We start from the raw sequence: 57,671 nt of genomic DNA on the forward strand, positions 1-57,671 counted from the left end.
GGACCGGGCTCGGCGCGATCCTGGCCGGGGAGGCGTTCGGCGCCCAGGTCGAGGCGCTCGACCAGGCCCGCCGGCATGTCGGAGTGCCGATGGCGTGCAAACCGAACCCGAAGTGCGCCCCGGCGTCGTCGTGCGCCCCGTCCTGCACCCCGTCCGATACCGGTAACAAGGGGTCGAACTGCCAGCCGAAGGGGAAGTGAGCAGGCGATGAGGTGGGTGCCGGTCCGGGTCGACGACGCCTGGATGGGGTCGGTCTGGCGTGACGGCGCTGCACAGCTCGGGGTGCAGCCGCAGGGCGCGCCGGCCCTCAGCGCGTCCGGGAACGTCATCGGCGGGCCGGTCACCCACCGCGGAGAGACGGCGTGGCTGCGGGTCGCCCCGTTCCTCGAAGACGCCATGGACGTGGAGCCGTGGCACGGTACCCGCGACGCCGGGCCCCTGACCGGGATCTGTAAACCGACGCTGCTCGACAGCGCCGAATGGACCCACCCCGACCCTGTGCCGGTGCCGGTCTGCGCCGAGCTGATGACCTACGTGCCGGACCCGCCCGCCACACCCGGGGATCAGTACCTGGGGCGGCCGCTCGACCTGTCCTCGGCGTGGCTGGCGGACCTGCGTGCATCGTTGGACGCGCTCTCCCGGCAGCCGACCGGGCGGGAGATCTGGGGAAACCGGATCGACCGGTACACCAACCTGCTGCACGCCGTGTTCGGTCGTCCTGCACCGGCCGATGCCGTGCCAGGGTGGGGCAGCACCGAACATCTCGACCTGCAYTGGGGCAACGTCACCGTCCCGAACCTGATGATCCTGGACTGGRAGCACTGGGGCACCAACGTCGCCGGCTACGGCGCGGCCCGGTTGTACTGCACCGCCCTGGCCGTCCCTGAACGTTGCCTCCCGGATCTACACCACGTTCGCGGACGTGTTGTCGAGCCCGTCCGGCCGGTACGCGATCCTCGTCAACGCCGCCGACATCCTCTCCGACTTCACCCACTACCGGGACGAGGTCGGGCTCTGCCCCGCCCTCCACCGGGTCGCCGCGGAGATCCTGTCCTGATGGCGCCGGAACAGTGGCGGGCTCATGCCCGCGCCCTGGCCGGCCAGGTGACGCATCCCGGCTCCCGCTGGCACGAGCAGATCGCCGACACCCCGCGGCATCTGCTCGTGCCGTCCTGGTGGGAACGTGACGGCGGAGCATGGATGCTGCGCCGGGGTCAGCTCGCCGGCGCCTACACGGACCGGTCGCTGGTGACCCGCGCCGGGCCGGCGCACGCCGACCACGCCAGCGCCAGTGACCGGCCCGAGGGGTGTCCGATGCCCGTTCATGCGCTGGCGCGGATCCCATCCGGGTGGCACCGGGGGCAAGGGGTGCCGCGGGGCCGGCCGGTGTCCGTCCGGTACGACGGGTTGGCCTGCATGACGGCCGGGGAGTGACCGGCGTCCCCACCGCAGGAGCCACACCACGCAGGCAGGCCCGTGCTGGCCGTACGGGGCGTGGGCGCAGACATCCACGCCGTCCATCCCGGTTCGGCGGTGTGCGTGGCTGCTGGGCGGCATTCCGGGCACGTCCCGTCCGGGTGGAACGTGGCCGTCGGGTGGGTGAGGCACACCAGCTTCGACGGGTCACCGGCCGGACCGGACGCTGTGACCCGGGCCTGCTCAGCCTCGAAGGCGCGGGCGGTCTCCTTCCGGCGCAGCGGGCGTCCACCCGGGTTCATGTCGACCGGCCACCCCGTAGCAGGGTCGATGTCCAGGCCGGTCATGYCACGCGGCTCGTGGATCGTCGCGTTCGGGTCGAAGCCGCGCCGCGGCCGGCTGTGGGCGCTGCCCGCACGCGGCGGGACGAACGTCTCCAGGAACCGTGTGGGCGCCGTCTCGACCGCTGTCCGCAGGTAGGCCACCGGATCCGACACAGGCCGCGGTGTGCCGTCCTTCGCCCGCAGGACCATCGCCACCCCCTTGCCGGCAAGGTCCCGGTCGATCGTCTGCCCGGTCACCGCACGGACCAGGTCKATCAGCGTCTGGACCAGGTCGGCACCGGCGGGTACGGCGGGAGCTGACTCCCCGCCTGCCTTGCTGCCTGTGGTGGAGCTGGCCGCGCTGGGGTCGGGAGAGGGCAGCGAGGGGCGGGGATCCGGCGGGTCGTCCTCCGCGGTGCTGGCCTCGATCGGGTCGGGCGGGGTGGTTTCTGCCCTGTGGTTGGGGTTATCCACATACGGACGTTCCGCTGACGGACCATCCGAAACCGGTAGTTCCGCTGGCGTGTTCGCATCACCACTCTCTGGCATGGCCCGGASCGCCAACGGAGCCCAGATCACCCGACCACCTGGACCCGGAACCCGTCTCCGAACGAGATGCCCGGAGGATTCAAGCTCCTTGAGAGYGGCGGCAACGACCCGCCGACCCCAGCCCCGGAACTCGCGCTCGACAGCGTCCGCGTTGACGGTGGCCAAGTACTCGGGTGTGTGGGAGAGAAGCCAGATCAGGATCATCCGCGCGTACCCGCTCAGCGTTGGGTGGCTGATGATCGTGTTGGGGATGGGGGTCCAGCAGCCCCGATCTACACCGCTCGGTGGGGCTCACCCAGCTCGTGCGGATGGGCGCGGTGCGGGTAGGAGTACGGGTAGGCAGGGACTGCATACCGCTGACGGACTGCATACCGCTGACGGACGGGATGCCGCTCACGGACGGGGAGGCGAGACATGGCGCAGGTGGGAGAACGGGAAGCGCGCAGGGTCGCCGAGGCGGCCCGGGAGGCYGAGTGGCGRCTTCCCTCGTTTGGCAAGGAGCTTTTCCTCGGTCATCTCCGGCTCGATCTGATCTCCCCGCACCCGCGGCCGAAGGAGGGCRACCGGCGGCGGGGGGAGGCGTTCCTGGCCCAGCTCGAGTCGTTCCTGCGGGAAACGGTGGACCCGTTGCAGATCGAGCGGGACGGGCGGCTGCCCGAGCAGGTGATCGACGGGCTGCGGCGGATAGGCGCCCTCGGCATGAAGATCCCCGAGGAGTACGGCGGACTCGGGTTGACCACCGTGTACTACAACAGGGCGCTTGAACTGTCCAGCTCGTGGCATTCGAGCCTGCCCACGCTGCTCTCGGCGCACCAGTCGATCGGCGTGGCCGAGCCGGTCCTGGGGTTCGGTACCGAGGAGCAGAAGCGGACGTATCTGCCGAAGGTGGCCCGCGAGGAGATCAGCGCGTTCCTGCTGACCGAGCCCGATGTGGGCAGCGACCCGGCCCGGATGAGCAGCCAGGCGGTGCCGGTCGAGGGCGGCGCCGCCTACGAGCTGAGCGGCCGCAAGCTGTGGACCACCAACGGTGTGATCGCCGATCGGCTGGTGGTCATGGCGGTCGTCCCGCGCTCGGCCGGTCATCGCGGTGGCATCACGTGTTTCATCGTCGACGCCCACGCACCCGGCGTGAAGGTGGAGCACCGCAACGAGTTCATGGGTCTGCGCGGCATCGAGAACGGGGTGACCAGCTTCGAGCGGGTCCGGGTCCCGGCCGCGGACCGCCTCGGGCGGGAAGGCGATGGGCTCAAGATTGCCCTGACGACGCTGAACACCGGCCGCCTCGCCCTGCCGGCGACCTGCGTGGGCGGCGCCAAGTACGCGCTGCGCATCGCCCGGGAATGGTCGCGGGACCGCGTCCAGTGGGGCCGGCCCATCGGCCAGCACGACGCCATCGCCCAGAAGATCGCGTTCACGGCCGCCACCACGTTCGGRCTGGAGGCGATGCTGGAGCTGTCCGGCCTGATGGCCGACGAGGGACGCGGGGACATCCGGATCGAGGCTGCCCTGGCCAAGCTGTATGCCAGCGAGATGGCCTGGCTGATCGCCGATGAGCTGGTCCAGATCCGCGGCGGCCGCGGGTACGAGACCGCCCAGTCCCTGGCCAACCGGGGGGAACGACCGGTACCGGCCGAGCAGATGCTACGCGATCTGCGCATCAATCGGATCTTCGAAGGCTCCACCGAGATCATGCGGTTGCTCATCGCGCGGGAGGCCGTGGACACCCACCTCGCGGTGGCCGGCGACATCATTTCCCCGGACGCGCCGGTCGCGGCGAAGGCCCGCAGCGCCGGACGGGCGGCTGCCTTCTACGGCCGCTGGCTGCCCGGCCTCGCCGTCGGCAGTGGGACGTCGCCGCGCTCGTTCCTCGAATTCGGCCGGCTCAGCACGCACCTGCGCTTCGTGGAGCGCTCGGCGCGCAAGCTCGCCCGGTCGACCTTCTACGGGATGGCTCGCTGGCAGGGCGGGCTGGAGAAGAAGCAGGCGTTCCTCGGGCGTCTCGTCGACATCGGCGCCGAACTGTTCGCCATCAGCGCGGCGGTCGTGCGGGCCCGGATGCTCGACGAGGAGGGCGAGCCGACCGCGACCGACCTGGCCGACCTGTTCTGCCGGCAGGCGCGACGCCGGGTCGAGGCGTCCTTCGCGGCGCTGTGGCGCAACGACGACGCCCGCAACTACACGGCGGCGCAGGAGGTGCTCGCGGGCCGCTTCAGCTGGGCCGAGTCCGGCGTGATGGACCCGAGCGGCGAAGGGCCGTTCCTCGCCGCGGAGCGGCAGCGGGCGGTCCCGACTCGACCGGCCGTCGACCTGCTCGCCGCGGGCTGACCATGTGCGCCTCGCGTGATCATGCCGGGCAGGCGGCGCGGCACCAGAGGGCTTGGGCCGGCCTTCCACTACGCGGTCGGGTCGGGCCCGAGGGCCGCGTCCAGGAGCGCGCCCAGCTGGTCGAGTTGGTCGGCCGACAGGGCGCGGAACGAGGAATCGAAGACGGCGTCCACGGCGTCCTGGCCGGCCGCGCGCAGCCGCGCGCCCTCCTCGGTGAGCCGGTGTCGCACGGCACGGCCCGGCCCCGGAACCCGYTCGATCAGCCCGCGGGCGGCCATCCGGGCCGCCAGGGAGCCGAAGGACTGGTCGGTTTGGAACGTCAGCACTGCGAGGTCGTGCAGCGATGCGTCCGGGTGCCGGTGCAGGTGACGCAGGGTGTCCCACTGCGCGAGTGAGAGTCCCAATGGTGCCAGCGCGCGGCTCAGCGCGCGGTGATGGCGGTACTRCAGGCGTTTGACGGACAAGGCGACGTCCGCGGTGCGGTATCTCACGGCCTGAGCCTAGCGCGTCGAGTAAGGTTGCTTGTATCATGAAGCTGATATAAGGTTACTTATATTCCTGTCAATAAGAGAGGAATCATGAGTACTCCGATCATGGCCGGCTCCCTCCGGCCCACCCACACCCACACCCACACCCACACGCTCCAGGTCGGCTCCGCGGGAGCGGTCGAGATCACCGTCCAGGACCGCGACCGCACCCGGCCGTTTCTGCTCCTGCACGGTGGAGGTGGCACGGTCACCATGACCGGCTTCGCCGATCTGCTCGCCGAGCGCACCCACTCCCGGGTACTGCTGCCCACTCACCCCGGCTTCGGCGGTACGCCGAAGGCCGAAGCGCTGACGGGAGTCATCGAGCTCGCCCGGATATATGTAGCGATGATCGAGCAACTCGACCTCACGGATGTGACCGTCGTCGGCAACTCCTTCGGTGGGTGGCTCGCTGCCGAGATCGCCTTGCAGCAGAGCCCCCGGGTCAGCGGCGTGGTGATCATCGACGGTATTGGTATTGACGTCGACGGCCATCCGATGCTCGATGTCCGCGGTCTCTCGCCTACTGAGATCCGGTCGTTCTCCTTCCATGACCCGAGCAAGATGCCTGCTTCGCCGGGTACCGGCGATGCCGGGCCGAGCCCGGATGTGCGAGCGCTGGTCGGGTACACGGGCCCGGTCATGTCGGACCCGACGCTGGCCGAGCGGCTGGGTGGTCTCGACATCCCAGCCCACGTTCTGTGGGGCGAAAGTGACGGCATCGTTGACCCGGAATACGGCAGGGCCTATGCCGCCGCGATCCCACTGTCGACGTTCACGCTGCTGCCCCGGTCCGGCCACCTGCCGCAGGTCGAGACGCCCGAGGAACTGCTTGGTGCACTGCTCGACGTGGGCAGTTACTGACATCCCAGCTGAACAAGGGAGAACCATCCATAGGTTCGGTGTTGGACGTCAGGGGCTCGGCGGGCCACGGTGTCTCGATTCGTCGGAGCGGTCAGTAGGCGTGCGTGCCGGGAGCGCTGCTGCCGGTGTAGGAGGCAAGACCGGATACCAGCTTCGCGAGGGCGGGGTCCTCCTCGTAGCGACGCTTGTGCAGGGCGGCGATCTTCTCGGCGATCTCCGGGTCCTTGTGGTCGGTGACGTCGAACGACACGAACGTGTCGACCAACGGGAGCCCGATCTCGTCGGTATGCCGGTGGGCGGGGTGCTTGAGGTACTCCCAGTATCCGTCGAGGTCCTCGATGACATAGGTCGCGCCCCACGCGAACTCGCCGCCGACGTCGCGGCCGACCACGAACGAGGTCACCGACGGGATGACACGACCTTGGTTGCGCAAGCTCTCGACCGCTTCTTCCACCTTGTCTGCCGGGGCGTCGGGGCGAAGGGTCATGCGGACCGTGTGGTAGATCATCGGGTGTCGTCCTTTCCTAGATGGGGTGAACGGATCAGCAGTGCCGCGGCGATCGCGCCCGCGAGGGCCGCGATCCCGGTCCAGGTGAAGGCTCCGGCGACGCCGGAGACCTCGATGCCGCCGCGAGCACGGTCGCCCGAGCGGCGCGCGTCGGGGACTCGCACAGGTGGCCCGTGGTCATGGACACCGGGACTCCCGCCGTCGAGTCGGGTAGTGGCTCGACACGAGGCTCGCACTGGTCCGGCACCGCCCGCGTCGGTGAAAACCACCTACATCGGCGCGCATACTGTTCCCGTTGTGGGGACACCGGTCCGGACGTTCGTCGGCAGGGGCGAGGAACGCCGCAGGCTCGAGGTGCTGGTCGCGGGCGCCAAGAACGGCGAGGGCGGGGTGCTGGTGCTCCGCGGCGAGGCCGGCATCGGCRAGAGCGCTCTGCTCGACCACCTGCGGCGCTCGGCGCAGGGGATGCGGGTCATCGAGGCGACCGGATCCCAGTTTGAGACCGAGCTCCCGTTCGCCGCGCTGCACCAGCTGTGCGTCCCGGCCCTGGGCGACCTCGCGGCACTACCCCCGCCACACCGCGCGGCACTGGAGGCAGCGTTCGGCCTCGCCGACGGCACACCAGAGATGTTCCGCATCGGCATGGCGGCCCTGGAACTGCTGGTCACCGCGGCGGGGTCGGAACCGGTGCTGTGCCTCGTCGACGAGGCCCACTGGCTCGACGACGCATCGACACGGATACTGACGTTCCTCGCGCGGCGCATCTCGGCCGAACCGGTGGCGATGGTGCTAGYCGCACGGCACGGACTCGACGAGCTACCGAGCGTCGAGGTGACCGGGCTGGCCGACGACGACGCCCGCCGGCTGCTGGTGGACACCCGCGCCACGCTGGACGAGACCGTGCGGGACCRCGTGCTCGCCGAGGCCAGGGGCAACCCGCTCGCGCTACTCGAACTGCCCGGCGCCGGCGGCTTTGCCCTGCCCGACGCGTCCTCGGTGCCCAGCAGGGTCGAACGCAGTTTCCAGGATCGTCTCGTGCCCCTGCCCGAGGACGTGCGATTGCTGCTGACCGTGGCTAGCGCCGACCCGACCGGTGACCCCGGCCTGCTGTGGGCCGCCGCCGAACGACTCGGTGTCGGCCCGGCGGCCGGCGCGCACGCCGAGGCGTCCGGGCTGGTCGAGCTCGGCCCGCGCGTGCGGTTCTGCCACCCGCTCGCCAGGTCCGCGGTCTACCAGGCCGCCGYCGTCGAGGACCGCCACGCCGCGCACCAGGCGCTCACCGAGGTCACGGACCCGGAACGGGACCCCGACCGGCGGGCCTGGCATCGCGCGCAGGCCGGTGCCGGCCCCGACGAGGACACCGCCGCGGAACTGAACCGTTGCGCCACCCGTGCCGCGGCACGTGGGGGAGTGGCGGCTGCCGCGGCGTTCCTCGCGCGGGCCGCTGCCCTATCCCGTGACCCCGCGCGCCGCACCGAACGCACACTCGCGGCCGCGCAGGCCCACCTCGACTCCGGTGCACTCGACGCGGCGGACGGCCTGCTCACCGCGGTCACGGTGGACGGGACCGACCCCGTCGCGCTGGCCAGGGTGGAGCTGATGCGCGGGCGGATCACGTTCGTGCGCCGGCGCGACGGCGACGGTCCGGCGTTCATGCTGCGCGCGGCCCAGCGCCTCGCCGCGACCGACCCACGGTGGTCGCGGGACTGCTTTCTCGACGCCGTCGAGATGGCCCTGGTCGTCGGCCGGGCCAGCGGGGTCATGGACATGGTCGTCGAGGCAKCGCGCTCGGCGCCGCCGGCATCGGGCCCGCCGGACCTCCTGGACGCGCTGCTGCGGCTGGCGACGGAAGGACACCACGCGGCGGCGCGGCCGGTCCGCGAGATCCTCGCCTCCCGTCCACAGTGGACACGGCGACCGGCGCTCGCCGGGATGCTCGCCGTGGAGCTCTGGGACGCCGAGGCACACGGCGTGATCACCGACTGGGTGCTGGCCTCCGCCCGAGAGTCGGGGTCGCCGCTCACGCTCCGCCTCGGTCTTGGCATGGCGGCGGCCGGCGCGGTGCACACCGGTGACTTCGCCGCCGCCACGTCGGCGATCGCCGAGGAGGAGGCGGTGGCGGACGCGGTCGGGGTGGAGCCGCTGGCGTATCCGCAGCTGCACCTCGCCGCCTTGCGTGGCCGGGAGGCACAGGCGCGGGCGGTGATCGACAGTTTCACCGCCGAGGCGACCGCGAGCGGCACCGGGCAGACGATCGCCAACGCCGACTGGGCCACGGCCGTCCTGAGTAACGGCCTCACCGACTACCCGGCGGCACTTGCCGCCGCCGAGGCGGCCACCCGGCACGGCGACCTGTTCGTCGCCGCGATCGCCCTGCCGGAACTGGTCGAGGCCGCGGTCCGCTGCGGCGAGCACGAGGTGGCCCGGTCGGGTTCGGTATCGCTCACCGAACGCACCGAGGGCAGCGGCACACCGTGGGCGCTGGGCGTCGGCGCCTACACCCGCGCACTCGTCACCGGCGACGAGGACGACTTCGCCGCGGCCATAGGTCACCTCGAGAAGAGCCCGCTCGCCCCGTATCTGGCCAGGGCGCACCTGCTCTACGGCGAGTGGCTGCGCCGCCAGGGCAGGCGACGCGACGCCCGCCGGCAGCTTCGTACCGCCTACGACCGGTTCGCCGACATCGGCATGGCGGCCTTCACCGACCGCGCCGCCGCCGAGCTGCGTGCGGCCGGCGCCGACGTGCGCGGCCGCACGTCGGGCAACACCGACGACCTCACCGCGCAGGAGACCCACATCGCCCGCCTGGTCGCGGACGGCGCCACGTCAAAGGAGGTCGCGGCACGGCTGTTCATCAGCMCCCGCACCGTCGACGCCCACCTGCGCAATATCTTCCGCAAGCTCGGCATCACGTCCCGTCGCCAGCTCCGGGACCTGCCCGCACTGCGTACCCCCACCGCCAGATGAGTGTGAGCGTGCCGCGTACCGCGGAGTCCTGGTGGGTCGAGCTGGACGGCCGCGCCGTCGATCGTGGCTTCGCCCGCTCAGGCCTTCTACTCTGGCCGCATGCCGGAGGGGTCGACAGCGCAGCGCCGCCAGCCGGGGACCAGGTCCCGGCGGCGTGGTCTGATCATGTTGGCCGGGTTGGCGGCCCTGGTGGTCGCACTGCTAGTGGTGTGGCTGATCCGGGTCAGGAGCGACCAGGCTACGGGGGCCGGTGCCGCCCGCCCGCCGGGTTCCGTTCCCGCGCCGGGCCGGGGAGCCGACTCTGCCCTGCCCCGTGGCGATGGCGGCGTCGTGGACGTGTACGCGCACGCGCGTGCCGGGATGCTGAGCCCGGTGGTCCGCGACGATCCGCCTCTCGTGTACGTCCCGAACCTGCGCGACGGCACCGTCACGGTCATCGACCAGCGCACGCTGCGGGTCGTGGACACCTACGCCGCCGGCCGCGAGCCTCAGCATGTGGTCCCCTCCTGGGACCTGCGGACCCTGTGGGTGAACAACAACCGCGGCAACAGCCTGTCACCGATCGATCCGCGGACCGGTCGGCCCGCCGGGCCCGCGGTACCGGTCGCGGACCCGTACAACCTGTACTTCACCCCCGACGGGGCCAACGCGATGGTCATCGCCGRGGCGAACCACCACATCGACTTCCGTGATCCGCACACGTTCGCCCTACGGCACAGCCTGGACGTGGGCACGGCCTGCGCGGGCGTCAACCACGTCGACTTCTCCGTCGACGGCTCCTATGCGATCGCCACCTGCGAGTTCGCCGGACGACTCGTCAAGATCGACATCCCGCGTCAGCGGGTCATCGGATATCTGGACCTCGGCCGGGACGCCGCTCCACAGGACATCAAGATCGATCCGGCCGGCCGGATCTGGTACGTGGCGGACATGAACGCCGACGGTGTCCACCTCGTTGACGGGGATCGCTTCACCAGGGTCGGTTTCGTCCGGACCGGGCCGGAGACCCACGGCCTGTACCCGAGCCGCGACGGCCGATTCCTGTACGTCGCCAACCGGGGTGGCCACATGGACTCCATGAAACCGCCGTTCCCGCACTCCGGCGACCAGGGCTCGGTCTCGGTCATCTCCTTCGCCACCCGGACCGTCGTGGCCACCTGGCCGATCCCCGGTGGGGGAACMCCGGACATGGGCAACGTCGATGCCAACGGCTCGCGGCTGTGGCTGTCCGGCCGCCGCAGCAACGTCGTGTACGTGTTCGACACCGGCGGGCCCGGAGGTTCGGAGCCGAAGGCCGGCCGGCTGCTGGCTCGGATCCCCGTCGGCCGTGAGCCGCACGGTCTCGCGGTCTGGCCGCAACCCGGTCGCTACTCCCTCGGCCATACTGGGATCATGCGCTGAGGGTCGGACGAGCTCGGGGCCCCTCATCCTGGCCGGGAGCGACCGGGTTGACTGAAACGGATTTTCATGATCTCTTCTACTGTAGAAGATTCATTCTTGGTTTACCTTTGGGTATCTGACCGTTGCGCCTACGCGCTTAGCGTGACGTGTCGTGACTAGTGACGTGACTGTGAGGGTCGAGGGCGACGCTGCCGCGCCCGCCGTGTTGGAGCGCATTCGGGCTTTGTCGGCGTCGTTGTCGTCGGCGGAGCAGCGGGTKGCGCGGCAGGTCCTCGCGGACCCGGTTGCGATGATCCACCAGTCGGTGAGCGAGCTGGCGCAGGTGTCGGGAAGCTCGCCGGCGACGGTGGTGCGGTTCTGCCAGAGCCTGGGGCTTCGGGGCTACCAGGAACTCAAGCTGGCGCTGATCCGGGAGACGCTGCCGGTGGAGCGGCAGCTGGTGGACGAGGTGTCCGCGGCCGACGGCCCGGATGAGATTGCCGGGAAGGTGCTCGGCGGGGCGGCGAGTGCGCTGACCGAGGCGGCGCGGGGGATCGACGGTGGCGTGCTGGCGGCGATCGCCGACCTGGTCGTCGCCGCGCCGCGGACGTTGTTCGTGGCGGTGGGGACGTCGGCGCCGCTGGCGATGGATGCCGCCTACCGGCTGACCACGGTCGGGGTCGATGCGCGGTTCGCCGGGGATGCGCATGTGCAGCACGTCACCGCCCGGATGCTGGCGGCGGGTGATCTGTGYGTTGCGGTCAGCCACACCGGCTCGACGGCGGAGACACTGGCGGCGATGCGGGCGGCCGTGGACGCCGGGGCGCATACCGCCGCGATCACGAGCTTTGYCCGGTCACCGTTGACCGAGCTGGTGCGGCACGCGGTGGTGGTGGGCAGTCGGGAGACGGCGTATCGCATCGAGGCGATGACCAGCCGGATCGTGCACCTGTCGGTGCTCGACGCCCTGTTCGCCCTCGTGGTGGTGCGCAGCCCGCGCAGCCCTGGCGCGCTGGCGATGACCGCCGACGTGATCGTCGAACACCGGATGTAGCCGCCTACCAGACCCGGCGGCGCCGGTGCCGACGGTCCATGGTTCGCCCCCGCGTCCACCGAGGAACGGTATGAGCCCGCGGACCAGCGGTGGATCGGTGGTGGGCAAGGTATGTCCCGGCGGTCGGTCAGCCGCCGGCCGCATCGGTGATCAGACCGACCAGCGCGGTGACCAGCATGGCCGCGGCGCCGCCCAGCACGACGCGCAGGGTCGGACGCAGCAGCGCCATACCGGCGGCCCGCGCGGCGAGTATGCCCGCGACGGCGAGACCGATCACCGTAACCACGACGACGAGCATCAGGCGGCCCGCCCCCGCCGGGGCCGACATCCCGAGGAACGGCACCAGCCCGCCGGCCGTGAAGCTGCCCGCCGACGCGACGGCGGCCTGGACCGGGCGCGCCCGGGTGGCCTCACTCTGGCCGAGTTCGTCGCGCAGGTGCGCCTCCAGCGCACCCCGCTCGGTCAGTGTCACGGCGACCTGCGTGGCGAGGTCGCGCGGAAGGCCGCGCCGCTCGTAGATGCCGACCAGCTCGGCAAGCTCGGCCACCGGGTCGGCCGCCAGCTCCGCGCTCTCCTTGGCCCGGTCCGCGCGTTCCACGTCGGCCTGGGAGCTCACCGACACATACTCCCCGGCCGCCATCGACATCGCCCCCGCGGTCAGACCCGCGATMCCGGCGGTCAGGACCGCGCCGGTGGAGGCGCCGCTCGCGGCGACGCCGACGATGAGACTGGAGGTGGAGACCAGGCCGTCGTTCGCGCCGAGGACGGCCGCGCGCAGCCAGCCCGAACGGTTCGTGCTGTGCCGCTCCCGGTGCCGCCGCACCGCACCGAATGTCGCCATGGGGGCATTACAGCACGGTGTTGACGATCGGCATCGTCTCGGCGGCTGTGGCACAACTGTGACAATCACCCGTTCCACCAGGTGACCCGGCCTGTTCGCGCCCGGCCGAGATCGCGGCGATCAGCATGGCACACTCAACGGATCAAGAATCATCTCTGCCTGTTCCTCGAGGTAGACCGCTGGGAATCCGCTGATGAACGGCAATGATGGACAATCAAGGCTGACAGCGATCGCGCGACGTGGGATTGGTGACCTTGCCCCGACATCGTCCGATGCGGCCGGGACCGCGCACCTCGTACGAGGAGAGTTGGCTGGCCGGYGCGGAACTCGGTGAGGCGCTCACGCGCGGATGGCGTCCGCGGGCACAACCCGTGCAGATCGCGCTGGGTGCGGGTGAGGCCGTGCTGGCCCAGGCACCCGTCCGCGTCTGGCAGTACATCGGCCAGAACGTCACCTACAACCAGGGGTGGTTCGTCGCCTTCGGTAGTCCCCTTCTACTCGGTGCGTCCCTGCTCGGCAGCGCCCTGTACAACGGCAGCCAGCGCAGGCGCGCYGAGGCGCTCGCCGCGGTCCAGTGGCGCCCTGTCTGCCAGGGGCATCTTTTTCTGACGAACTGGCGCCTCGCGCTGGCGCTCACGACCGGCTGGATCGATATCGGCTACCCGTACCTGCGGGCGTCCGGCGTGGACGGCGACAGCATGGTCATCATGCTTGCCGGCCAACCCCCCGTCCGACTGCAGGTGTGGCCGGCGCACTGGTTCTTCGTGCTCATGAGATTCCTCGCCTACGGCGAGATCGTCCGGATGGAAATTCCGTCCCACCTGCAACGAGCGACTGCCCCTCGGGCCCTCGAACCTCCGTCTGGATCTTGAATCCCCGCCCGGACGGGGTCTGGAGAACGCCGGTGACGTCGCATGATCAGCGTCCTTCCCGGAGTGTGATCAGTGGGTACGCCCGATGGGTACGGCCGGCGGGTACCGGCGTCCGGATTTTTCCCGGGGGCTACCCCGCTAGCCCGCTAGCCCGCTACCCCGCTGCCTCGTGCCGGGTCGGTACCGTGATGGCGTCCTCCGGGAAATGTTGGCGGGTATTCAAGCGTGATTCGGGTCAAGATAATGTTATTGATAAAAATATCTTTGAGATTTTCCTTCGAGTGGATTTCGGGGATATCCATGAGGCCTGCCTCGTGGATAATTTGTTTACATGCCGTTCACGGTGCACGACCTGCCGGCGCCCCGCGAACCTATACCATTAATTCGGGTTCGCCGCACGGCCATCCGTCTCGGTCGAAACCAGCCGAGAAGCAGTCGGAGGCCAGCCATGAGATTGACTGCCGTCCGGATGTGGTCCGGTATGGTCGATCGGAAGTGAGGGCTCTCATGCCATTTGTCATCACCGCCGCGTGTATCGATGTCAAGGACGGCTCCTGCCTGGAGGGGTGCCCGGCCGATTGCATCTACGAGGGTGACCGTAAGATGTACATAAATCCGGATGAGTGCACGGAGTGCGGCGCCTGCGCAGTGTCCTGCCCGGTCGGCGCGGCCATCAGCGACGACCGTGTTCCCGCGAAGGACAAGGAGTTCATCGAAAGCGAGGCGCTGTTCTTCAGTGCCGTCCTGCCCGGTCGGGACGCGCCGCTCGGCGAGYCGGGTGGCGCCACGAAACTCGGCAAGATCAAGGCTGACACGCCCTTCATTGYCGCCTACGGAAACTGACGAGGKTGACCTCGGGTATTCGCCGGGGCGGAGCACGATAAAGCGGAGCAGTAGCGGGAAAAACGAACCGAGGGAATGTGCGGAAGGGCCGGTGCTGGCGGGCCTCGGGTCCGAGGCGCCGGCCTGACGCCGAGACGTTGTGGGGGGATCCCTCCCGTAACCGGCCTGCGTTCCAGGCGATTCTATCCCGCAGGTCCGACGGAACGGGGGGGTCCGCTCGTCCAGCCCCGGATAGTTCCAGGGTGTTTCGTGGCGGGCGGGGCCGGGTGTCAGCGGACCGGTGGCGCGAGGGAGCGCAGGAGTTCACCGGCGGGTTCGTCGGTGAGCTCGGCGAGGGTCACCTCGTCGAGCGTGACCAGGAAGTTCTCCTGGGCTCGTCGCAGGAGGGGGCGCAGTCGGCAGGCGCATCGCAGCGGGCACGGGGGACCGTCGCAGGAGACGAACTCGTCCGTGCCCTCGAGGGCACGGACGATGTGCCCGACGGTGACCTGCGTCGCGCCTGGGGCGAGCAGTACCCCGCCGGTGCGCCCGCGCACGGTGACCACGAGGTCGAGCCGCTGGAGGCGTTGCACGATCTTCGCCATGTGGGTGAGCGGAACATCGAGGGCTTTCGAGAGGTCGCGGACGGTGAGGCGATCCTCCCGGGTGGCCGTGAGCATAAGCGCCCGCAGCGCCAGGTCGGTCGACTGGGTCAGGTGCATGGGAGCGCGCCTGTCGAGGTGACGGTCACCCGACCATCTTGCCTTCTACTCTTCGTAGAAGATTGTCCCGACGGCACCTGCGTCCCACGGGTGCCGCCTGCCGAGGTCAGACCTCGGCGGGAGCGCGGCCGGGGGTGTGACACCGCGCCGGCACTGGCCGGCACCGGCCGGTGCCGGTCTCCTCATGGCGACCGCGGACCCCCGGCCGGGGGAGCCTATACGGGTGTCCGCGGCGAGGGCAGTTTCCGGACGATGGTCAGTCCGTCCGCAATGGGCAGCATGACAACCTGTACCCGGGAGTCGCCGGCGAGAAGCTCGTTGAACTGTTTGACGGCGACGACAGCAGGATTGTCCGAGTGGGAGCGYACCACGTGCCCATACTGCAGCACATTATCGACGATGATGACCCCGTTCGGGTTCATCCGGGGAAAGAGAAGCTCGTAATACCTCCTATACGAGGTCTTGTCCGCGTCGATGAACGCCAGGTCGAAGGTGGGTTCTTCGGGGAGCATGCCGAGACTGTCCGCCGCCGGTCCGAGGGCGAGGTCGATGTGATCGGAAACACCGGCCCGAGCCCAGTACTGGCGGGCGATCGAGGTCCATTCCGCGCTGATGTCCAGGCAGAGAAGTCGGCCGCCGGGGGGCAGACCCCGTGCGATGCACAGCGCGGAATAGCCGGTGAAGGTACCGATCTCGACCGCGCGGCGCGGGGCGATCGAGGCCGTCAGGATGGTCARGAACGTCCCCTGCTCGGCCGGTACCTGCATCTCCGCCTCGGGGAGCGTCGCCGTCACGGCGGAGAGCGCGTCGAGGATCGGATCCGGAGGTGAGCTGTGCTCCGTCAGATAGCTGTGGATCGGATCGGCCAGATAGGCTGATTTCAATCCCTTGCCGTTTTTTGCGCCTTCGCGGCGAAGCGTGCCGACGCCGGTTGTCGCGACTTCACGAATCTTCTGTGCCGGACTTTTTGCCATGATCAGTGGAACTCCATCCCTGGTGGCTCAGTTCGAAAATAACTGGCCCGGGGCGCATTGTGGTTACGGACCGCTCCTCGGCTCGGAAAGAACCAGTAAAGATCATCTAGTTAATCGGGAGTCCGGTGAAGCCGTTGTCCGGTCGTCACGGCCTGTCGTCGGCCATGGCGTAATCTGTCGTGACGTAATCCACTACTTCCAGTAGTTCGTGGATGGTGGCCGATGTCCGCCGAGGGCCCGGGCCGTCCGTGCCCCCAGAACCCGGCGTGGCCGCGATGCGGGTGCCGCCCGCCGCGTCCACGGATCTCTGCGCGGGTGCCGGCCGGGCGGCCGTCGGCCGTCGGTCTGGATGTGTCCGGGGCAGGTCAAGGACGACGCACAGACCCCCGTTGTCACCCTCGGCCAGAGTGACCGTCCCGCCGTCGGCGGTCGTCAGGGCATGCACGATGGCGAGCCCGAGGCCGTTCCCGCGCCGATCGGCCCGGCCGGGCACCTCTCCTCGCTGGTCGGCTTCTCGCTGGTCGRCACTGAGGTTGGAGCTGAACCGGCGGAAGGCGGCGGCCCGCTGCTCGGCGCTCATGCCGCGTCCGCTGTCGGCGACCGTGAGCCGCGTCATGCTTTCCGCCGTCATGCTTTCCGCCGTCATGGTGCTCTGCGGCCCGGTGACGTTCATCTCGTCCAACTCGTCCGCGGCGCTCCCCGTCCCGAGGCCCGCCTCCGCGGTGCCTCCGGCGCCCACCGGGCGTGGCTGGGCCGGTGGGTTCGTCCCGGACGTGACGCTGACCCGGCCGCCGGACGGGGTGGCCTCCAGCGCGTTGCTGAGGAGATTGTCGAGGATCTGCTCCAGGTGCCCCGGGGTGCACTGGACGACCTGGTCCGCGTCGACGTCGCAGGTCAGCGTCACTCCGGCGGCGGCTGCGACCGGTCGCCAGATCAGGCATCGTTCCTCGGCGACGACCGCGAGGGGGATCGGCTGGGTCGGGATCGGCGCATGCTCGGCCCGGGAGACCGCCAGCAGCCCGTCGACCATCCGGGAGAGCCGGTGCACCTCGACCAGGGTGCCCGCGACCTCGTCGGTGGTGTCCGCGTCCACGTCCTGTTGCAGCAGCTCCAGGCGCAGGCGCATCGCCGTCAGCGGGGTGCGGATCTGGTGGGAGACGTCGGCGAGGAACCGGCGCTGGCTGTCGACCAGCAACTGGAGCCGTCCCRCCATCGCGTCGAACGTCGTGGCAAGTTTGCGTGCCTCGGGCGGGCCACCGACGGCTCTGGCCCGGATCGTKAGATCACCGGCACCGAGTTCGGTCGCTGCCTGCTCGAGCCGGCGCAGCGGCCGGCCCACCCAGCGGGCCAGCAGTATCGAGATCCCCAATGCGGCCAGCGTGACCAGGACGCCCGCGAGGGCGATCATCGTCCACCGGTGGATGATCGAGGCGCGCAGCCCGGCATCGCTGCGCGCGACGGCCAGGATGCCGACCAGACCCTGCGCGTTGGACACCGGAGCAACAAGGATCATCCGGTGTCGATTGGCCGCGTTCGGGTTGATGACCACGTTCTCCCGGCGGGCCCGATCCAGATCCCAGCCCATGATCGGGATGTCGTCACCGGTGTCGGCCACGGGCGTACYGTTCGGGTCGAACAGCCGGAGCTCGTCCGGTGGCACGGCCGTACTGTCGCRTACGGCGGCGGGCAGCGGGGCCGCGCCGGCGGACAGTCGCCGCCACTTCACCTCGGCGCAGTAGGCCTGCATCGCGGCCGTGAGCCGCAGGCCGAACAGCGCCCGGTCGTGACGGGTGGCGTCGAGCCCCATCGGGACGCACAGGCCGACAAGCAGCGCCGTCGTGAGCGCGAGCTGGGCGGCCAGGATGCGCCGGGTCATTGGATGTGCCGGGTCATCGGCCGAGGGGTGGCGCGCTCCGGTCACCGGGGGTCGGATCGGCGCCGGGTGTCGGCGGCCCGCCCAGGCGGAAGCCGACCCCGTACACCGTTTCGATCAGTTCGGGAATCCCGAGCTTGCGGCGGATCGCGCCGATGTGTACGTCGAGGACCTTCGATGAGCCGAACCAGTCGCCCCAGACAGCGGTGAAGATCTCCCGTCGGGTCCGGACCCGGCCGGGATCGCGGGCCAGGAAGGCCAGCAGATCGTACTCCCGCGCCGTCACCTGGACCGGACGGCCGTCGACGGAGATCCGCCGGCTGCGCCGGTCGAGGACGAGCGGTCCGTGCCGGACCACGTCGGAGCTCTCACCGGTGGCCCGGGCGGCGCGCCGCCGCACCGCCCGTATCCGGGCCAGCAGTTCGGCGAATCCGAATGGTTTGACCAGGTAGTCGTCGGAACCGAGGTCCAAGGCCTCGACCCGGTCCGCCTCGTCCCCCCGAGCCGTCACCACGATCACGGGGGTGTCCCCGCGCTCGCGGATGCGCCGGCACACCTCCGCGCCGTCGATGTCGGGCAGCCCCAGGTCCAGGAGCACGAGGTCGGGCGGGGACACGCCCTCGACCCGGGCGAGCGCGGCCTCCCCGGTCCGCACCCGGTCGGCGGTGTAGCCGGCCCGGTCCAGACCGCGCACGAGCTGGGTACCGAGGCCGTCGTCGTCCTCGACCACCAGTACCCGGGCGCCGGCGGGATCGGGATACCGCTGCAGGTCTGATGCGTGTGCTCGGGAGCCGTTGCCTGCAAGCGTCGCCATAGCATGACAGTAGGCGGCGCCGGGCGCGTCCGGCCGCCGGCCCCGCGGGTGCCACCGCGATTCCGCCGTCGCCAGCTCCGATTCCGTCAATATCTACTCGTTTCGCAGCGTCTGCCCATTTTGCCGGATCCAGCCCGGTCTCACCGGCTCGGCCGGCAGCGTGTCGCCGGACGACACCGCGGCGAGGATTCCCTCGAGGGCGTGCCGGGGAAGATCGATCAGTCGGGCGGCCAGCAGGTCGGGATCGCGCGCGGCCCGGGTCACGGCGGCCCGGGCGTCGCGCTGGGAGAGCGTGCGCCCCGAATCCTCCCGGACGATCCGGATGAGCCCGTCCCGCCAGACGTTGCCGATCTTGCCATGCGGGCGGTCCAGCAGCCACCGGGCGAGCCGGTCGGCGGGGGCGAGCGCCGCCGGGCCGACGGCCGTGAACGTCACGAGCCGCAGGTCCCCGAGGTCCCGGGCGGGGGTGGCGGTCCACTTCGCCCGCAGCTGCCGCAGCGGGTCATCCTGGGCCCGCCGGCGGCGGACGCCCAGATCGGGATGATCGGAGGAGACGACGACGGCGAGCCGGTCCGCGTTGACCGCCAGGAGGAGCCTGGTCAGCCAGGGGCCCGGATCGTCCGACAGGTCGGTGGCCACGCTGACCGTTCCGTCCTCGGTTGAGGCGCCGGGGCCGGTCGAGGAGCCGGGGCCGGTCGAGGCGAACGCGGGCAGCCCCCGGTCGAACACGGTCGCGAGACGCACGTGGACCGCGTCGACCTCCCGCCGCTCGCCAACGAACACGGCGCGACCCGCCGGGCCGGTGGCGAGGAAGGCGGCCACCGCGTCGAGGACCGGGGCGGTCAGGCGCGTCGGCCGACTCTGCGTGGACTGCCGGCCCCGGGTGTAGATGGCGGCCGTCGCGGTTGTGGCCGCCGTGGCCGAGCGGTCCAGCTGCTTCCAGGTGGCCGGGGTCGGCTGGCAGACGTACATGTCGGCTCTGGCGCCCACCGCCTCCGCGCCCTCGTAGACGTGGAAGYCTGGCCAGATGGCCTCGAACACGAAGCCCTGATCGATCAGTGCCCGCTGCACCTTCCAACCCAGCGTCGGTACCCGGTCGCTGAACCCGTAGGCCAGCAGGACGCGACCATGTTCGCGGTCCGCGAGACCCTGCGCGCCGCGCCCGGTGAACAGCGCCACGCCCTCCGGGGTGTAGGGCGGATCGGTGAATGCCAGATCGGCTGTGCCCACCACCGCCGGCGGCAGGCCGAAGCGCAGGTCGGCGTAGAGGCACCGCAGCCGGACGTCCAACGACCGGGCCGAGCTGTCCAGGTAGGCGAGCAGCTCGTCGTCGATGTCGACGACGGTCACGGTGAGCCCGTCGATCAACGAGACCGCCGCCAGCGAGGTGAGATCATGATCACCTATGCACAGCAGATGCGCGCCGCGCAGGTCGTAACGCGTCCGCAGCCAGACGGCCCGGCGCACGACGGTCGTCGCCGTCGCGGGTACGTGGTCGAGGTCGGCCCGCGGTCGGGGCGCGGCAGCGATGAGATCATGCATGGTCGTGACCAGCGGACCGTGGCGGGTGATCACGGCGGCGAGGGGATCGAGCGGAGTCTGTCCGCTCAGCTCGTCATAGCGGATCAGGCCGCGGTAGCGGTCGATCGACGCGGGGCGCAGCACGTGACGCCCGTCGGGGCCGGTCCGCAGATCGTCGCCGAGGCTGGCGAGGATCTCCTCCACGCTCCGTCGGGGCAGGCCCGAACTCTGGACCAGCTGGCGCAGGGTGCGTGGCTGCTCGGTCAGCGCCGCCACCGCCGCGCGAGGCGCCCGGGCATGCACCCGGTAGCCCGCCAGCAGGGTCGCCAACGACTCGCCGGATTCGGCCGGACCCGGCGCCCGGCCCGGGTGATCCGGTCCTGACAGGGTATGTGGAGGGGACACGCAACCAGCGTCGCACCTGCGGCGGACACACGATTCTACCGGTCCCGCCGAGGCCAGCTAATCTCTTGTCGTGCTCAGAAGGCTTGATCTGCGTGGCGCGGTGCCTGCCGCAGCCGAGATCCGACGGCTACTGCCGCGGGCCGACGTCGACGTCGACGTCGCCGTCGATGCGGTCYGGCCGGTCTGTGCGGACGTGCGGGACCGCGGCGACGCGGCCGTCCTCGCCGCCGCGGAGCGGTTCGACGGGGTCCGCCCGCCGAGCCTGCGGGTGYCCGCCCAGGTTCTCGCCGCCGCCGCGGATGTCCTGGATCCGGCCGTGCGCGACGCGCTGACCGAGGCGATCCGCCGGACTCGGCTGGTGCACCGTGCGCAGCTGCGGGAGCCGGTGGCGATCGAGGTCGCGCCCGGCACCACGGTGACGCAGCGCTGGGTGCCGGTGGAGCGGGTCGGCCTGTACGTGCCGGGCGGGCGGGTCGCCTACCCCAGCAGCGTCGTGATGAACGTCGTGCCCGCCCAGGAGGCCGGGGTCGGCTCGCTCGCGGTCTTCTCCCCGCCGCAGAAGGACAACGGCGGGCTGCCGCATCCGGTGATCCTCGCCGCCTGCGCGCTGCTCGGTGTCGAGGAGGTCTACGCGGCCGGCGGAGCCMAGGCCGTGGCGATGGCCGCCTACGGGACCACGAGCTGCCCGCCGGTCGATGTGATCACCGGGCCCGGCAACGTCTACGTCACGGCGGCCAAGCGCCTGCTGCGTGGGGTCGTCGGGGTGGACGCCGAGGCGGGCCCGACCGAGGTCGCGATCCTCGCCGACGCCACCGCGGATCCGRCCTTCGTCGCAGCCGACCTCATCGCCCAGGCCGAGCACGACCCGATGGCCGCCTGCCTGCTGATCACCCCGTCGGTGGAACTCGCCGACGCGGTCGACGTCGAGCTCGGCAAGCAGGTGCCCGCCACCCGCCACCGGGAGCGGGTGGCGGAGTCGCTCGCCGGCCAGGGGGCGGTCGCGCTCGTCGCGGACGTCGACGCGGGTCTCGCGGTGGCGGACGGCTGGGCCGCCGAGCATCTGGAGATCCACACCGCGGACGCCGCCGCGGTCGCCGCCCGGGTGCGCCACGCCGGAGCGGTCTTCGTCGGCGACTACGCTCCCGTCCCGCTCGGCGACTACCTGGCCGGGTCCAACCACGTCCTGCCCACCGGCGGCACCGCCCGGCATTCCAGCGGTCTGGCGGTCACCGCCTTCCAACGTCAGGTCCAGGTGGTCGAGTGCACGCGGGAGGGGCTCGCCGCCGTCGCCCCGCGTATCGCCGCGCTCGGCGGGGCGGAGGACCTCACAGCTCACGTCGACGCGGTGGAGGTTCGACTCCGATGATATTCAAGGCGGCCGGGAGCGGTGCCGAGGACCGGCCGTGGCGCCCGTGGRACGCTGACGGCCTGCCGCTGCGCGACAGCCTGCGCGGGCTCTCGCCCTACGGCGCTCCGCAGCTCGACGTGCCGGTGCGGCTCAACACCAACGAGAACCCGCACCCGCCGTCGGTCGGGCTGGTCGACGCCATCGGCAAGGCCGCGGCCCTCGCCGCCACCGAGGCGAACCGCTATCCCGACCGGGACGCCGAGGCGCTGCGTGCCGACCTCGCCTACTACCTGACACCGGACGCCGGCTTCGGCGTGCACACCAGTCAGGTCTGGGCCGCCAACGGCTCCAACGAGATCCTCCAGCAGCTCCTCCAGGCGTTCGGCGGGCCCGGTCGGGTGGCGCTCGGGTTCGAGCCGTCCTACTCGATGCACCGCCTCATCGCGCTGGCCACCGCCACCGAGTGGGTGGCCGGGCAGCGAGCGGAGGACTTCACGCTCTCCCCGGCCGTGGTCACCGACGCGATCGCCCGGCACCGACCCGCCCTGGTCTTCCTCTGCTCACCGAACAATCCGACGGGCACGGCCCTGCCGCCCGAGGTCGTCGCCGCCGCCTGTGAGGCGGTGGAGGCCAMCGGCAGCGGCATGGTCGTCGTCGACGAGGCCTACGCCGAGTTCCGCCGGGCCGGCGTGCCCAGCACGCTGACGCTGCTGCCCCGTCATCCGCGGCTCGTCGTCACCCGGACAATGAGCAAGGCGTTCGCGCTGGCCGGTGCCCGGGTAGGCTATCTTGCCGCGCACCCCGCCGTGGTGGACTCGCTGTACCTGGTGCGGCTGCCCTACCACCTGTCGAGCTTCACCCAGGCCGTCGCGCGCACGGCGCTCGCGCACGCCGACGAGCTGCTCGGCACGGTGGAGGCGGTCAAGGCCCAGCGCGACCGCATCGTCCGGGAGTTGCCGGCGCTCGGTCTGCGGCTGGCTCCGAGCGACGCCAACTTCGTGTTCTTCGGCCGGTTCGCCGATCAGCGGGCGGTGTGGCAGAGCCTGTTGGACGCGGGAGTGTTGGTCCGCGATGTCGGTCTGACCGGCTGGCTGCGGGTCACCGCCGGGCTGCCGAACGAKGTGGACGCGTTTCTCGGGGCGCTGGGCAGAACTCTCACCGGCAGCGTCATCGGCGCGGACGGTGTCATCAGCCTCGCCACCGCCTGAGCCCCTGGCCCGGYCTGAGCCCCTGGCCCGGCCTGAGCCCCTGGCCCGGCCTGAGATCTACAGAGACCGAGGAAGCCCCCGATGGCACGCACCGCGCGAATCGAACGCAAGACGTTGGAGTCGGACGTCCTGGTCGAGCTCGACCTCGACGGGACGGGAATCTCCTCGTCGGACACCGGCGTCCCGTTCTTCGACCACATGCTGTCCCAGCTCGGCAAGCACGGCGGGTTCGACCTCACCGTGCGTACCCGGGGGGATCTGCACATCGACGCCCACCACACCGTCGAGGACACCTCGATCGCCTTCGGGTCCGCCCTGCGCGAGGCGCTCGGCGACAAGGCGGGTATCCGCCGGTTCGGGGATGCCACCGTCCCGCTGGACGAGGCGCTCGCCCAAGCCGCCGTCGACCTGTCCGGCCGGCCGTACTGCGTGCACGTCGAACCGGATCTCGTCGGGATGATCGGAACTTACGACACGACGCTGACCCGGCACATCTTCGAGTCGATCACCGCGTCCGCCCGGCTCGCGCTGCACGTGCGGGTGCTGTCCGGCCGCAACGCCCATCACGTGGTCGAGGCCCAGTTCAAGGCGGTCGCGCGGGCTCTGCGCGACGCGGTGGCGCTCGACGCCCGCGTCGCCGGGATACCCTCCACGAAAGGTGTGCTGTGAGCGGAGACGGACCCGGCCGGCGTCCCCGGGTGGTTGTCCTGGACTACGGCTCGGGAAACCTGCGGTCGGCCGAGCGCGCGCTCGCCCGAGTCGGCGCCGACGTGACGGTGACCGCGGATCTTGACGTGGCCCGCGGCGCGGCGGGCCTGGTCGTACCGGGCGTGGGCGCCTATGCGGCCTGTATGGCAGGCATCGACGCCGTGGGCGCCGCGCCCGTGGTGCGGGAGCGGGTAGCGGCGGGACGGCCCGTGCTCGGGATCTGCGTCGGGATGCAGGTGCTGTACGAGCTCGGTGACGAGCACGGGGTGCGGACGGTCGGGCTCGGCGTGATCCCTGGCGAGGTCCGCCGGCTCGCCGCCGACATCCTGCCGCACATGGGCTGGAACACTGTGGCGCCGCCCGCCGGATCGATCCTGTTCGCCGGACTGCCCGCGGACACGCGGTTCTACTTTGTCCACTCGTACGCGGCGAAGGCCGATCCGGCCGCCGGGGACACCGTGGGGGAGCACGGCGAGCCGTTCGCCGCCGCCGTCGAACGGGGTGCGCTCGCCGCGACCCAGTTCCACCCGGAGAAGTCCGGGGATGCCGGAGCGCACCTGCTGGCGAACTGGCTCGGCAGCCTGGTCTGAGCGAGCCCTGGTCTGAGTGAGCGTGAACGCGAGGGCGGATGTCCTGTAATGCGGATGTCCTGTAATTAGGGCGGCTCCAGCGCCCCGCTGGACCGTAGGGTGGCCGATGTGACGCTTACTCTGCTGCCCGCCGTGGACGTGGCCGACGGCAGGGCCGTCCGACTCGTCCAGGGCGAGGCCGGTTCCGAGACCTCGTACGGCGACCCGCGGGAGGCGGCGCTGACCTGGCAGCGCGACGGCGCCGAGTGGATCCACCTGGTCGATCTCGACGCTGCCTTCGGCCGGGGGTCGAATCGGGAGCTCATCGCCGAGGTGGTACGCGCGGTGGACGTGGCCGTCGAGCTCTCCGGCGGCATCCGCGACGACGCATCGCTCGACGCGGCGCTGGCCACCGGCGCGGCCCGGGTCAACATCGGCACGGCTGCGCTCGAGGATCCCGACTGGGTCCGCCGGGCCATCGACCGGGTCGGTGACCGTATCGCGGTCGGTCTCGACGTCCGGGGGACCACGCTGTCGGCCCGGGGCTGGACGCGGGACGGTGGCGAGCTGTTCGATGTGCTCGCCCGCCTCGACGCCGACGGCTGCGCCCGGTACGTGGTGACGGATGTGCGCCGAGACGGCACGCTCACCGGGCCGAACGTCGAGCTCCTGCGCTCCGTGACCGCGGCCACCAGCCGGCCGGTGGTCGCCAGCGGCGGCGTGGCCACGCTCGACGACCTCACCGCGATCGCCGTGGTGCCCGGAGTGGAGGGCGCGATCATCGGCAAGGCGCTCTACGCCGGCGCCTTCACGCTGCCCGAGGCCCTGGCCGTTGCCGGGAATATCGGGAATATCGGAAACGGATGTGCGGGTGCGGTGGGTCGATGAGCGTCGCGGTCCGGGTGATTCCCTGCCTCGACGTTGACGCCGGCCGGGTCGTGAAGGGCGTGAACTTCACGGACCTGCGCGACGCCGGCGACCCGGTCGAGATGGCGCGCCTCTACGACGCCGAGGGTGCCGACGAGCTGACGTTCCTCGACATCACCGCGTCCAGCGGCGATCGGGAGACCACCTATGACATCGTGCGGCGGACCGCCGAACAGGTGTTCATCCCGCTGACCGTGGGTGGCGGGGTCCGCTCGGTCGACGACGTGAACCGCCTGCTGCGGGCGGGGGCCGACAAGGTCGGCATCAACACGGCGGCGGTGGCCCGGCCCGAGCTGGTGCGCGAGTGCGCCCACCGGTTCGGTAACCAGTGCATCGTCATCTCGGTGGACGCCCGGCGCCCACCCGGTCCCGACGGTCCGCGCTTCGAGGTCACGACGCACGGCGGCCGCAAGGGCACCGGCATCGACGCGGTGGCCTGGACGGCGCGGGTGGTCGAGCTCGGCGCCGGGGAGATCCTGCTCAACTCGATGGATGCCGACGGCACACGGGACGGCTACGACCTGGAGATGATCTGCGCGGTGCGTGCCGAGGTCGATGTCCCGGTGATCGCCAGCGGCGGGGCCGGCGACCTGGCCCACTTCGCGCCGGCGATCGACGCGGGCGCGGACGCGGTGCTCGCGGCGAGCGTGTTCCACTTCGGGCAGCTGCGCATCGGCGAGGTGAAGACGGCGCTGCGCGGCGCGGGTGTACCCGTGCGCTGACCAGGCGCGTCCGCCGACGGGGCGCCGACGGGGCGCCGACGGCCGAGGCGGCACAGGACGTCGTCGTCGTGGACGCCGGACGGATCGTCCAGCGCGGTCCGCGCCGGGATCTGATCGCGATGCGCGGCGTGTACCAGCGCCTGCACCGATCCTGGGCGGCGGGGGTCGGGACGGGAGCGGCGGGCGGCCCGTCGCCCGGCACCGCTGCGGCGCCGGGCGCGAGCAGAATGGTGGGGTGACCATTCGCCCTTCCGCTCTGGATCCCGCCATCGCCCGTAGGCTGCGCCGCAACGACGCGGGCCTGTTCCCCGCCGTCGCCCAGCAGTACGACACCGGCGAGGTGCTGATGCTCGGGTGGATGGACGACGAGGCGCTGCACCGGACCCTCACCACGGGCCGGGCCACGTACTGGAGCCGCAGCCGCGCGGAGTACTGGGTCAAGGGGGAGACCAGCGGGCACCGGCAATGGGTGCGGTCGGTCGCGCTCGACTGCGACGGGGACACCGTCCTCGTCCGGGTGGACCAGGTGGGCCCGGCCTGCCACACGGGCACGCGGACCTGCTTCGACGGCAATCTTCTGCCCACGGTGACCGTCGAGGCCGCGGATACCGCCCGGCCCCGCGACCTCTCCGGTGCCGCCAGCGTTTCCGGTGCCGCCAGCGTTTCCGGTGCCGCCGGTGACCCCGCTGGCGTGGACAGGGCCGGCGTGAGCAAGGCCGGCGCGGACCGATGACGACCGGGCAGATCATCCCCGGCCGGGAGGAGTTCCGGGCCGCGGCGGCGGCRCATCCGGTCGTCGCCGTCACCCGTCGGCTGCTCGCCGACGGGGAGACACCCGTCGGCGTCTACCGCAAGCTCGCCGGCGGCCCCGGGACGTTCCTGCTGGAATCGGCGGAGCATGGCGGGGTGTGGTCGCGGTATTCGTTCATCGGTGTGCGGGCCGCGGCGACGCTGACCGAGCGCGACGGGCAGGCGGTGTGGGTGGACGGTGCGCCGCCTCCCGGAGTGCCGGTCGACGGTGACCCGCTCGACATCCTGCGTGCGGTGGAGAGCACTCTGCAGGCCTCGAACAGCCCACAGGCCCCTCCGCTCATGGGTGGTCTGGTCGGCTATCTCGGCTACGACATCGTGCGCCGCATCGAGCGGCTCCCCGCGCACGCCGTCGACGACCTCGGCCTTCCCGAGTTGCGCATGCTGCTCACCACCGATCTCGCCGTGCTGGACCATCGGGATGGTTCCTGCCTGCTGGTGGCCAACGTCTTCACCGGCCGCGGGAATGGTGCCGGTGACGCAGGCGCCACCGGCACCACCGGTGGGGACGCGGACGCCGCCGCACACCCGGCCGGGATCGACCTGGACGCCGCCTACGACGACGCGGTGGCCCGGCTGGAGGCCATGACCAGCGATCTCGCGAAGTGGAACGAGCCGACCGTGGCGACCACGGCGGGCACCGCCGCGGGGGTCGGCGACTTCGTCTCCGCCACGCCTCCCGGTGCCTTCCAGACCGCGGTCGAGCGGGCCATCGAGGAGATCCGCGCCGGCGAGTGCTTCCAGATCGTCGTCTCGCAGCGCTTCGAACGGCGGACGACCGCGGATGCGCTCGACGTCTACCGGGTGCTGCGGACCTCGAATCCGAGTCCCTATATGTACCTGCTGCGTTTCGCCGACCACGACGTCGTCGGATCCTCCCCGGAGGCGCACGTCAAGGTCACCGGCCGCCGGGCGTTGCTGCACCCCATCGCGGGCAGCCGGCCCCGGGGAGGCACTCCCGAACAGGACGCCGAGCTTGCGGCGGAGCTTCTCGCGGATCCGAAGGAACGCTCCGAGCACGTGATGCTGGTCGACCTGGTCCGCAACGACCTCGGGCGGGTCTGCAACCCCGGTTCGGTCCGGGTCGTCGAGTTCGCGGCCATCGAACGGTTCTCGCACATCATGCACATTGTCTCCACGGTGATCGGTGAGGTGGCTCCGGACCGCAGCGCCGTGGACGTGCTGGCCGCGACGTTTCCGGCGGGGACGCTCTCGGGGGCGCCCAAGGTGCGGGCGATGGAGGTCATCGACGAGCTGGAGCCGACCCGGCGGGGCCTGTACGGGGGCGTGGTCGGCTACCTGGACTTCGGCGGTGATCTGGACACCGCGATCGCGATCCGCACCACAGTGATGCGCGACGGTATGGCCTACGTTCAGGCCGGAGCCGGCATCGTCGCGGATTCCGATCCCGACACCGAGGATCTGGAAAGCCGCGCGAAGGCCGCCGCCGTCCTGCGCGCCGTCGAGGTCGCCGAGTCGTTGCGACCGCCGTCATGACGGCCGCAGGGTCCCCCCCCGCGGGGCGCCCATCCTCCCCGCGCGACCGGGCCGGCACCGCGGAGCCGCCTTCGCCGGGCCACCGTCCCGGAGGCGATGTGCACGCGGCCGAGGCGATGCGACGCGGCCACCGGGAACGCACCCTCGCGGTGCTGGGATGTCTGCTCGGTGCCGGCGTCGTGCTCGTGTCGGGCGGTGCGACCTGGGTGTCCGCTCGGGTGAGCGGGCCCCGCGGTGGGGCGGACGGCGGCGCCGTCGCGGCGCCACTCGCCGTGCACTGGACCGGCGGGGCGCTCGCATCGACGGCGACCGCTCTCGCCCTGGTCGGGCTTGCCGCGGCCGTGGCGATCGTGGCCACCCGGCGCATCGGGCGGCTGGTCATCGGTGTGCTCACCGCGGCCGCCGGGGCCGGTATCGCCTACGTGGCCGGACGCATCGGCTGGGATCCACTCCCGACGCTGCGCGAGACCGATCAGGTCCGCCAGCTCGTGCCCGGTGGCCAGGCGCGGATCGATGACGTCAGCCAGACGATCGCTCCCTGGCTGTCGTTTGCGGGCGGGCTGCTGCTCATCCTCGTCGGCGCCCTCGTCGTCCTGCGCGGCCGGTCATGGCCCGCAATGTCCGGCCGCTACCAGGCCCGCGATGCCACTCCGGCCGACGCCTGGGACGCGATCGAGCGGGGCCACGACCCGACCTGATCACCTGGCGTCTCCGCGACGCCCGGCTTGGCGGGCCGGCCAGCCGGAACCGGGAGCGCCACCGGCCAGCGGGTCGGCCAGCGGGTCGGCGGGCGCCAGGTCCGCGGGTGGGAGGTCGGGAAACGGGTCGACCAGCTCCGTGAGAGCCAGCGCCCGGCGGTCCAGGTCGGCTTCGAGCATCATCATGACGGCGTCCATCCGGATCAGGCAGCGGGACAGCTCGTCGAGCTGCTCGGCGAGCTCGGGCTCGAGGCGGGGCCGCCGGTGCGCGCCCGGGGCGTCGCGCGCCGCGGGCACCCGGGCGGCGCCGAGGGGGGACGAGAGGGGGGACGAGAGGGGGCGGCTGTCCATCGGAACTCTCCTCGGTGTCGAACTCATGTTCGAGTATAGGGGGCGCCGACGATCGACGCCAGCYCGCCACGCCGTCCCTGGGGCGCTGCCCGGGTCCGCCCGAGGGTTCGGGTCCGCCCGARGACATGTGCGGYGTGCCATGCGTGTTTCCGGTCGGCGAAGGCGCGGCGGTCCCGAGTGTGCGCGGCGCGTTGCGGCCGCCGATCCCGAGAACCTGTCGTGCGGCCGCCCGGATCTCGTGATGTCGTCRCCCGACGATCGAGGTGGTAACCCGGTGGTGCCTCTGCACACGGTGGTTCACCGGCCTCGTCGCGTTACTCTGTCAACGGGCTCACGACGCAAGATCGATTGCGGACCGTAGCTGATCGGTGCAGGCGGATCCGAAGTGGCTGACAGTGCAGCGTCCGTGAAGATGGGTGCGTTCGGGCCGCTACCCGATTCCTCACGGGAAAGTCAACTATGTGGAGTCGTGGATCGTAGCCGCATGTGGGGGGGCCGGGCACACCGTGCCTGCCTGGCCTACCATCGGCGGCATGACCGCGACAGTCGCGAGCGCGGGGCGATGAGCGTTCTCACCGAGATCCTCGACGGGGTCGGGATCGATCTTGYCGCCCGCGAGCAACAGACCTCTCTGGCAGATCTCAAGCGGCGGGTGGAACGCGTTCCCGACCCGAAGGACGCGCTTGCCGTCTTCCGGGACTCCCGGGTCTCGGTGATTGCCGAGGTGAAGCGCCGTTCCCCCTCGAAGGGGGAGCTGGCGACCATCACCGACCCCGCTGCCCTCGCCACCGAGTACGAGGCGGCGGGCGCCGCCGCGGTGAGTGTCCTGACCGAGCAACGGCGCTTCAGCGGCTCCCTGGCCGACCTCGACGCCGTGCGTCGCGCGGTGGACGTCCCGCTGCTGCGCAAGGACTTCATCGTGTCGCCCTACCAGGTCTTCGAGGCCCGGGCGCACGGGGCGGACATCGTCCTGCTCATCGTCGCGGCGCTGGACCAGCCGCGGCTCGTCGGCCTGCGCGAGCGGATCGAGTCCCTGGGCATGACGGCGCTGGTCGAGGTGCATGACGAGGCGGAGATGGTGCGGGCGCTGGACGCCGGCGCCCAACTGGTCGGGGTGAACGCCCGCGACCTGCACACGCTGAAGATCGATCGGAGCACCTTCGCCCGGCTCGCGCCGATGGTGCCCCCGGAAGTGCTCGCGGTCGCCGAGTCCGGCATCCGGGGGCCGCACGATCTGCTCGCCTACGCCGCTGCGGGGGCGGACGTGGTACTGGTCGGCGAGGCAGCCGTCACCGGCGATCCTCGTCAGACGGTCGCCGATCTGGTGGCGGCCGGCGCGCATCCGGCGGCCCGGGTCGGGCGCTGAGGCCGCCGGCGCCCGTGCCCCGGTATCCGGGGCTCGGCCCTATACAGTCGCACCGTGACCACCCGAACCGCTGCCGAGTCAGTTCGCCCCGCGGCCGCCGGAACCGGGACGCCGTCGGGCTCCGGTCCGGTCCGTCCGGACACGTCGAGCTGGCAGGCGTTCCCCGACTCTTCGGGGCACTTCGGGCGTTTCGGTGGTCGTTTCGTCCCCGAGGCCCTCATGGCGGCGCTGGACGAGCTCACCGCAGCCTACGCGGCGGCCAGGGTGGATCCCGGCTTCACCGCGGAACTGGACGGGCTGCTGGCGAGCTACGCGGGCCGGCCCACTCCGCTCACCGACGCCCACCGGCTCACCGCGCACGTTGGCGGTGCCCGCATCCTGCTCAAGCGTGAGGATCTTGCGCACACCGGTTCCCACAAGATCAATAATGTCCTCGGGCAGTGCCTGCTGACCCGGCGGATGGGCAAGACCCGGGTTATCGCCGAGACCGGAGCCGGTCAGCACGGTGTTGCCACGGCCACCGCCTGCGCCCTGCTCGGCCTGGACTGCGTCGTCTACATGGGCGAGGAGGACACCCGCCGGCAGGCCCTAAACGTCGCCCGGATGCGCCTGCTCGGCGCCGAGGTCGTTGCGGTCACCTCCGGCAGCCGAACCTTGAAGGACGCCATCAACGAGGCCATGCGCGACTGGGTGGCCACCGTTGACACGACCCATTACTGCATCGGGTCGGTGATGGGCCCGCATCCGTTCCCGATGCTGGTCCGCGACTTCCAGCGGATCATCGGGGTCGAGGCGCGCGCCCAGGTGCTCGATCGTGTCGGCCGACTGCCCGACGCCGTCGTCGCCTGCGTCGGTGGCGGCTCGAACGCGATGGGCATCTTCCACCCGTTCATCCCCGACGTCGAGGTCGCGCTGATCGGCTGCGAGGCCGGGGGGGACGGGGTCGCCACCGGTCGGCACGCCGCGGCGATCGCCGGCGGTTCCGCGGGCGTGCTGCACGGCATGCGGACGTTCCTGCTGCAGGACGAGTTCGGGCAGACCCAGGTCTCCCACTCGATCTCGGCGGGTCTGGACTACCCTGGCATCGGCCCCGAGCATGCCCTGCTGCACGAGACCGGTCGGGCGAGCTATCGGGTCGTGGACGACACCGCCGCGATGGAGGCGCTCGCGCTGGTGGCCCGTACCGAGGGCATCCTGGTCGCGATCGAGAGCGCGCACGCCTTCGCGGGTGCCCTCGACGTCGCCCGGAAGCTCGGTCCGGGCACGACTGTCGTCGTCAACTGCTCCGGTCGGGGGGACAAGGACGTCGACACCGCCGCCCRCTGGTTCGACCTCCTCGACGAGGCCGATGCCGGCGGGGGCCCCGTCGGCGGTCCGGCGCGACCGGTCTGAGGGACCCTGAGGGATCCTGTCTCGGGACCGGCAGCAACCAAGACGGGACGCACGGGACGCGTAGGACGCAMAGAACGCGCAGGACAGACAGGCCATAAAGGCCCTCGGGCTCGACGGAACGGACGCACGGTGCAGAGTCGGTTGGACGCAGTGTTCGCGGCGGCCCGCGAGGAGGGGCGGTCGGTGCTGGTCGGCTATCTGCCCGCGGGATTCCCGACGGTGGACGGGGCGATCGAGGCCATGCGGGCCATGGTGGCGGCGGGAGTCGACGTTGTTGAGGTCGGCCTGCCCTACTCCGACCCCACCATGGATGGTCCGGTGATCCAGGACGCGGCGGATGCGGCCCTGCGCGGCGGGGTCACGACGCGGGACGTGATCCGCACCGTCGAGGCCGTCGCCGCGACGGGGGCCCSGGCCCTGGTCATGTMCTACTGGAACCCGATCGACCGCTACGGCGCGGCCTCGTTTGCGGCCGATCTGGCCGCCGCCGGGGGCGCCGGAGCAATCACTCCGGACCTGCCGCCCGAGGAGGCCGGGCCCTGGCTCGACGCGTGCGCCGCGCACGGCCTGGCCCCGGTGTTCCTCGTCGCTCCCAGCTCCTCGGACACCCGTCTCCGGCTGGTCGCCGGCGTCGCGCGCGGCTTCGTCTATGCCGCCTCGCTGATGGGTGTCACCGGGACCCGGGCGGCGGTCGGCGAGCGGGCGGCCGATCTGGTCGCCCGGGTGCGGGCCGCCACCGAGCTCCCGGTGGCGGTGGGGCTCGGGGTGAGCACCGCGGCGCAGGCCGCCGAGGTCGCGGGCTTCGCCGACGGTGTGATCGTCGGCTCCGCGCTGGTGAAGGTCCTGCTTGAGGCGGAACGTTCCGGAGCCGGYGCCTCAGCGGGCCTCGCCGGAATCCGTCGGCTCGCCGCGGAACTCGCCGGAGGGGTGCGCGCTCCCGTTCCGGCGTGAACTCCCGGCCGCCCCGACCCGGCCGTCACATCTGTCGCCCACATCGAGTATTGCCCACATCGAGCGCCGCATATATCACCCCGCCGCGCACCGAGCGAGACACGTGACTGTGCGACACGTGACTGTGCGACACGTGGCCGGGGCACCCCGCGCGTGATGGACGGGTCCACGGGATAGCCTGGCGACCGTGGTTCTCGCCGCTATTCCTAGCCCATCGCGTGGCGTGGTGCATCTCGGGCYGGTGCCGCTGCGTGCCTACGCCCTGATGATCATTATTGGCGTCTTCGTCGCCGTATTCGTGACGGGAAGAAGGCTGCGCGCTCGCGGCATGGATCCCATGGTGGCCAGCGAGGTCGCCTACTGGGCCGTCCCGTTCGGCATCGTCGGCGCCMGCGTCTACCACGTGGTCAGCACTCCGGCCGCCTATTTCGGCCGGGACGGCAACGTGCTGGACGTCATCAAGATCTGGAACGGCGGGCTGGGTATCTGGGGCGCCATCGCGGGCGGGGCCTTMGGCGCGTGGCTGGCGACCCGGCGCTACGGCATCAGCCTCGCCCTGTTCGGCGACGCCGCGGYGCCGGGCATCATCCTGGCCCAGGCGATCGGACGCTGGGGCAACTGGTTCAACCAGGAGCTGTACGGCAAGGCGAGCACCCTGCCCTGGGCGGTGCGCATCGACGAGAAGCACCAGATCATCCCCGGCGTGTCCACCTATCAGCCGACCTTCCTCTACGAGTGCCTGTGGAACCTGGTGGTGGCCGGGATCCTGTTGGTCGTCGATCGGCGGCACCGGCTCGGCCGCGGCAAGCTGTTCTGCCTCTACGTCGCGCTCTACACGTTCGGCCGGTTGTGGATCGAGATGCTGCGCATCGACACGGCGAACCAGATCCTCGGGCTGCGGGTCAACATCTGGACCTCGATCGTCGTCTGTCTGGGGGCGTTGCTGGCGCTGGCGGTCACCCGCAGTCCCGTGGATCCGAATCTGTCCAGGGAGGAGCAGGAGGCCCTCGGAATCGCCCGTTCCCGGCCCGCGGCGCGGTCCACGGTGACGACCGCCGGTACCGCCGACCAGCGGGCGGCCGCTCCCGATTCGGCCGGTCCCGATTCGGCCRCTCTCGATTCGGTCGGTCCCGATTCGGTCGATCCTGATCTGGGCGGTCCCGATCCGGCCGATCCTGGTTCCGCCGGGTCGGTGCCCGCCGCCGCGGTGCCCGATGCCTCCGGGTCGACCGCCACCACTGCCACTACCGCCACCACCGCCACCACCGCCACTACCGCCACCACTGCCACCACTGCCACCACTGCCACCACCGGCGTACCGGCTGGTTCGCAGCAGAGCCGCGGCCTGGCGACGAGATTGCCGGCGAGCGGTGGGCACACGTCGGCCGTTCCGCCGGAGGAGCCGCAGCTGCCCTGATGAGACGCCGGAGACGCCGGAGACGCCGTCTCCGGCGGGGCCCCGGGCGTCGGCTGGACCGTCGACCTTCCCCTACTTGTAGTGACCGAGGCCGGGCGGGGAGGTATGACGTCATCTGGCGGTGATCTCCTGGACATATTTGATCGCGGCGCATGAGCGGGCCGCGTGGCACACTCGGTAGAGACACGGGGCGCCGGGCCAGCGTCGCCGTGCCGTCACACCACTCGGACAGCGTTGTCCGCACCCCCTTCAGCCCCTGAAGATGGACAGGACTTCGCCGGATGCCGAGTGCGCAAGGTCTTTACGACCCCACCTTCGAACACGATGCCTGTGGCGTCGGCTTCGTCGTCGATGTACACGGCAGGCGCAGTCACGAGCTGGTCGAGCAGGGCCTGACCGTGCTGCGTAACCTCGACCACCGGGGTGCCTCGGGCAGCGACCCGGACACCGGCGACGGAGCCGGCATCCTGGTGCAGGTCCCCGACCTGTTCCTGCGTGACGTCGTCGACTTCACGCTGCCCGCCCCGGGGCGTTACGCCGTCGGGATCGCCTTCCTGCCGCAGGTCTCGGGGGAGCGGGACGAAGCCGTGCGCACCATCAGCCGCATCGTCCGCCAGGAGGGGCTGCGGGTCCTCGGCTGGCGTGAGGTGCCGGTCGTCAGCCACATCGTCGGGCACGCGGCCCACGAGGTTGAGCCGCGGATGCGGCAGCTGTTCCTCGCATTGCCCGGCAGTCTGCCCGCCGCCGGTCCGGTTGAGGGCGGCGCGGGGAACGGGTTCGACCAGGCCGACCTCGAACGTCGGGCGTTCTGCGCCCGCAAGCGGATCCGCCGGGAGACCGGCGTCTACCTGGCGTCGCTGTCGTCGCGGACCCTGGTCTACAAGGGGATGCTCACCACCCACCAGCTCTCGGCCTACTTTCCCGACCTCGACGACCCCCGGTTCACCAGTGCCATCGCGCTGGTGCACAGCCGGTTCTCCACGAACACCTTCCCGAGCTGGCCGCTGGCGCACCCGTACCGGTTCGTCGCCCACAACGGGGAGATCAACACTGTCCGCGGGAACCGGAACTGGATGCGGGCCCGCGAGGCGCTGCTCGCCAGCGACCTGATCCCCGGTGACCTCTCCCGGCTGTTCCCCGTCTGCGCGGACGGGGCGAGCGACTCGGCGAGCTTCGACGAGGTCCTGGAACTGCTGTACCTGGGCGGTCGCAGCCTGCCGCACGCGGTGCTGATGATGATCCCCGAGGCGTGGGAGAACCACACCGAGATGGACCCGGCGCTGCGCGCCTTCTACCAGTTCCACTCCACGCTGATGGAGCCRTGGGACGGCCCGGCCTCCATCGCGTTCACCGACGGGACGGTCATCGGGGCGGTGCTCGACCGTAACGGGCTGCGGCCCTCGCGGTACTGGGTCACCGACGACGGCCTGGTCGTGATGGCSTCCGAGGTGGGCGTGCTCGACATCCCGCCGCACAAGGTGGTGCAGAAAGGCCGGCTCCAGCCGGGGCGGATGTTCCTGGTGGATACCGCCGAGGGGCGCATCGTCAGCGACGAGGAGATCAAGTCCGAGCTCGCGAACGCGGCGCCGTACGCGGAGTGGTTGCACGCCGGTCTGATCGAGCTGGACGACCTGCCCGAGCGGGAGCAGCTCCTCTACGGGCACTCCTCGGTGCTGCGTCGCCAGCAGGTGTTCGGCTACACGCTGGAGGAGCTGCGCGTGCTCGTCGCGCCGATGGCGCGCACGGGCGCGGAGCCGATCGGCTCGATGGGCACCGACACGCCGGTGGCGGTGCTCTCCAGCCGTCCCCGGCTGCTGTTCGACTACTTCACCCAGTTGTTCGCGCAGGTCACCAACCCGCCGCTGGACGCGATCCGCGAGGAGTTGGTGACGAGCCTGGGCCGGGTGCTCGGCCCGGAGGGCAACCTGCTCGCGCCATCCCCGGCGTCCTGCCGGATGGTGCACCTGCCCTATCCGGTGATCAGCAGCAGCCAGCTTTCGAAGATCATCGGCATCAACGACGACGGTGACATGCCCGGCTTCGCCTCGGTGACGGTCCGTGGCCTGTATGACGTCGACGGGGGCGGCGCGGCGCTCGCCGCCCGGCTGGCGGAAATCTGCGCCGGGGTCAGCGAGGCCATCGCCGACGGTGCCCGCATCGTCGTGCTCTCCGACCGGGACTCCGACACGCGCAAGGCCCCGATCCCGTCGCTGCTGCTGACCGCCGCCGTGCACCACCACCTGATCCGGGAGCGGACCAGGACGAAGGTCGGCCTCATCGTCGAGTGCGGCGACGCCCGTGAGGTGCACCACATCGCGCTGCTCACCGGCTACGGCGCCGCGGCGGTCAACCCGTACCTGGCATTCGAGTCGATCGACAGCCTCATCGCCGAGGGCGAGATCGTCGGGGTGTCCCGGGAGCAGGCCGAGAAGAACATGATCAAGGCGYTCGGCAAGGGCGTGCTGAAGGTGATGTCCAAGATGGGCATCTCGACGGTGGCGAGCTACACCGGTGCCCAGGTCTTCGAGGCGATCGGGCTGTCCCAGGAACTGATCGACGCCTATTTCGCGGGTACCCCGTCGCGCCTCGACGGCATCGGACTCGACGTCATCGCGGCGGAGGTGGCAGCGCGGCAYCGGCGGGCCTACCCGCCGATYGCCTCCGAGCACRCGCACCGCACGCTGRAGGTCGGCGGCGAGTACCAGTGGCGCCGCGAGGGTGAGCTGCACCTGTTCAACCCGGAGACCGTCTTCCTGCTCCAGCACGCCACCCGCACCCGGCAGTACGAGACCTTCCAGAAGTACACCGCCCGGGTCGACGGTCTGTCCCGGGAGAACGCGACGCTGCGGGGTCTGTTCGAGCTGCGTACCGGGGTGCGCACGCCGGTGCCGATCGAGGAGGTCGAGCCGGCCTCGGAGATCGTCAAGCGGTTCGCGACCGGTGCCATGTCCTACGGCTCGATCAGCGCCGAGGCGCACGAGACGCTGGCTATCGCCATGAACCGGCTCGGCGGGAAGTCGAACACCGGCGAGGGCGGCGAGGACGCGGAGCGGTTCACGCCGGACGCGAACGGGGACCTGCGCCGCTCCGCGGTCAAGCAGGTCGCCAGCGGCCGGTTCGGGGTGACCAGCGAGTACCTCGCCAACGCCGACGACATCCAGATCAAGATGGCCCAGGGGGCGAAGCCCGGGGAGGGGGGGCAGCTTCCTGGCCACAAGGTCTACCCGTGGATCGCGAAGACGCGGCACTCGACGCCCGGTGTCGGGCTCATCTCCCCGCCGCCGCACCATGACATCTACTCGATCGAGGACCTCGCCCAGCTCATCCACGACCTGAAGAACGCCAATCCCAAGGCCCGGGTGCACGTCAAGCTGGTCGCCGAGGTCGGCGTCGGCACGGTCGCCGCCGGGGTCTCCAAGGCGCACGCCGATGTGGTGCTGATCTCCGGGCACGACGGCGGGACGGGCGCCTCGCCGCTGACCTCGCTGAAGCACGCGGGTGCCCCCTGGGAGCTGGGGCTGGCCGAGACCCAGCAGACGCTGCTGCTCAACGGCCTGCGCGACCGCATCGTCGTGCAGGTCGACGGGCAGCTGAAGACCGGCCGCGACGTCATCGTCGGGGCGCTGCTGGGGGCCGAGGAGTTCGGTTTCGCCACCGCCCCGCTGGTGGTTGCCGGCTGCGTGATGATGCGCGTCTGCCATCTCGACACCTGTCCGGTCGGTGTGGCGACCCAGAACCCGGAACTGCGCAGGCGGTTCACCGGCAGGCCCGAGTTCGTCGAGGCCTTCTTCACCTTCATCGCCGAGGAGGTGCGCACCTACCTCGCCGCGCTGGGCTTCCGCAGCCTGCAGGAGGCGGTCGGCCGGGTCGACCTGCTCGACGCCCGCGCCGCCGTCGACCACTGGAAGGCCTCCGGCCTCGACATCACCCCGTTGCTGCACACCCCGGAGCGGCCCTTCGGCGGCTCGCTGAACTGCACGTCCAGCCAGGACCACGGGTTGGACAAGGCGCTGGACAACTCGCTGATCCAGCTGTGCGAGGGAGCGCTCGACGACGGCCGGCCGGTCTGGCTGGAGATGCCGATCCGCAACGTCAACCGGACCGTGGGCACCATGCTCGGCTACGAGGTGACGAAGCGCTTCGGCGCGGCGGGGCTGCCCGACGACACGATCCAGCTGCGGTTCACCGGCTCCGCGGGGCAGAGCTTCGGCGCCTTCGCGCCCCGCGGCATGACACTGACCCTCGAGGGCGACGCGAATGACTACGCCGGCAAGGGCCTGTCCGGCGGCAAGATCTTCGTCTTCCCGCCGAAGGAGTCCCCGCTGCGGGCCGAGGAGAACATCGTCGCCGGTAACGTCCTGCTCTACGGGGCGACGGGCGGCGAGGCGTTCTTCCGCGGAATCGTCGGCGAGCGGTTCTGCGTGCGCAACTCCGGGGCGACCGCGGTGGTCGAGGGGGTCGGCGACCACGGCTGCGAGTACATGACCGGCGGCACCGTGCTGGTGCTCGGGGCCATCGGGCGCAACTTCGCCGCGGGCATGAGCGGCGGCGTGGCCTACCTGTACGACCCGGTCGAGGCGCGGATCAACACCGAGATGGTGGACGTCGAGGCGCTGGACGACGCCGACGAGACGATCGTGCGGGACCTGCTCGTCCGGCACCGCCGGGAGACCGGTTCGACGGTGGCCGCCCGGCTTTACACCGACTGGGACACCGTGCGCGGGTCGTTCCGTAAGGTGATGCCACGGGACTACAAGCGGGTGCTGACCGCCATCCGGCAGGCGCAGGAGCAGGGGCTCGTCGCCGACGAGGTCATCATGGCGGCGGCTCGTGGCTGACCGGGCCGCCAAGCACGACCCGACCATCATCGCGATCGCACGGACCCGACAGGAGCGGCATGGCTGACCCGACCGGCTTCCTCAAGCACCGCAGGGAGCTGCCGAAGCGCCGTCCCGTGGACGTCAGGATCACCGACTGGCGCGAGGTGTACGAGTCGTTCCCCGAGGAGCATCTGCGCACGCAGGCCAGCCGGTGCATGGACTGCGGCATCCCGTTCTGTCACGAGGGCTGTCCGCTCGGGAACATCATTCCGGAATGGAACGACCTGACCCGGCGCGGCGACTGGGTGGACGCCATCGAGCGGCTGCATGCGACGAACAACTTCCCCGAGTTCACCGGGCGGCTGTGCCCGGCGCCGTGCGAGGCGGCCTGCGTGCTCGGCATCGGCGACGATCCGGTGACCATCAAGCAGATCGAGGTCAGCATCATCGACCGCGCCTGGGCCGACGGCACCGTGGTCCCGGTTCCGCCGTCGCTGCGTACCGGCAAGCGGGTGGCGGTCGTGGGCTCCGGCCCGGCCGGTCTCGCCGCCGCCCAGCAGCTCACCCGGGCCGGCCACGAGGTCGTGGTCTACGAACGGGCCGACCGGATCGGCGGCCTGCTCCGCTACGGCATCCCCGAGTTCAAGATGGAGAAGCGGGTCTTGGACCGCCGGCTCGCGCAGATGGCGGCCGAGGGCACGTCGTTCGTCACGTCCTGCAACGTCGGCCTCGACATCTCCGCGGACGAGCTGCGTTCCTCCCACGACGCGGTGGTCCTCGCCGGCGGATCGACGGTCGGCCGGGACCTGCCCGTTCCCGGCCGCCAGCTGGGTGGCGTCCAGCTGGCGATGGAGTTCCTGGTGCCCGCGAACCGGGTCGCGCAGGGGGACCTGCCCGAGTCGCCCATCTCCGCCAAGGGCAAGAACGTGGTCATCATCGGCGGCGGTGACACGGGCGCGGACTGCCTGGGCACCTCCCACCGCCAGGGCGCGCTCTCCGTGCACCAGCTCGAGATCATGCCCCGGCCGCCGGAGCTGCGGGCCCCGGCCAACCCGTGGCCGTCGTACCCGATCATCTACCGGGTCTCCAGCGCGCACGAGGAGGGCGGCGAGCGGGTCTTCGCCGTCTCCACCGAGCGCTTCCTCGGTGACGAGGACGGCAACGTGCGGGCGCTGCGCATGCACGAGGTGCGCCTCGTCGGCGGGAAGTTCGAGAAGGTCGAGGGTACCGACACCGAGCTGCCCTGCCAGCTGGTGCTGCTCGCCATGGGGTTCACCGGTCCGGAACGGTCCGGCCTGCTGACCGATCTCGGGGTGGAGCTGGACGCGCGCGGCAACGTGGCGCGCGACGCCGGGTGGGCCTCCTCGGTCCCCGGCGTGTTCGTCGCCGGGGACATGGGACGCGGGCAGTCGCTGATCGTCTGGGCGATCGCCGAGGGACGTGCCGCGGCCGCCGCCACTGACCGCTGGCTGATGGGCAGGACGGACCTGCCCGAGCCCATCACGCCGACGCGTCGCTGACCGGKAGCCGGCCAGCCCCGGCGTGCAGCCAGCCCCGGCGTGCGGCCGGAACATCGGAGCACTTTTCGGCCGAAGATTCATGTGATCTGCCTTGCTCCATGCCGGATCCGCGGCGATTGACCGGACTCGCCGACCCGCCTGGTGACCTGCGGCGGTACCGTTCAGTGCCATGAGGCTCGTGCTGCTCGGTCCACCTGGCTCCGGCAAGGGAACCCAGGGCGCTCGCATCAGCGCCCGGCACGGCATCCCCTCGATCTCGACCGGCCGGCTGTTCGACCGGCAGATTGCCGCGGGTACGCCGCTGGGCCGTCGCGCGGAGCGCTACGTCCGCGCGGGCGAGCTGGTCCCCGACGAGATCGTGCTCGACATCGTCGCCGACCGGCTCGAGAGCGGCGTCGACTGTGCGGTGGGGTTCCTGTTCGACGGGTTCCCCCGGACCTACCCCCAGGCCGAGGCGTTGGACCGGATGCTCGTGGCGACCCGCGGCCCGCTCGACGCGGTCGTCGACCTCGACGTCGACGTCGACGAGGTGCTCGACCGCATCCGGCGCCGGTCCCGCACCGAGGACCGGGTTGACGACGCGGAGGACACCGCCCGTCGCCGGTTGAAGGTCTTCGAGCAGGAGACCGCACCACTGCGCCGCTACTACCAGCGGGGTGGCCTACTGCGCACGGTGGACGGTTCCGGCAGCCCGGACGAGGTTGCGGCCCGCATCGAGGAGATGCTGGCGGACGTCGCCCATCCGGGTCTGCGGGCCCATCCGGGTCTGCCTGTCTGTCGGTAGGCCATGGGTCGCCGAGGAGGGGAGCGGGGGCGCCTCGCGCACGTCGCCCTCGTCGCCCTCGTCGTGCTCTGCTGGCTGCCGCTGGTCGTCGTCATCACCGCGTGGCGGACCGTGCTGAACCCGGCCTTCTATTCGCAGTYGCTGAACCGGGCCGACGCCTTCGACCGCGTCTACACCCAGGTACTGCCCGATCCCGCGGTCGACACGTTGCTGGCCGGCCTCCCGATCGACAGCTCCCTCGTCACCGCGAACCTGCGCACGGTGCTGCCCCCGTCGACGATCCAGGCGATGACCGACGAGCAGATCAACCGGATCGTCGCCTACCTGCGGGCCGACACGGACGACGTCGAACTCGCCGTCGATCTCCGGCCGATCTTCGACAACATCTCGGGCCTGGCCAACCGGTACGTCGCCGGTGAACTGGGCGCCGGCACCAGCTACCAGGTCACCACCGTGCAGGAGTTCACCCACGGTGTCGTCACCGCGCTCGACGACATCGCCGCCGGGCGCCCGCCGAAGTCCCTGCCCACGATCGAGCTCTCCCCGCAGGACACCGACCGCGTCCTGCCCGTGGTGCTGGACCGGGTGGACGCCGACACCCGGGCGCGCATCGAGGCTCCGCTGCGCGCCCTGCTGAGGTCGGGCAACATCGCCGGAGCGCTGGCGCTGGTCGGTCCGGAGGTCTTCCGGGGCGACGAGACRGCCATCGGCCGGCTCCAGGTGTATCTCCACGGATCCACCCTCGATCTCGGGGTCCGTCTGTCGGATCTGCGTGACCGGCCGATGATCGTCGCGATCGACCGGCTGCACGACGTCGCCGCGACCCTGGTGTGGGTCTCCCTCCTGCTCGCCCTGATCATGAYGGCGGCCATGGTCAGCATCGTCGTGCTGGCCGGGCGGCGGGGGGTGTCCCGGGTCCGGGCCGCGACCGGTGCGGTGGTCCTCGCCGGCGTTGGTGCGGGGCTGCTCGGCGTCGTCCTGCGCATCGCGCTGCCGAATCCGCTGACCTCGCTGGACAGGTCGTCGTCGCCCCTGCCGCCGGGAGCCGGCGCAGTGCTGGTCGACTTCTCCTCGCGCGCCTACGGCACGCTCGAGAGCGACTTCCTGCGGATCGTGGCCTGGACGCTGGTGGCCGGCCTGGTCGGCTACGGATTGTCGCGGCTCGTCGCGGTGTCCGCCCGGTGGAACCGGACCGGCCGGCGGCGCCGGGTCGCCACGGCGTTCGCCCTCGCGGCGCCCCTGATGATCATCGTGACCTGGACGGCCTTCCCGGGCGCCGCCGCCGAGGCCCGCAAGCTCTGCAACAGCCAGCAGGCGCTGTGCGACCGGCGCTATGACCAGGTGAGCTACCTGGCCACCCACAACGCGATGGCCACCAGCGAGGACCGGTTTCTCGGGCCTGCCCAGGACCCGGCGATCACGCACCAGCTCGACCTGGGGGTGCGCGCCCTGCTRCTCGACGTGCACCACTGGACATCGCCGACCCAGGTCGACGCCTATCTGCAGACCCTGCCGCCCGCGACCCGCGACGCGCTCGCCCCGCTGACGCGAGGCGCCCGGTCGGAACGCCCCGGCACCTGGCTGTGCCATGACCTGTGCCAGCTCGGCTCCCTCGACTTCGTGGCGGAGCTGACTCGGGTCCGGGACTGGATGAACCGTAATCCCACCGAGGTCGTGACGCTGATCATCCAGGATAATGAGGTGCCGGCGAGCGAGATCGCCGGCGGCGTGGCGGCCGCGGGCCTCGCGGGGATGGTGACGACGCCGCCGGAGGATCCGCATGGCCGATGGCCGACCCTGCGCGAGATGGTCGCCTCGGGCCGACGCCTGGTGGTCTTCACCGAGCGGCAGGACCTGCCGGGCACGTTCCTGCGCAGCTTCTACCGGTATGCCGAGGACACTCCGTTCGATGCGAAGAAACCCGAGGATCTGCGAACCTGCGCCCGCAACCGGGGCGTGGACGGTGCCTCGCTGCTCCTGATGAACCACTGGCTCACCGCCGCCGCGCCCAGCCGCCGTGYCGCCCTCGGCGCGAACGCCGCCGAGACCGTGTTTACCCGGGCACAGCGTTGTCGCCAGGAGCGCGGGCGGATCCCGACGTTCGTCGCGGTCGACTTCGCCACGATCGGTGACGCGCAGGCGGCGGTGGACCGGCTCAACCGCGTTCGCGGCGGTGCCGGTTCCTGACCCTCGGCCAGCCGGTGGGAGCATGTCCGGGCGGTCATGCGTTGACCTGCGAGGAACCATCTAGTGATACGTCACCGTGCGAGGGAGCCCAGGTGCCGATCTGGAACCAGCTGCGTCAGTCCGCCCAGACGATGCAGGGCCAGCTGAACGCCAAGAAAAACGACCTGAAGAGCGGTGCCTTCCGCGATGCCAGCATGGCGATGTGCGCATTGGTCGCCGCGGYGGACGGGACCATCGACCCGGCCGAGCGGCAGCGGGTCGCCGCACTGATCATCTCCAACGACGTGCTCAACAACTTTCCCGCGGATGATCTCCAGCGTCGCTTCAACGACTATGTCGGCAAGCTGCAGGCCGATTTCGAGTTCGGCAAGGTCTCCATCCTCCAGGAGATCGGGAAGACGAAGAAGAAGCCGGCGGAGGCCAGGGCGGTCATCCAGATCGGGATCGTCATCGGCGGGGCCGATGGCAACTTCGACAAGACGGAGCAGGCCGTCGTGCGGGAGGCGTGCTTCGCGGTCGGCATCAACCCGGAGGAGTTCGACCTCTGAGCCGGACCGGCCGCACTGCGCCGAACCCGTCACCCCGTCACCCCGTCACCCTTCCTTCCATCGGCATAGAGGACACGTGGGACCAGCCGATGCCCTGCTCGCGGGCGGGGCGGGTCTGCTCGCGGGCGCGGTGAACACGATCGCGGGCGGCGGGACCCTGATCGCCTTCCCGGCGCTGCTCGCCACCGGTCTGCCGGCGCTGACCGCCAACATCACCTCATCGGTGGGGCTGGTCACCGGGTACGCCGGTGGGGCGCTGGGCTACCGCCGCGAGCTTGCCGGGCAGGCCGTCCGGCTGCGTGCCCTGGGACCGCCGGCTCTGCTCGGCGGTCTGGCCGGCGCCGTTGTGCTGCTGGCCACGCCCTCCGACAGCTTCCGGGCGCTGGTTCCGTACCTGGTGCTGGTCTCCTGTCTGCTTCTGGCGGCTCAGTCCCGGCTCGCGGCCGTGGTGGCACGCCGGAGAGCCAGCACGGCGGCGGGTGGCGGGCCGCCGGAGTCGGCGCCATCCGGGCCATCCGGTTCGCCCGCGGCCGCATTGCTGTCGCCCGCCTCCGGTTCGCTCGCCTCCGACCGGGTGACCTGGCCGACTCGGCTCGGGATCTTCGTCGCGGGAGCCTACGGATCGTATTTCGGCGCGGGGCTCGGGGTGCTGCTCCTTGGGGTGCTKGGCATTCTGCTCACCGACGACCTGCAGCGCACCAACGCGCTGAAGACGCTGCTCGCGTTCGGGGCCAACGCGGTGGGAGTGGCGGTCTTCCTGGTCACCGCGAAGGCCWCGTGGGGGTTCGCCGGCATCCTCGTGGTCGCATCCCTGCTCRGTGGGACGATCGGTGCCCGGGTGGCCCGCCGGCTACGACCGAACGTTCTACGTGGCGTGGTCATCACGCTCGGTGCGACCGTGGCGATCGCGTTGCTGATCCGTGGCTGACCAGCCGGCCGTCCGTCGAACCGGCCGTCCGTGGACTATCTTACGTTATCGGACGGTGCACGCCGTCGTTATCGTACATTCGCGCAAGCAACTCGGCCAGGTAGCGGCTACGCTTCCGAAGCCAGCTTGAGGAAATGGTTCCGGTGACAGCCGGCTGGGTTACCGCTGGGCCCTACGTTCGTCGTCCTCCTGTGAGGAGTTATCCACAGGTGGCCTGTGGCGCTGGATTACCGGGGCTACCTGATGGATTCTCGGTCCATGACGTTTTCCGCTTCGGCCTCGTCCCCGCCGACCCGTCCCGTGCGCTATCCCGGTTTCGACCCCGCGGTCCGCATCGCCGGTCGCCAGGGGGGTGCGATCACCTACCGGCAGGCGATGGCCGCTGGGTTGACCCGCGGCCAGCTGCGCCAGCTCGTCCACTCTGGCCAGTGGAGCCATCCGGTGCGCGGTGTCTTCGTCGTACCTCTCGGCCCGACGGAGCTCCCCGGCTCCGTCAACGACGTCCCGCGGCCGGGGGACCGGCGGCGCGCCGAGCATTCTGAAATCCGGGAGAAGGAATCCGCCGGACTTGTCCGGAACGACGTCGCGCGCCGACGAAGAAAGCGCCATGGTGCCATCACCGCGGGCCCCGGACACGCGGCGTCGGTCGTCGGCGGTGAAAATACAACGCCGATTCTCCCGGTCTTCTTCTCGCCATTTTCGGCACGGGTAAGGGCCGCGCTCATCGGGCGTCCCCGAGCCGTCGTCTGCGGGATCACCGCCGCCCGGCTCCACGGTTTTCCGCTCGAGGTTCCGGAAAGCTCCGCCGAACCCGTGCACCTTCTTCTTCCGGCTCGGCAGACCCGGGCCCAGCCGCGCGGGATCCGGCTGCACTTCAGCGATCTCGACGTCGACCAGCGCGTCGAGTTGGGTGGGATCCCACTCACCTCGCCGGAGCGGACGCTGGCGGATCTCGTGCTGGCCGCCCAGTCGCGTGAGGTGGCGGTCGCCCACCTGGACGCAGCCCTGCACCGCGGCCTGGTGCCGAGCCTGGCGGGGGCACGGGCGGCCGCCGAGGGGCGGCGCGGTTTCCGGCAGACGACCGACTGGTGGTCGCTGGCCGACGGCCGGGCCGAGACCCCCCTGGAGACCCGGCTGCGGCTGCTGTTGGCCGACAACGGGCTCGCGCCCGTGGAATTGCAGTGGCCGGTCATGGACGGGACCGGTCAGATCATCACCCGGCTGGATCTCGCCTGGCCGGCGCAGCGACTCGACGTGGAGGCGGACACCTTCTCGGCCACCAGCCCGCCGGCGATGATCTACCAGGACCGTCATCGCGGCAACATCCTCGCCGCGTTGCGCTGGACGGTGCTGCGCTTCAGCGTGGCCGACGTGACCTGGCATCCGGAGCGGGTCGTCTCGGCGGTGACCCGGGTCCTGGCGGCGCGGGCGGCCGAGCGGGCCGAGGCGTCCAGAGCGGTCGCTGAGGCGTCCGCCGCCGGCACAGCCGCGGTGGCTGAGCGRCTGTGGGCATCGTGAGCAGGGACACGATCCGGCGAAACGCGCGCAAGGCGTTGTGACGGGAAGTACATTCCAGGCCGCCTGGGTCCCCCGGGCCTACGATCCGGAACATGAGCGTTCCATCGGCCGGGTTGTCGCTGGCCTCAGACTTTCCGGAGGCGACGCGCGCCGATTGGCAGACGCTCGTCCTGCAGGTGCTGCGCAAGTCCGGCGTGGCGACCGAGGCGACTACTCCCGGCGAGGTCGAGGAGCTGTTGGCCACGCGGACCTACGACGGTCTGCGGATCCGTCCGCTCTACACCGCCGAGAACACCCCCGCCGGCGGGGTGGGCCTGCCGGGGTTCGCCCCGTTCGTGCGGGGTGGGCGGGCGCAGGGCGCGGGCACCGGCGGGTGGGATGTCCGCGCGCTGCATGACAACCCCGATGCCACGCTCGCCGCCGAAGCGGTCCTCGCCGATCTGGAGAACGGCGCCACCTCGCTCTGGCTGCGGCTGGGGCCCGCCGGTCTGCCGATCGGCGGGCTCGGCGCGGTGCTGCGCGAGGTCTACCTCGACCTCGCGCCGATCGTGCTGGACGCGGGGGAGCTCACCGCCGCGGCCGCCGAGGAGTTCTTCGGCCTCGTCGCCGCCCGCGGCCTGCCCGGTTCGCAGCTCACGGGCAGCCTCGGCGCCGACCCGATCGGTCTGGCCGCGCGGACCGGCCTGCCGGCCGGCGGCCCGGTGGGCCTCGCCGAGGCGGTGTCGCTCGCCGGCCGGTGCGTGCGGGAGTTCCCCGGGATCCGCGCCCTCGTCGTCGACGCCCAGCCGTACCACCGCGCGGGTGGCAGTGACGCCGAGGAGCTTGGGGCGTCACTGGCCACCGGCGTCACCTACCTGCGGGAGCTCACCGAGGCCGGCCTGAGCCTTGCCGAGGCGCTCGCCCAGATCGAGTTTCGCTACGCGGTCACCGCCGATCAGTTCTCCTCGATCGCGAAGCTGCGGGCCGCCCGCCGGATGTGGTCACGGGTCGCCGAGATGTGCGGCGCTGAGCCGGCCGACCGGGCCCAGCGTCAGCACGCGGTCACCTCGGCGGCGATGATGACCCGCCGGGATCCCTGGGTGAACATGCTGCGCACGACGCTGGCCTGCTTCGGCGCCGGTGTCGGCGGCGCCGACGCGGTCACTGTCCTGCCGTTCGACACGCGCCTCGGCCGGTCCGACGACTTCTCCCGCCGGATCGCCCGCAACACCCAGGCCCTCCTGCAGGAGGAGTCGAGCCTGATCCGGGTGACCGACCCGGCCGGTGGCTCCTGGTACGTCGAGTCGCTCACCGCCGGGCTCGCCGAGGCGGCCTGGGCCTGGTTCACCGAGATCGAGCGGGCCGGCGGGATCGTCGCCGGCCTGCGGTCCGGGCTCGTCGCCGAGCGGATCGCGGCCACCTGGGCGACGCGCTCCGACGCGATCGCCCACCGGCGGGACCCGATCACCGGGGTGAGCGAGTTCCCGAACCTGGGCGAGAAGCTCCCCGAGCGGCCCGCCGTGCCCGCCGCGAGCCCCGTGCCCGCCGCGAGCCCCGTGCCCGCCGCGAGCCCCGCCGGCGCCGGCGGGGAGGCCGCCACGGCGGTGGGCGCCGGGCTGCCGGAGGTCACCTACGACCTCACCTTCGAGGAGCTGCGCGCCCGTTCCGACGCGCACTTGGCGGCGACGGGCGGCCGGCCTGTGGTCTTCCTGGCCACCCTGGGCAGCGCGGCGGCCTCGACCGCGCGCGCCACCTTCGCCGCCAACCTGTTCCAGGCGGGCGGGTTCGAGACTCCGACGTCCGGCCCGGGCACGGACCCGGCGTCGATCGCGGCGGCGTTCAGCGCCTCCGGGGCCACCGTGGCCTGTCTGTGCTCGGCCGACAAGGTATACGCCGAGCACGCCGGGCCGGTCGCCGAGGCGCTGCGGGCCGCCGGGGCGAGCCGGGTGTGGCTCGCGGGCCAGGCCGGTGCGCGCGCGCGGACCGACGCCGCCGCGGGCATCGGCGGGTACGTGTTCACTGGATGCGACGCCGTCGCCGTGCTGCGGGCGGCGCTCGCCGAGGTTGGGGTGGCCTGATGTCCACGGACAGCTCGCAACGTGCCACGATGATCCCGGACTTCTCCGCGGTGGAGCTGGGCACCACGCCGGCCGGGGCGGACACGGCGGAGGGTGAGTGGCGGGCCGCCCTGGAGGCGGCGACCGGCAAGGACGCCGACGCGCTGACCTGGGATACCCCCGAGGGCATCGCGGTGAAGCCGCTCTACACCGCCGCCGACACCGCGGGCCTGGACTTCCTGGGCACCTACCCGGGGATCGCGCCCTTCCTGCGCGGCCCATACCCGGCGATGTACGTCACCCAGCCGTGGACCATCCGCCAGTACGCCGGGTTCTCCACCGCCGCCGCGTCGAACGCCTTCTACCGGCGCAACCTCGCCGCCGGGCAGAAGGGCCTGTCGGTCGCCTTCGACCTGCCGACCCACCGCGGCTACGACAGCGACCACCCACGGGTCACCGGCGACGTCGGCATGGCCGGCGTCGCCATCGACTCCATCCTCGACATGCGCCAGCTGTTCGACGGTATCCCGCTGGACAAGATGAGCGTGTCGATGACCATGAACGGCGCCGTGCTGCCGGTGCTGGCGCTCTACATCGTCGCGGCCGAGGAGCAGGGGGTGGCCCCGGGGCAGCTCGCCGGGACCATCCAGAACGACATCCTCAAGGAGTTCATGGTCCGCAACACCTACATCTACCCGCCGCAGCCGTCGATGCAGATCATCTCGGACATCTTCTCCTTCACCTCGCGGCGGATGCCGCGGTTCAACTCGATCTCGATCTCCGGCTACCACATGCAGGAGGCCGGGGCGACGGCCGATCTGGAGCTCGCCTACACCCTGGCCGACGGGGTCGAGTACATCCGGGCAGGGCTGGGCGCGGGGCTGGACATCGATGCGTTCGCACCAAGGCTGTCGTTCTTCTGGGCGATCGGCATGAACTTCTTCATGGAGGTCGCCAAGCTGCGCGCGGCCCGGCTGCTGTGGTCGCGGCTGGTCAACCAGTTCACCCCGAAGAGCGCCAAGTCGCTGTCGCTGCGGACCCACTCGCAGACCTCGGGTTGGTCGCTGACCGCCCAGGACGTGTTCAACAACGTGGTGCGCACCTGCGTGGAGGCGATGGCCGCCACCCAGGGGCACACCCAGTCGCTGCACACCAACGCCCTCGACGAGGCGCTGGCCCTGCCGACGGACTTCTCGGCCCGTATTGCCCGCAACACCCAGCTGCTGCTGCAGCAGGAGTCCGGCACCACCCGGGTGATCGACCCGTGGGGCGGCAGCTACTACGTCGAGCGGCTCACCCACGACCTGGCCCGCCGGGCCTGGGAGCACATCGACGAGGTCGAGGCCTCGGGCGGCATGGCGCAGGCCATCGACGCTGGGATCCCGAAGATGCGTATCGAGGAGGCCGCCGCCCGCACCCAGGCCCGCATCGACTCCGGCCGCCAGCCGCTGATCGGAGTGAACAAGTACCGCGTCGACGCGGACGAGGGCATCGAGGTGCTCAAGGTCGACAACTCGGCGGTGCGCGCCGAGCAGATCGAGAAGCTGCGCCGGCTGCGCGCCGACCGTGACCCGGCCGCGGTGGAGGCGGCGCTGCACGCCCTGACCGCGGCGGCCGACGCGGCCCGCGACGGGCGCCGCGGCCCCGGGCTGGAGCAGAACCTGCTGACGCTCGCCGTCGACGCGGCCCGGGCTCAGGCGACGGTCGGGGAGATCTCCGACGCGCTGGAGAAGGTCTACGGGCGTCACGCGGGCCAGATCCGTACCATTTCCGGGGTGTACCGGGACGAGGCGGGACCCGCCGGTAACATCGTCGCCGCCCGCGAGGCCGCCGCCGCCTTCGAACGCGCCGAGGGTCGCCGGCCCCGGATCCTGGTCGCGAAGATGGGCCAGGACGGTCACGACCGCGGCCAGAAGGTGATCGCCACCGCGTTCGCCGACCTCGGCTTCGACGTGGACGTCGGCCCGCTGTTCCAGACCCCGGCCGAGGTCGCCCGCCAGGCCGTCGAGGCGGACGTCCAGATCATCGGCGTCAACTCGCTGGCCGCCGGCCACCTCACCCTGGTGCCCGCGCTGCGCGAGGAGCTCGCCGCGCTCGATCGGCCCGACATCCTCATCGTGGTCGGCGGGGTCATCCCTCCCGGCGACTTCGACGAGCTGCGGGCCGCCGGCGCCGCCGCGATCTTCCCGCCCGGCACGGTCATCGCCGACGCCGCGCTGGACCTGCTCGCGACCCTGTCGGCCCAGCTCGGTCACCCCGCTCACCCCGCTCACCCCGCGGCCTGACCCGCCCCGAGTGACGGCAGATCCGGCATGGTATCCGGCATGGTGACCCGACGACCGATCGATCCGGGTGAGTACGCCGACGGGGTGCTGGCCTCGTCGCGGACCTGGATCGCGCGGGCCATCACCCTCGTCGAGTCCACCAGGCCCGACCACCAGGAGCTCGCGCAGCAGCTGCTGGTGACGTTGCTGCCGCACGCGGGCAAGGCCCGTCGGATCGGCATCACCGGGGTGCCCGGGGTGGGCAAGTCGACGTTCATCGACGCGCTGGGCACCATGCTCACCGGGAAGGGAAACCAGGTGGCGGTGCTCGCCGTCGACCCCTCCTCGACGCGTACCGGCGGCAGCATCCTGGGGGACAAGACCCGGATGGCGGCGCTGTCCACCGATCCGGCGGCGTTCATCCGGCCCTCGCCCACCGCGGGGACGCTCGGTGGCGTCGCCAAGGCGACCCGCGAGGCGATGGTCGTCATGGAGGCGGCGGGCTACGACGTTGTCCTGGTCGAGACGGTCGGCGTCGGCCAGTCGGAGACGACCGTCGCCGACATGGTCGACACCTTCCTGTTCCTGACCCTGGCCCGCACGGGGGATCAGCTCCAGGGCATCAAGAAGGGGGTGCTGGAGCTCGCCGACGTCATCGCGGTGAACAAGGCCGACGGGCCGCACGAGCTCGACGCCCGCCGTGCCGCCCGGGAACTCGCCGGCGCGCTGCGGCTGCTGCAGGGCCCCGCCGGTCTCCGGGACTGGAACACCCCGGTGCTGACGTGCAGCGCGGTGGAGCGGACGGGGCTGGACACTGTCTGGGCGCAGATCGTCAAGCATCAGGACACCCTCGACGCCTCCGGCGAACTCGCCGCCCGCCGCCGCCGCCAGCAGGTCGACTGGATGTGGGCGATGGTCCACGATCGGCTGCTCGCGGGCCTGCGGGCCGATCCGGGGGTCCGCGAGATCACTCCGGACCTTGAACGGCGGGTCCGCGACGGCACCCTCCCCCCGAGCCTGGCCGCCGACGCCATCCTCGCCGCRCATGATGGCCTGGCCGCCCACGAGGGCCGGGCCGCGGCACCCTCCGACGCCGCGGAAAGCCGCGACGGAAAGCCACGACGGAAAAGTGTGGAGGGTTAGGAACGGCCCACGGCCGCTGGACTGTGCCTAACCCTCCACAGTTCCGCCCACGGCAGGCCGGTCGGGCCGGGGCTCGGCACCATTCGGCACCGTCCGGCACCATTCGGCAACTCAGGGACCTGCTCACCGGCTCAACGGGAGCCGGAAATATTTTGTCCGCTCCCGGACACAAATATTGCCTGGTCAAACGTCTACGATGATCGTGGTAACGGGAGTGGAAGGATCTCCGGCGGCCGAGCGGAGTACCGTGGCTCCGGTCGCCGTGATGATCGCGTGGGTTTCGGGAGACGCGGTGAGCTATCAGCTGGGTATCGACCTCGGGTCCGCGAACACGATCGTCGGGGTGGCGGACGGAGGCTGGCCCCGCGTGCTCGAACTGAGCGGTCAGCGTCGCCTGCCGTCGGTGATCTACGCCGCCCCGGCCGGTGGCCTGCAGTTCGCGCGCTCGGCGGACCGCCGGTCGCTGGTCGACCCCGAGCGTGCCGCAACCGACCTCCTGCGCCCGCTCGGGGACAGCGGTCCCGTTCTGCTCGGGGGTGCCGCCTACAGCCGGGAGGGGCTGATTGCCCGGTTGGTGTCCTACCTCGTCACGGCCGCCACCGAGCAGCTCGGGTCGGAACCGGACCAGGTCGTCGTGACGTTCCCGACGTTCTGGTCGGCGGCCCGGCGCGAGGTGTTCGCGGACGCCGTGAGCCAGCTCTCCGATGTCACGGTGCCCGTCGCGGCGTTCCCGGCCGCCGACGCGATCGGAACCCTGCTGTCTCACGGCTCCTCGACCCAGACCGTCGAGTTGGTCGGATGGTACGACTTCGGCGCCGGCTTCCTCGACACGGGGATCCTGTCCTTCTCGCCGTTCGGGTTCCAGCTGCTCGGCTTGGCCGCGGGTCTGYGCCACGGCGCCGGCCTCGAGCTCGACGAGCTCCTGGTCGACCGGGTGCTGACCGGCGCGGGTGTCGAGCGTGCGGCGCTCGACCGTTCCGACCCGATGATCCGGACCGCGCTCGGCAGGCTGCGGCGGGAATGCGCGCAGGCGAAGGAGATCCTTTCCGGTGAGGACGAGGTTGACGTTCCGGTCTCCCTTCCCGGAGCCGATACCTTCGTCACGCTGAGCCGGGCGGAGCTGGAGACCCTCATCGGCCCGATTGTCGATGACACAATCATGACCTTTCGCCGGGCGCTCCGCTCGGTGCCGGTGACCTCCGCCGAGCTGTCCCGGATCCTGTTGTCCGGCGGGATCTCCCACCTTCCGCTGGTGGCCCGCCGGCTGCGGGAGACCTTCAGCGGGATCGGCCGGATCGACCACGGTTCGGACGCGGATGTGGCGATGGGCGCGGCACTGCTCGCCGCCGACCTCGCTGACCGGTTCGGCRCCGTCGGCGCCGGGAGTGCACCGGGTGTTCCGGGTGTTCCGGGTGTTCCGGGTGCGCCCGCGGCCTTTGGAGCCGTCGGGGCGGTGACCGCCGGCGGTTTCGGCGCGTCGGGCGAGGTCGGTGACGCCCAGGAACCCTCTGCTCAGGAACCCTCCGACGTCACCGCGGTGATCCGGCCGCCGGACGCCGCGGACCTGGTCTCGCGGCCGCCCTTCCTGTCCGGGCCGAGGGGGCTGTCCGGGCCGAGGGGGTTCGCGGGCGCGGCGGGTCCGGCCGGGATCCGAGGCGTGCCGGAGGCGGACGGCGTGACGGCCGCGGCGACGGTGCTCAGCGGCCCGGACGGCTCCGCGCCGCACGGCTTGGGCGCCGGGGACGACACGATGATCTCCTCGGGTGGCGCGGCGGATTCCCCGCCGCCGGGGATCGTCGTCGGCGGGCCGGGCCCGTCCGACACGTCCGGTCACCGGATCCCACCCGGCCTCATGACGGTGGGCGCCGATCGGGACCACGTTCTGCTCGGGCCGCCGGGGAAGCTCGACCTGCCCTCGGACTTCTCGACGGGCGGTGTGGGCGGCCCGCACGGTGCCTCCGCCGGGGACGGCCGGGGAATCTTCGGCTCCCGGCGGGCCGCGGTCGTCGCCGCCATTGTCGTGGTCCTCTTCCTGGCTCTCGGGACGACCTTCGCCGTGGTGCTGACCGGCCGTGACTCCGGGGCGGGCTCCGGGGCGGATGCGGTGGCCGCCCCGGCGGTCACCGCGTCGCCGGCCCCATCCGCCACCGGCCCGACCGGGCCACCCGCCTCCGCCGCGAACCTCGTCCGGGTGGCGGGATCCTCGGAGGTCGCCCCGATTACCGAGACCGCCTATAACGAATTTCGTCAGGTCCAGCGCAACGTCACCGTCAGCATCGAGTCCACGACGACCGAGGACGGTTTCGCCGCGCTGTGCAGCGGCAAGGCCGACATCGCCGACGCCTCGTTCGAACTCAATCCCGGGTTCATCAAGAACCCCGACTGCGAGAAGAAGGTCGTCGGGTTCGAGGTGGCGCACCACACCCTGCCGATCGTGGTCAACCCGCGGAACACCTGGCTGCACTGTCTGACCCTGCAGCAGGTCAAGCAGGTGTGGGGGGCCGGTTCCGCCGTCACCCGGTGGAGCCAGATCGACCCGTCGTTCCCGGACGAGCCGATCACGTTTGTCGGGCCGCCGCGCGGCTCCGTGCAGGCGCAGGTGTTCAACGCCACGATCAGTGACGCCAGTGACCGGTCCCGCGACTACCGGCAGACCGATCTCAGCGGGGTCGCCAACGACGTGGCCGCCGACCGCTCGGCCATCGGCTACCTCGACTTCCCCACCTACGAGACCTTCGGCACCAAGCTGCGCGGTGTCGAAATCAACAATGGTGACGGGTGCGTCGCGCCGAACGCCGTGTCGGTCGGTACCGGCCTCTACCTGCCGCTGTGCAAGCCGCTGTTCGTCTACGCCCGCACGGACGCCCTGCGCCGGCCAGCGACCGCCGCCTTCCTGCGCTACTACCTGGCGAACGGCCGGAAGATCGCCTTCGACGCGCACTACGTCCCCCGCAACGACGACACGGTCGGGGAGAACGTCGCCAAGCTCGCGAGCCTGACGGCCGGCGTGGGACCCGTACCGGCCTAGCCGCCCCCGCCCCCGACCGCCCCCGCGTGCGGGGGCGGTCACCTGCGAGCGGCCGCGGGTGAGGACCGGGCGTGCGGGTGAGCTCGGCTGTCGGCGTCGCCGGGCCCCGGGGCGTGACGTGCCGGACGGCGCCGGGGAGCGGTCCGCACCGGAGCGGGAGAACGGGCCTTAACCGGACCGGGGAGCGGTCCTAACCGGAGCAGGAGTCGGTGTAGGGGAGGCGGGGAACGAGCCGGCTCCATTCGGCCGGGCTCAGGGCCGCGCCCGGCTTGGCGCAGGCCAGCCGGCGCAGCCTGGCCGGGTCGAGCGTCCCGAGGAGGACCGACCCCTTGTCGGTGGTCAGCGCGACGGTCTCGGTGCCGGTCCCGGCCACCGCCCGGGCGGGTGCGTCCAGGACGCCCAGGGGGGTCATCGGGGGTGTGGGGGCGGAGAGGTCCCAGTAGGCGACCGCGCCACCGCCGTCCGCGCTCACCAGATGATCGTCGGTGGTGAAGGCGACGGCGGCGACGGGGGCGGTGTGGCCGGACAGCCGGCGCAGGACCCGCGGATGGTCGGGATCGCCGACGTCGGAGACCTGCAGGATCCGGTCGTCGCCGCCGGTGGCCAGCCGCCGTCCGTCCGGACTGAACGCGACGGTGTTCACCGCACCGGTGTGGCCGGGCACCGAGGCCGTCTGGACGGGCCTGCGGGGGTCGCGGACGTTCCACAGTTGCACGGGGCCGCCGGCGCCGGCGATGGCGAGGACGGCGCCGTCCGGCCGCAGTGCCACATCCGTCACCGGCCCGGCGCGGCCGATCAGCAACTGGATCGAGACGGGCCGCGCCGGGTCGGCGACGTCCCACAGCCCCACCGACCAGTCCTCGCCGGCGGTGACGAGCAGATGCGCGCTGCTCGACAACGCGAGCCGATGGACCGGCGTGGCCTGGGGGTCGAGCGTGCTGAGCGGCCGGGGGCGCGCCGGATCGGCGATGTCCCATAGCCGGCCGGCGTCGGTCTCCCCACCCGTCGCGAGTCGGGTGCCCGAGCGGTCGAACACGACGCCGTGYGCATGGTCGTTCGCGGAGCCCCCGGTGGTGGCGGTGGGCCGGCCGGCAGCGTCGACCTTCCAGAGGTGGAGGCTGCCGGTGTCGTCGGTGCCGGCGAGGGTCGTGCCGTCCGGGCTGAGCGCGATGTCGGAGAAGGCCGCGGGGCCGGCGGGGATCCGCGCGGCGGTGGACTGGGCGAAGGACGCGAGGACGGCCGCGCGCGCGGCCTCCGTCGGGGCGATCCGGTAGGCCGCGAGGCTCAGCCGGCCGGCCAGGTCCGGTTGCCGGGCCCGCTGGGCCGCCGCGTCCGCGGCCAGGCGCGACGAGATGGACGCGCGGTCGGCCGCCGACACCGGCGACGGGCCACCGCCGCGCGGCACGATGATCAGCACCGTTGCGGCGGTGATCGCGATGGCGAGTCCGGCGACGAGCAGTGCCGTCCGAGACCACCGCAGCCTGGATGGGGCCGGTGATGGGCTGGGTGCCGGCGGGTGTGGGGTTCCTGCTGGATGCGGGGGTACCGACCCGGGCTGTCCACGCGGCGGGGAGGTCCGGGCCGGTATCGGCGGCGGGGTCCGGGCTGGGATCGGCGGCGGCGAGGCGACAGGCGGCGGGGACAGCTGGGTGACGGGCATGTCCGCCACGTTCGCGGCGGTACCGCCGGTGCTGCCGGTGCTGCCGGTGCTGCCCGTGCCGCGGGGCGGCGGCTCCGACCTGGGCGCCGACCCCGCGGCGCCTGACGGCCGGCGCCGAGCCCAGCGGCGGGCACGTCCGGTGGGCCCGGCGCCGGGCGGTCCGGACGGTATGGAGCCGGGCTCCGGGCGCGCGGGGAGGGTACCCCCGCCGATCAGCGCCGTCCGCAGCTCCTCCGCGCTCGGCCGGGCCGCCGGGTCCTTCGCCATCGCGATCTCGACGAGGTTGCGCAACTCGCCGCCAACTCCGTCGAGCCGCGGCGGCTCGTTGACGATGCGGTAGAGAATGGCGTCGATGCGACCGGTGCCGAACGGSGCGTGCCCGGTGGCGGCGAAGATTATGACGGCGCCCCAGGCGAAGATGTCGACCGCCGAGGTGATCGGTGCGTCGAGGATCTGCTCCGGGGACATGTAACCGGGCGTACCGATGGCGTGCCGGACGTTGTGGCTCAGGTCG

At 71.6% G+C, this 57,671-nt stretch carries 44 protein-coding genes and 2 pseudogenes (1 of these 46 running past the window's edge); 34 read left to right on the forward strand and 12 right to left on the reverse strand.

Translation table 11 applies throughout. The annotated features are described in order from the left end of the window. Both Manayef4_RS02605 and Manayef4_RS02610 read left to right on the forward strand, forming a co-directional pair. A pseudogene (locus Manayef4_RS02605) lies at positions 1-200 on the forward strand (radical SAM protein); the annotation flags it as partial. A gap of 7 nt (positions 201-207) precedes the next feature. Next, complete coding sequence (locus Manayef4_RS02610; protein ID WP_254665427.1) at positions 208-1,434, forward strand: hypothetical protein; 1,227 nt, start codon at positions 208-210, stop codon at positions 1,432-1,434. On the opposite strand, the gene Manayef4_RS24720 is transcribed toward Manayef4_RS02610, so the two are convergent. Further along, on the reverse strand, positions 1,323-2,213 hold the full coding sequence (locus Manayef4_RS24720; protein ID WP_175443304.1) for a hypothetical protein: 891 nt from the start codon (positions 2,211-2,213) through the stop codon (positions 1,323-1,325). The two genes, Manayef4_RS02610 and Manayef4_RS24720, sit on opposite strands and share 112 nt — an antisense overlap. Positions 2,214-2,702: 489 nt before the next feature. On the opposite strand from Manayef4_RS24720, the gene Manayef4_RS02620 reads away from it, so the two are divergent. Then, complete coding sequence (locus tag Manayef4_RS02620; protein WP_070130512.1) at positions 2,703-4,613, forward strand: acyl-CoA dehydrogenase family protein; 1,911 nt, start codon at positions 2,703-2,705, stop codon at positions 4,611-4,613. Between the two features lie 68 nt (positions 4,614-4,681). Here the strand turns inward: Manayef4_RS02620 and Manayef4_RS02625 are convergent, their stop codons facing one another. Further along, entirely contained in the window at positions 4,682-5,104 is a 423-nt protein-coding gene (locus Manayef4_RS02625) for a MarR family transcriptional regulator (protein ID WP_070130513.1), read from the reverse strand. Between the two features lie 87 nt (positions 5,105-5,191). Between Manayef4_RS02625 and Manayef4_RS02630 the strand changes: the two genes are divergently transcribed. Continuing rightward, positions 5,192-6,004, forward strand: coding sequence for an alpha/beta hydrolase (locus Manayef4_RS02630; RefSeq protein WP_023840784.1), 813 nt, complete (start codon positions 5,192-5,194; stop codon positions 6,002-6,004). A gap of 91 nt (positions 6,005-6,095) precedes the next feature. On the opposite strand, the gene Manayef4_RS02635 is transcribed toward Manayef4_RS02630, so the two are convergent. Both Manayef4_RS02635 and Manayef4_RS24725 read right to left on the reverse strand, forming a co-directional pair. Next, a complete protein-coding gene (locus Manayef4_RS02635) occupies positions 6,096-6,512 on the reverse strand; it encodes a Dabb family protein (protein ID WP_011437424.1) in 417 nt (138 codons plus the stop codon). Beyond that, positions 6,509-6,676 carry a hypothetical protein gene (locus Manayef4_RS24725; protein WP_162238922.1) on the reverse strand — a complete coding sequence of 56 codons (168 nt, stop codon included), beginning with the start codon at positions 6,674-6,676 and terminating at the stop codon, positions 6,509-6,511. The genes Manayef4_RS02635 and Manayef4_RS24725 overlap by 4 nt, the downstream gene beginning before the upstream one ends. On the opposite strand from Manayef4_RS24725, the gene Manayef4_RS02640 reads away from it, so the two are divergent. From Manayef4_RS02640 to Manayef4_RS02650, 3 genes are all read left to right on the forward strand, one after another. Further along, positions 6,627-9,479, forward strand: a complete 2,853-nt coding sequence (locus Manayef4_RS02640) for a LuxR family transcriptional regulator (protein ID WP_083282241.1) — start codon at positions 6,627-6,629, stop codon at positions 9,477-9,479. The genes Manayef4_RS24725 and Manayef4_RS02640 overlap by 50 nt on opposite strands. A 99-nt stretch (positions 9,480-9,578) precedes the next feature. Beyond that, positions 9,579-10,880: a YncE family protein gene (locus Manayef4_RS02645; protein ID WP_070130515.1), complete on the forward strand. Its 1,302-nt coding sequence runs from the start codon at positions 9,579-9,581 to the stop codon at positions 10,878-10,880. 151 nt (positions 10,881-11,031) lie between these two features. Next, positions 11,032-11,913 carry a MurR/RpiR family transcriptional regulator gene (locus tag Manayef4_RS02650; protein ID WP_070130516.1) on the forward strand — a complete coding sequence of 294 codons (882 nt, stop codon included), beginning with the start codon at positions 11,032-11,034 and terminating at the stop codon, positions 11,911-11,913. A gap of 127 nt (positions 11,914-12,040) precedes the next feature. Here the strand turns inward: Manayef4_RS02650 and Manayef4_RS02655 are convergent, their stop codons facing one another. Next, positions 12,041-12,754, reverse strand: a complete 714-nt coding sequence (locus Manayef4_RS02655; protein ID WP_023840787.1) for a VIT family protein — start codon at positions 12,752-12,754, stop codon at positions 12,041-12,043. Positions 12,755-13,026: 272 nt separating this feature from the next. On the opposite strand from Manayef4_RS02655, the gene Manayef4_RS02660 reads away from it, so the two are divergent. Together Manayef4_RS02660 and Manayef4_RS02665 are read left to right on the forward strand one after the other, a co-directional pair. Further along, positions 13,027-13,626, forward strand: coding sequence for a hypothetical protein (locus Manayef4_RS02660; protein ID WP_023840788.1), 600 nt, complete (start codon positions 13,027-13,029; stop codon positions 13,624-13,626). A 507-nt stretch (positions 13,627-14,133) separates the two neighbouring features. Further along, positions 14,134-14,469, forward strand: coding sequence for a ferredoxin family protein (locus tag Manayef4_RS02665; protein WP_070130517.1), 336 nt, complete (start codon positions 14,134-14,136; stop codon positions 14,467-14,469). Positions 14,470-14,738: 269 nt separating this feature from the next. Here Manayef4_RS02665 and Manayef4_RS02670 read toward each other — a convergent pair whose 3' ends face one another. From Manayef4_RS02670 to Manayef4_RS02690, 5 genes are all read right to left on the reverse strand, one after another. After that, positions 14,739-15,170: an Rrf2 family transcriptional regulator gene (locus Manayef4_RS02670; RefSeq protein ID WP_011437417.1), complete on the reverse strand. Its 432-nt coding sequence runs from the start codon at positions 15,168-15,170 to the stop codon at positions 14,739-14,741. 215 nt (positions 15,171-15,385) lie between these two features. Beyond that, positions 15,386-16,144: a class I SAM-dependent methyltransferase gene (locus Manayef4_RS02675; protein WP_011437416.1), complete on the reverse strand. Its 759-nt coding sequence runs from the start codon at positions 16,142-16,144 to the stop codon at positions 15,386-15,388. Positions 16,145-16,289: 145 nt separating this feature from the next. Further along, positions 16,290-18,020 (reverse strand): HAMP domain-containing sensor histidine kinase, encoded by a 1,731-nt coding sequence (locus Manayef4_RS02680; RefSeq protein WP_070130533.1) that lies wholly within the window; start codon positions 18,018-18,020, stop codon positions 16,290-16,292. Between the two features lie 13 nt (positions 18,021-18,033). After that, the gene (locus Manayef4_RS02685; protein ID WP_011437414.1) at positions 18,034-18,831 is read right to left on the reverse strand and encodes a response regulator transcription factor; all 798 of its coding nucleotides are present in this window, start codon (positions 18,829-18,831) and stop codon (positions 18,034-18,036) included. Between the two features lie 93 nt (positions 18,832-18,924). Beyond that, a complete protein-coding gene (locus tag Manayef4_RS02690; RefSeq protein WP_070130518.1) occupies positions 18,925-20,757 on the reverse strand; it encodes a bis-aminopropyl spermidine synthase family protein in 1,833 nt (610 codons plus the stop codon). Positions 20,758-20,827: 70 nt separating this feature from the next. Here Manayef4_RS02690 and hisD point away from each other — a divergent pair, with 70 nt between their 5' ends. The 10 genes and pseudogenes from hisD (at position 20,828) to Manayef4_RS02735 (ending at position 29,244) form a co-directional block, all read left to right on the forward strand. Further along, on the forward strand, positions 20,828-22,123 hold the full coding sequence (gene hisD, locus Manayef4_RS02695) for a histidinol dehydrogenase (RefSeq protein ID WP_070130519.1): 1,296 nt from the start codon (positions 20,828-20,830) through the stop codon (positions 22,121-22,123). Beyond that, a complete protein-coding gene (locus Manayef4_RS02700) occupies positions 22,120-23,313 on the forward strand; it encodes a histidinol-phosphate transaminase (RefSeq protein ID WP_070130520.1) in 1,194 nt (397 codons plus the stop codon). Before hisD ends, Manayef4_RS02700 begins: the two co-directional genes overlap by 4 nt. 81 nt (positions 23,314-23,394) lie before the next feature. After that, entirely contained in the window at positions 23,395-23,982 is a 588-nt protein-coding gene (hisB, locus tag Manayef4_RS02705; protein ID WP_011437410.1) for an imidazoleglycerol-phosphate dehydratase HisB, read from the forward strand. Next, entirely contained in the window at positions 23,979-24,611 is a 633-nt protein-coding gene (gene hisH, locus Manayef4_RS02710) for an imidazole glycerol phosphate synthase subunit HisH (protein ID WP_011437409.1), read from the forward strand. The genes hisB and hisH overlap by 4 nt, the downstream gene beginning before the upstream one ends. Positions 24,612-24,719: 108 nt before the next feature. Beyond that, positions 24,720-25,478 carry a bifunctional 1-(5-phosphoribosyl)-5-((5-phosphoribosylamino)methylideneamino)imidazole-4-carboxamide isomerase/phosphoribosylanthranilate isomerase PriA gene (priA, locus tag Manayef4_RS02715; RefSeq protein ID WP_011437408.1) on the forward strand — a complete coding sequence of 253 codons (759 nt, stop codon included), beginning with the start codon at positions 24,720-24,722 and terminating at the stop codon, positions 25,476-25,478. After that, a complete protein-coding gene (gene hisF / locus Manayef4_RS02720; RefSeq protein ID WP_011437407.1) occupies positions 25,475-26,239 on the forward strand; it encodes an imidazole glycerol phosphate synthase subunit HisF in 765 nt (254 codons plus the stop codon). Before priA ends, hisF begins: the two co-directional genes overlap by 4 nt. Positions 26,240-26,277: 38 nt before the next feature. Continuing rightward, a pseudogene (locus Manayef4_RS22300) lies at positions 26,278-26,478 on the forward strand (hypothetical protein); the annotation flags it as partial. Then, positions 26,475-26,972, forward strand: a complete 498-nt coding sequence (hisI, locus tag Manayef4_RS02725) for a phosphoribosyl-AMP cyclohydrolase (protein ID WP_011437406.1) — start codon at positions 26,475-26,477, stop codon at positions 26,970-26,972. The pseudogene Manayef4_RS22300 and the gene hisI, both read left to right, overlap by 4 nt. Next, the gene (locus tag Manayef4_RS02730) at positions 26,969-28,546 is read left to right on the forward strand and encodes an anthranilate synthase component I (RefSeq protein ID WP_011437405.1); all 1,578 of its coding nucleotides are present in this window, start codon (positions 26,969-26,971) and stop codon (positions 28,544-28,546) included. The genes hisI and Manayef4_RS02730 overlap by 4 nt, the downstream gene beginning before the upstream one ends. Further along, positions 28,543-29,244, forward strand: a complete 702-nt coding sequence (locus Manayef4_RS02735) for a Trp biosynthesis-associated membrane protein (RefSeq protein WP_082456682.1) — start codon at positions 28,543-28,545, stop codon at positions 29,242-29,244. The genes Manayef4_RS02730 and Manayef4_RS02735 overlap by 4 nt, the downstream gene beginning before the upstream one ends. Here the strand turns inward: Manayef4_RS02735 and Manayef4_RS02740 are convergent, their stop codons facing one another. Continuing rightward, positions 29,245-29,595: a hypothetical protein gene (locus Manayef4_RS02740; RefSeq protein WP_011437403.1), complete on the reverse strand. Its 351-nt coding sequence runs from the start codon at positions 29,593-29,595 to the stop codon at positions 29,245-29,247. A 562-nt stretch (positions 29,596-30,157) separates the two neighbouring features. Between Manayef4_RS02740 and trpC the strand changes: the two genes are divergently transcribed. The 15 genes from trpC to Manayef4_RS02815 all read left to right on the forward strand — a co-directional run bounded on the left by trpC (position 30,158) and on the right by Manayef4_RS02815 (position 55,497). Then, positions 30,158-30,961, forward strand: a complete 804-nt coding sequence (gene trpC / locus Manayef4_RS02745) for an indole-3-glycerol phosphate synthase TrpC (RefSeq protein WP_070130521.1) — start codon at positions 30,158-30,160, stop codon at positions 30,959-30,961. Between the two features lie 54 nt (positions 30,962-31,015). Beyond that, the gene (gene trpB / locus Manayef4_RS02750) at positions 31,016-32,353 is read left to right on the forward strand and encodes a tryptophan synthase subunit beta (RefSeq protein WP_070130522.1); all 1,338 of its coding nucleotides are present in this window, start codon (positions 31,016-31,018) and stop codon (positions 32,351-32,353) included. 129 nt (positions 32,354-32,482) lie between these two features. Beyond that, positions 32,483-33,304 (forward strand): tryptophan synthase subunit alpha, encoded by an 822-nt coding sequence (gene trpA, locus Manayef4_RS02755; RefSeq protein WP_070130523.1) that lies wholly within the window; start codon positions 32,483-32,485, stop codon positions 33,302-33,304. Positions 33,305-33,491: 187 nt separating this feature from the next. Continuing rightward, on the forward strand, positions 33,492-34,721 hold the full coding sequence (lgt, locus tag Manayef4_RS02760) for a prolipoprotein diacylglyceryl transferase (protein ID WP_070130524.1): 1,230 nt from the start codon (positions 33,492-33,494) through the stop codon (positions 34,719-34,721). A 281-nt stretch (positions 34,722-35,002) separates the two neighbouring features. After that, positions 35,003-39,559, forward strand: coding sequence for a glutamate synthase large subunit (gene gltB, locus Manayef4_RS02765; protein ID WP_070130525.1), 4,557 nt, complete (start codon positions 35,003-35,005; stop codon positions 39,557-39,559). Positions 39,560-39,618: 59 nt separating this feature from the next. Then, entirely contained in the window at positions 39,619-41,061 is a 1,443-nt protein-coding gene (locus Manayef4_RS02770; protein WP_011437397.1) for a glutamate synthase subunit beta, read from the forward strand. A gap of 169 nt (positions 41,062-41,230) precedes the next feature. After that, positions 41,231-41,845, forward strand: a complete 615-nt coding sequence (locus Manayef4_RS02775; protein WP_011437396.1) for an adenylate kinase — start codon at positions 41,231-41,233, stop codon at positions 41,843-41,845. A gap of 3 nt (positions 41,846-41,848) precedes the next feature. Continuing rightward, positions 41,849-44,032 (forward strand): hypothetical protein, encoded by a 2,184-nt coding sequence (locus tag Manayef4_RS02780; protein ID WP_070130526.1) that lies wholly within the window; start codon positions 41,849-41,851, stop codon positions 44,030-44,032. Between the two features lie 92 nt (positions 44,033-44,124). Further along, on the forward strand, positions 44,125-44,580 hold the full coding sequence (locus Manayef4_RS02785) for a TerB family tellurite resistance protein (RefSeq protein ID WP_070130527.1): 456 nt from the start codon (positions 44,125-44,127) through the stop codon (positions 44,578-44,580). Between the two features lie 76 nt (positions 44,581-44,656). Then, a complete protein-coding gene (locus Manayef4_RS02790) occupies positions 44,657-45,508 on the forward strand; it encodes a sulfite exporter TauE/SafE family protein (RefSeq protein ID WP_070130528.1) in 852 nt (283 codons plus the stop codon). 258 nt (positions 45,509-45,766) lie between these two features. Continuing rightward, the gene (locus tag Manayef4_RS02795) at positions 45,767-47,026 is read left to right on the forward strand and encodes a type IV toxin-antitoxin system AbiEi family antitoxin domain-containing protein (RefSeq protein WP_232235051.1); all 1,260 of its coding nucleotides are present in this window, start codon (positions 45,767-45,769) and stop codon (positions 47,024-47,026) included. A 92-nt stretch (positions 47,027-47,118) separates the two neighbouring features. Next, positions 47,119-49,083 (forward strand): methylmalonyl-CoA mutase subunit beta, encoded by a 1,965-nt coding sequence (locus tag Manayef4_RS02800; RefSeq protein WP_070130529.1) that lies wholly within the window; start codon positions 47,119-47,121, stop codon positions 49,081-49,083. Beyond that, on the forward strand, positions 49,083-51,347 hold the full coding sequence (gene scpA / locus Manayef4_RS02805; RefSeq protein WP_011437390.1) for a methylmalonyl-CoA mutase: 2,265 nt from the start codon (positions 49,083-49,085) through the stop codon (positions 51,345-51,347). The genes Manayef4_RS02800 and scpA overlap by 1 nt, the downstream gene beginning before the upstream one ends. A gap of 39 nt (positions 51,348-51,386) precedes the next feature. Continuing rightward, positions 51,387-52,469, forward strand: coding sequence for a methylmalonyl Co-A mutase-associated GTPase MeaB (gene meaB, locus Manayef4_RS02810; protein WP_049761101.1), 1,083 nt, complete (start codon positions 51,387-51,389; stop codon positions 52,467-52,469). A gap of 247 nt (positions 52,470-52,716) precedes the next feature. Then, positions 52,717-55,497, forward strand: a complete 2,781-nt coding sequence (locus Manayef4_RS02815; protein ID WP_083282242.1) for an Hsp70 family protein — start codon at positions 52,717-52,719, stop codon at positions 55,495-55,497. A 190-nt stretch (positions 55,498-55,687) separates the two neighbouring features. On the opposite strand, the gene Manayef4_RS26445 is transcribed toward Manayef4_RS02815, so the two are convergent. Then, positions 55,688-57,671 carry the 3' portion of a serine/threonine-protein kinase gene (locus Manayef4_RS26445; RefSeq protein WP_070130530.1) on the reverse strand. 533 nt of this gene lie beyond the right edge of the window, so 1,984 of the gene's 2,517 nt are visible here — the last part of the coding sequence; its start codon lies off the right edge, out of view; its stop codon occupies positions 55,688-55,690.

Origin of the sequence: Frankia sp. CgMI4 (assembly GCF_001756285.1) — a bacterium.
In the GTDB taxonomy this organism is placed as follows: Bacteria; Actinomycetota; Actinomycetes; order Frankiales; family Frankiaceae; genus Frankia; species Frankia casuarinae.

Bases quoted from the DNA above. Each gene is read 5' to 3' on its own strand.
- Manayef4_RS02740 (WP_011437403.1), bottom strand. From the start codon at position 29,595: ATGGACAGCCGCCCCCTCTCGTCCCCCCTCTCGTCCCCCCTCGGCGCC.
- Manayef4_RS02635 (WP_011437424.1), bottom strand. From the start codon at position 6,512: ATGATCTACCACACGGTCCGCATGACCCTTCGCCCCGACGCCCCGGCA.
- hisF (WP_011437407.1), top strand. From the start codon at position 25,475: ATGAGCGTCGCGGTCCGGGTGATTCCCTGCCTCGACGTTGACGCCGGC.
- Manayef4_RS02735 (WP_082456682.1), top strand. From the start codon at position 28,543: ATGACGGCCGCAGGGTCCCCCCCCGCGGGGCGCCCATCCTCCCCGCGC.
- Manayef4_RS02770 (WP_011437397.1), top strand. From the start codon at position 39,619: ATGGCTGACCCGACCGGCTTCCTCAAGCACCGCAGGGAGCTGCCGAAG.
- Manayef4_RS02630 (WP_023840784.1), top strand. From the start codon at position 5,192: ATGAGTACTCCGATCATGGCCGGCTCCCTCCGGCCCACCCACACCCAC.
- scpA (WP_011437390.1), top strand. From the start codon at position 49,083: ATGTCCACGGACAGCTCGCAACGTGCCACGATGATCCCGGACTTCTCC.
- Manayef4_RS02685 (WP_011437414.1), bottom strand. From the start codon at position 18,831: ATGGCGACGCTTGCAGGCAACGGCTCCCGAGCACACGCATCAGACCTG.
- Manayef4_RS02800 (WP_070130529.1), top strand. From the start codon at position 47,119: ATGAGCGTTCCATCGGCCGGGTTGTCGCTGGCCTCAGACTTTCCGGAG.
- Manayef4_RS02775 (WP_011437396.1), top strand. From the start codon at position 41,231: ATGAGGCTCGTGCTGCTCGGTCCACCTGGCTCCGGCAAGGGAACCCAG.
- Manayef4_RS02670 (WP_011437417.1), bottom strand. From the start codon at position 15,170: ATGCACCTGACCCAGTCGACCGACCTGGCGCTGCGGGCGCTTATGCTC.
- hisB (WP_011437410.1), top strand. From the start codon at position 23,395: ATGGCACGCACCGCGCGAATCGAACGCAAGACGTTGGAGTCGGACGTC.